This is a genomic window from Acidovorax sp. GW823-FHT05D11, from assembly GCF_058795695.1.
Genome location: NZ_CM179502.1, coordinates 2,020,001 through 2,076,123, shown reverse-complemented (window position 1 = coordinate 2,076,123; position 56,123 = coordinate 2,020,001). Strand labels below are relative to the sequence as shown.

Here is a 56,123-nt window from a genome sequence, read left to right as displayed (position 1 = left end):
CCGCCCAGGTACTGGAACGGGTCGTCCGAGCTGACCATGGCGTACAGGTTCGAGCTGCGCGACAGGATGGCGGCGTCGGTACGGCGCAGGTGGGCCCCCAGCGCCTTCGCGGCCGTGCCGCCCGCAACCCCCGTCACCGGTTCGCCCTCCAGATAGGGCTGGCTCATGCGTTCGAGGAACATCTGGCCCAGGCGCGCATCGTTGGTTTGCAGGCCGTCGCTCTGCACCGCGTCGGACAGGCCGGTGCCATAGTCGCCCACCGCGTTGCCGAACGAGCGCACGCGCGCCAGTTGCTCGGCCTGTGCGCGTGGCACACCCTGCTTGCGCAGCTCCTGGCCGATCTGCTCGGTATTGCGCGCAATCACATTGCCGGGCTCGGCCGTCGCGGCCTGGGCCACGGCGCGGTCGAGGAGCGCCATCAGCGCGGGGAACTGGTCGCGGTACGAGCCGGTGATGCTCATGAGCACATCGACGCGCGGGCGTTTGAGTTCTTCTGCGGCAATGGTCTCCACACGCACCGGGCGGCCCGAGTCGTCCCACACCGGGCGCATGCCCAACGCCACGAGGGCCTGCGCTTCCATGATCCCCTGGTGGCGCAGTGTTTCACCCGCCCACAGCGACAACACCATGCGCTGCGGCACCTGGCCGCCATGACGCGCCTGGTAGTCCTTGAACCAGTCGTTGAACAGCGTCTGCGCCACGGCATAAGCCTGGCGCGTGGGCAGGCGGCTCGGGTCCAGCCCCGTGAGGTTGCGGCCCGTGGGCAGGCTCTCGGGGTTGCGGATGGGGTCGCCACCGTACGCAGCGGTGAGGAAACGGCCCTCCAGCCCCGCGAGCAGGCCGGGCATCTCGCCTTCGGTGGCCAGCAGGCGCTCCAGCTCCTGCGCGCGCTGGGCCAGCTGCAGCAGCGCGGGCGTGTCGATGGGCTTGCGCGCGGCGCGGTTGGGCACATGGTCTTCGGCGCGCACCACGTCGGAGGCACCCGCCGCACCCGGCGTTGCCGCCTGCGCTGGCAGCACGGGGCGCAGGTCCAGCACGCTGGCGGCCTGCGCGTCGGTCAGCGCCACCTCCAGCCAGCGTGCGGGGCGCGCGGCCAGCACGGCATCGTGCTTGATGAGGAAGGCTTCGTCGATGTCTTCGCCCAGTGCCTCGATCAGCGGCTTGCGCAGCGCCTGCAGGATGGTCTCGCGCCGCTGCTCGGGCGCGGGCACGCGGCCGAACACGGCCAGGCCCTTGGGCTGCGAGCTTTGCGCGAGCTGGTCCAGATAGGGGTGCAGGATTTCCAGGAAGCCGCTGAAGTCGGCCGCGATGCGCTCGGCGCTCCAGCCCAGGTCGCGGTGCAGCTGGTGCTCCACAAACTGCGCCACCAGCTGCTTTTCGAGCGCGCGGCGCGTGGGGCCTTCATCCACGGTTTCCCATTCGTGCATCACCTCGTGCATGTGGGCCATGCGCGCCTCGAAGCCTGCAGGCGCGAACACGGGCGTGCGGTGGCTTACCAGCACGGCGCGGCCCCGGCGCTTGGCCGTGAGGGCCTCGCCCAGGTTGTCCACGATGTAGGGGTAGACCACGGGCAGGTCACCGAGTGGCAGCAGCGCGTCGTCGTGCACATCCAGCGCACGCGCCTTGCCACCGGCCCATTCCTGCGTGCCGTGCGTGCCGAAGTGGATGAGCGCATCGGCCTCCAGCTGCGCCCACAGGTACACCGCCAGGTAATGGTGCGACAGCGGCGCCTTGCTCTTGTGCATGAAGGGGTTCTGGCCCAGGCGCAGGGTTTCCTCACGCGGGGGCTGGGGCAGCACGGCCAGCTGGCCCACCTGCAGGCGTGGGATGGCGAACACTTTTTCGCCCTGCCACTCGACCACGTAGCGGCTCTTTTCGGGCGGGCCCCAGTGCGCGTTCATGCGCTCGCGCACGGCCTTCGGCAGCGTGGCCAAGTGCTGCTCATAGCGCGCCAGTGGCAGCGCGGCGGCCTGCCCGCTTTGCAGCAGCGCGCGCACATCGGCGCCGGGGTAATAGGCGGCCAGCAGCGGCTTGAGCCCGTCGATCCAGCCCTGTTCGGGCACCTGCTGCGTGCGGTAGCCCGCCTGGGCCAGGCCGCCAGAGACCTGCTCCAGGCTGCGCGGCACGTTGAGGAACGATGCGCCGAAGTTGGTGCCGCCCGGCGGGTAGTTGTAGACCATGGCCACCAGGCGCTTGTCTGCTGCCGGTTTGGTCTGCAGCGCGATCAGGCGCCGTGCCTTGGCGGCCACGGCCTGGGCCTGGCGCTCGATGAGGCGAAAGTCTTGCCCCTCGGCGCCGTGGGCGGCGACCAGGACCGGGTCGATGGCACCCGCCGCCTCGGGCTGCGCCAGGTAGAACGGCACATCGGACAGCGACAGGCCCGTGTCGCTGGCCTCCCACGCGGCGGCATCGCCCGCGCGGTAGGGCTGCGTGCCCAGCAAGGGTGCGCCCCAGCGGGCCAGCAGCGGCTGCAGCGCGGCGGCCTGGGGCACGAGCTGGTGCAGCACCAGGGCGGAGGCATGCAGGCGGCCGGGGCCGGTGCCGCTCTCGGAGGGCAGCTCCAGCACCTCGGCCAGCGTCTGCGCCGTGACCTGCTGGCCAAAGGCCGCATAGGCGAACAGGCCCTGCTGGCGGAAGATGCGCAGCCAGGCATCGAGCCATTCGGTGCTGCCATCGACAAAATGGTGGCGGTGCACCAGCACGGCCACCGCCGGCAGGCCGCGCAGCGCGGGCTGGCCCTGGCGCCATGCCTCCAGCGCCACGGCGTTGGGCAGCAGGCGGGGCGCGTCGGGGTGGTAGATACCCCGGGTGGGCAGGATCTCCGGCGCGGACAAAACGGGCATGGCCACACCCGCCACGGTGGCACGCGCCAGGGCGATGGCGCTCTTCAGGTTGCGCGGGCCGCCGGCCTGCAGGTAGGCCACCATGCGGCCGGACGCATCGAGCGCGGTCAGGTCGGCGGCGGGGGCGCCCGCAGGCACCCACACCACGTGGCCGGGGGAACGTGTGGCACGGCCATCGAGCTGCGCCCCCGCCATGCGGCGCAGGCGTGCCTCCACGCTGGCATGTGGCGCATCCACCCACACCAGCGCAGCGCCCGCCAGCGCGCGCTCCAGCGTCCGGGCCTGTGCTGTGTCGAGCACCGCCGGCCCCGCGAGCGGGTAGTCGATGTGCGCAAAGCCCAGGCCTGCCTCGGTGGCCAGGCGCTGCACCATGGCCGTGCGTGGGGCGGTGGTGATGTCGGAGGTGAGCCACAGCAGCACGGGTGCGGCCTTGTTGGCGCCAGCTGCGCCCTGGGCCTTGTCCGCCTGCACGGCATGCACCAGCGGCGCAGCCAGCAGCAGGCACCAGAGTGCCGCGCGCAGGATCAGCGCCTTCATGGCTTGGCGGGTGCCGGCGTGGCGGAACCACCCGCGCCACCGGCCGAAGCGCCGGCAGGAGCAGCGCCCGTTTCAGGGATGTAGACGATGTTGCCGTCTTCGAGTTGGTAGGCCACGCCCGCGCGCACGCCCTGCCCTTGCGCCGCGCTGCCCGCGCCCTTGAAGCGCACCTCCTTGCCCTGCTCGCGCACCACCACTTCCATGTCGGGCTGGCCGGGGTTGCGGATGATGGTGACGCTCTCGTTGGCGCTGGTCTGGGTCTGCACGGCCACGGCCGTGAGCAGCGCCACCACGAGCACCAGGAACACGTCCACCAGGTTCACGGCCGACAGCATTGGGTCGTCGTCGTCCTCGGCCAGCACATTGAGGTGGCGAAGGCTCATAAGACACCTCCGCGCTGCGCGCTGCGTTGTACCGCTTGCTTGGGGCGGCCCGGCGCGGCGCTCATTGCGCCACCCCACGCTCCTTGCGCACCACCAGCAGCTCGGCCAGCAGCCAGCGGCGGCGCACCGAATACACCACCAGGCCCACCGACGCGGCGGCCAGCGCCAGCACCACGCCCGCAAACGCGCCGCTGAACACCGCCAGCGCCTGCTGGCCGTTGCCCGCCGCCACGCTCTGCAGCGCGGGGCCCAGCGGGATCATCGTGGCGATCAGCCCCAGCATGGGCGACAGGCGGCTGAGCAGGCGCACGGGCTCCACCTGGCGCACCAGTTGCAGCTCCAGTTCTTCCATCGACAGGCCAGGGGCCACGCGCAGCGAGCGGTACTGCGGCTGGCGCCAGCGTTGCCAGGCCTCCATGAGCGTGGCGCCGCCCGACCACAGCGCGTAGACAAACGCCAGCCCCACCAGCACCAGCACCGGCCACAGCAGCGACTGCGCGACCTGCGAAAAGCCCGATTCGATGTTCATGCTTGCACTTCCTTCATTCCTTGGTTGTTGTTCTTGCGTTGCAGGGACGGCAGCGCCATCCACATGCCATCCAGATGCCGCACGTGGATGCGGTGGTCAAACACACTCTCCAGCGCCGCGTGCGTGGCGGGCGCATCGCAGGCACCCTGGTGCAGCACGCGGCCATCGGCCATCACCACCATGTCATCGGCCTGCAGCGCCAGCGACACCTCGTGCAGCACGCTGACCACCGTGCCGCCCGCGTCCACCAGCGCGCGCATGGTGTGCAGCCAGTCGGTCTGGTGGGGCGGGTCGAGGTTGGCCAGGGGTTCATCCATCAGCAGCACCTGCGCCTGCACGGCCAAAGCGCGGGCCAGCAACACGCGCTGGCGCTCGCCGCCCGACAGCTGCGCCAGCGGGCGGTGGCGCCAGTCCCAGGCCTGCGTGGTGCGCAGCGCCTGCTCGACCGCCGCGTGGTCGGCGGCACCCGGCGGTGCCAGCCAGGCCTGGTGCGGCAGGCGGCCCAGCATGGCCACGTCGTAGCTCGTGAGGTCGTCGGCCGAGCCTTCGTTCTGCCCCAGCCAGGCGAGCTGCCGGGCACGTTCGCGTGCGGGGATCTGCGCGAGTGGGCGGCCCAGCAGCAATACTTCGCCCTGCACCGCAGCGCGCGGCAGCAGGCCCGCCAGCACCTTGAGCAGGGTGGACTTGCCCGCGCCGTTGGGGCCGACGATGCTGGTCCAGCGCCCGGCAGGCAGTTGCAGGTCAATGCCCTGCAATATCAAGCGATTTCCGATGCTGGCGCTTATCTGGCAAGCGCTGATAGCTACTGAATTCATAGCGAACCACCTTGCGACGTCCGCCGGTGCATGAGCCACAGCAGGTAGGTTCCGCCCAGCGCCGCCGTGAGCACGCCCACGGGCAGCTCCTGCGGTGCCAGCAGCCAGCGCGCCAGGATGTCGGCCGCCAGCAGCAGCACCGCGCCCATCAGGCTTGCGAGCACGATGTGCCGCTCGTGCGTCACGCGCACGATGGAGCGCACCAGGTGTGGCGCGGCCAGCCCCACAAACGCGATGAGCCCCGTTTGCGCCACGGCCGTGCCCGTGGCCAGCGCCATGGCGGCCACCAGCCCGACGCGCATGGGCATGAGCGGCAGGCCCAGGCTGGCCGCCGTGGCCTCGCCCAGCGTGAGGCCATCGAGCGCGCGCGCCAGCATCCAGGCGACCACCGAGCACAGCCCCCAGGCCACGGCCATCAGCACACAAGCCATCCAGCCCACAAAGGCGGTGCTGCCCAGCGTGAACGCCTGCATGGCCTGCAGGATGTCGGGCGAGGCCAGCTCCACCAGGTCGCGCATCGCGCCCAGCACCACGCCCACGATCACGCCCGCCAGCAGCAGGCGCAGCGTGTGCTGCACACCTTTGGCCAACAGCAGCGTGAGCACCACCGCCCCCGCCGCGCCCAGGAAAGCCATGCCCGTGATGCCGATGCGCGCCAGCCACTGCGCCGCCACCGGCGACACACCGAACAGCGCCATCGCCACCGCCCCGCCCAGCGCGGCGCCCGAGGCGCTGCCCAGCAGGTACGGGTCGGCCAGCGGGTTGCGAAACAGCCCCTGCGCCACCGCGCCCGACAGGCCCAGCAGCGCGCCCGCCAGCCACGCGCCCAGCGTGCGCGGCAGGCGGATGTCCCACACGATCTGCCAGGCGACGGGGTCGCCGTGCATGCGCAGCACGCTGTCAAAACCCGTGCTGCCCACGCTGGCGCCACACACGGCCAGCACAACACTGGCCAGCAGCAGCCAGGCGGCACACCATGCCGCGCGGCGGCTGGCGGAACCTGTTGGCAAATCCATGGCAAGGCTGGTCATGGAGCTTTCTCCACCAGACAGCGGGCCATGATGCGCGCGGCCTCGGCCATGCGCGGGCCAGGTCGCACCACCACATCCGAATCACCGGGGCCAAACACGCACAGCCGGTTGTCGCGGATGGCGCGCATGCTGGCCCAGCCGGGGTACGGCACCATGGCCTGCATGCTGCGGTTGCCGATCATGATGATGTCGGGGTTGGCGCGCACCACAAATTCGGGGTTCAGGCGCGGGAACGGACCGAGCGACGCCGGCACCACGTTGCGCACGCCCAGCCGGGTGAGCGATTCGCCGATGAACGACGCCTCGCCCGCCGCGTAAGGCCCCCGGCTCACCTCGAAGTACACGCGCGCATTTTTGGCCTTGGGTGGCAGGGACTGCGCCGCCGCCAGCACACCCGCATCGATCACGCGCCAGAGGCGGTCGGAGCCCTGCGCGCGGGGCACGCCCAGCAGGTCGCTCACGGTGCCCAGCACGCGGCGCACGTCGGCATGGGTCTTGGGCTCCAGCTGCACGACGGTGAGGCCCAGCGCCTCCAGCCGGTCGCTGGCGCGCGAGCTGACGGACATGAGCACCAGGTCCGGCTTGAGCGCGACGATGGCCTCGATGCTGGGATCTATGCCGCCTCCCATCTTGGGCAGCTTGCCAACCACGGCCTCGGGCCAGTTGGAATAGCGGTCCACCCCCACGAGCCGGTGGCACTGCTCCAGCTCGCACACGCTTTCGGTCAGCGAGGGCAGCAGGCTCACGATGCGCTCGGGCGGGCGGGGCAACGCGATCTTGCGGCCCTTGTCGTCGGTGATCTGCACGGGCTGCGCCCGCGCCAGCCCGGCCATGAGCAGGCCCAGCAGCAACAGGATGGCGATCACCCACAGGATGCGGCGCACGGGGGTTGGTTTCATAGTTTCATTTCAAGGTCAATGGCAGCCCGGCGGCCATCAGCGTGACGCGCGGGCACACCTGCGCCACCCGCTGGTTCAGCGTGCCCAGCGCATCCACGAAGGCGCGCACCTCGCGCCCCATCGGGATGACCCCCAGGCCAATTTCGTTGCCCACCAGAACAACGGGGCCGGGGGATTTCCGAACCGCTATCAAAAACATAGCTGCTTGCGCTTGCCAATCCAGAGCCAGAGCCTGTTTTTGCTTCAAATCCATGTCTTCGCAGCCCATGGGCATGGTCCAGTGGGTGAGCCACAGCGTGAGGCAGTCCACCACCACCAGGGTCTGCGGCGTGCTGTGCAACACCACGGCAGCGGCCACATCGTGCGGCTCTTCCACGGTCCGCAGACCCGGCACGCGCTCGGCGCGGTCCCGCTGGTGGCGGGCGATGCGCTCGCGCATCTCGTCGTCCCAGGCTTGCCCCGTGGCGATGAGCACGGCGCGGTGGTCGCTGGACTGCGCCAGCCAGTCGCGCGCCAGCAACTCGGCGCGGCGGGACTTGCCGCTTTTCTGGCCACCCAGGATGAGTTCGCTGGTGATGGGGTGCGGGGTGGGAGTCATGCCGAGACGCCTCCCAGCAGATGCGCCACGGCCTCGGGGCTGGACGGAAACCACGCATGGAAGTAGCTGGCGTGGAGGCTGCCCTGCTGGTACAGCGCCTCGCCCGCATCCGGCGCAACCGCTTCATGGGGGCGGGCCGTGCGGGCCACCACGGGGGCGCTGCTGTCGCTGGTCGAGTAGTGGAAGGTGTGGCCGCGCAGGGTGTGCCCCGCCACCGCCAGTTGCTGCGGCCCGAGCGCCGCCAGGCGTTTTTGCATGGTCACGCGGCCGGGCAGCAGACTCCACAGCGGGGCCGTGCTGCCGTCGGCCAGCGTGATGGATTCAAACAGCGTCATCATGCCGCCGCACTCGGCCCACAGGGGTTTGCCTGCGGCCCCATGGGCGCGCAGGCTGGCCTGCATGCCGGTGTTGGCGGCGATCTGCGCTGTGTGCAGCTCGGGGTAGCCGCCGGGCAGCCACACGGCATCGCAGTCGGGCAGCGCGGCATCGTGCAGGGGCGAGAAGAACACCACACGCGCGCCCATCTTTTCAAGGCACTGCACATTGGCGGCGTAGATGAAGCAGAACGCCGCGTCGCGCCCCACGGCCACGGTGCGGCCCGCCAGCAGCGGCGGCACCGTGTCTGCCACTGCGGGAGCCGGAAACTCCACGGCCCAGCGCTGCAGGTCCTCCAGCGTCATCTGGCCCAGGGGCGTGGCCGCCAGGGCATCGGCGGCGGCGTCCAGACGCTGCAGACTGTCGGGCAGCTCATGCGCCGCGACCAGACCCAGGTGGCGTTCGGGCAGCAGCGCCGCACCGGCCTTGCCCGCAGCGGGCGCAGTGCCAGACTGCACCCGCATCAGCGCTCCCATCCAGTCGTCGGCGTCGTGCAAGCCACCCTGCAGCATGTCGGCATGGCGGGCACTGCCCACGCGGTTGGCCAGCACACCGGCCCAGGGCAGACCCGGCCGGTAGTGGCGAAGGCCATAGGCCAGCGCGCCAAAGGTGCCCGCCATGGCCGAGGCATCGACCACGGCCAGCACGGGCACACCAAAGTGCCGGGCCAGGTCGGCCGCGCTGGGGGTGCCGTCAAACAGCCCCATCACGCCTTCGATCAGGACCAGGTCCGACGCCCGGGCGGCGTCGTGCAGGCGCTGGGCACAGTCCGCCTCGCCGTTCATCCACAGGTCGAGCTGGTGCACCGGCGCTCCGCTGGCCAGCTGGTGCCAGTGCGGGTCCAGAAAATCCGGGCCGCACTTGAACACCCGCACCCGCCGCCCCTGGCGCGCATGCAGGCGCGCCAGGGCGGCGGTGACGGTGGTCTTGCCCTGCCCGGAGGCCGGGGCGGCGATCAGCAGCGCGGGGCACCTGGTCATTTCAGCAACCCTGTGGGACACATTCCCGGCATGCCGATGAAACTGGCACGCACGAAGCCAGTGCCACCGTGGAACTGGCTCCGCCAGGCCCCGGGTGGCATCCCCCCGTGGGGGGAAGGCGCGCAGCGCCTCAGGGGGTGCTTCACTGCGGGGCCCACTTCACGCCGACGTAGGCGGTGCGGCCCGCGGTGGCGTAGGTGCGGGCCAGCTCATAGTGCTTGTCGGCCAGGTTGTCCACGCGCGCCACCAGGGTGAAATCGCGAGCAACCCGCGTGCTGGCATACAGGCTGACCAGCGTGTAGCCGCCCAGCACCGTGGTGTTGGCGGCGTTGTCGAAGCGGCGGCCAGAGGCCTGCACCTCGGCGCCCACCGTCCAGCCAACGAGTTGCGTGTCGGCTCCCAGTGTGCCGTGGCGCTTGGAGCGGCGGGCCAGCAGCTTGCCCGTGGCCAGGTCGCGCGGGTTCTGCAGATCGAGCGAGCCGCGCAGCTGCACGCCGCCGAGGCGGTACGAACCCGCCAGCGTCACTCCCTTGTACTCGGCCCGCGCGGTGTTCACGTAGCAGCCGAAATCCGACGGACAAGGCCCTGCGGCCCCGAACGTGATCAGATCCTGCACCCGGTTGCGGTAGGCGGTGGCGGAGAAGCTGCTGCTGCCCTCGGCCCAGCGCAGGCCCACCTCGACATTGCGGCTGCTCTCGGGATTGAGCGACCCCGTGCCGTACTCGCTGAAGCGGTGGTACAGCGTGGGGGCCCGGAAGGCCGTGCCCACCGATGCCGTCGCGCGCCACTGGGGTGCAAAGGCGTAGCCGTAGGCCAGGCTGCCCGTGCCCTTGCCGCCGAACTCGCTGTCCGCGTCGTGCCGCACATTGGCCTGCACCGTATGGCCGCCCGCGCTGTAGCCATAGCCCAGCGCAACGGCGTCCTGCGAGCGCTTGCGGTCGATGGGCTTGTTTTCCAGGTTGTCTTCGCGGCGCTCCAGCGCGGCGGTCAGCAGGTGCGCACCCTCGCGCCATTCATTCTGGAACAGGTAGCCGCGCAGGTGGGTATCGCTCAGGTACACCGAGGGCTTGGTTTCGTACCTGTCGCGCGAATCGGTCAGCTGCAGGCGCGTCTTGTACTGCGGGGTCCATTGCGCCTGCCAGTTCAGGCCCAGGGCATGCAGCCTGTGCTTGTTGCGGTCATCCTTGCCCAGGCCGCTGTCGTAGCCGCTGTCGAGGTCGTTGACCAGCAGCGTGCCTTCCAGCCGGTGCATGGCGTTGACCTGCAGGCCCACCCGCGCGTTGGCAGAGGTGCTTTCATACCCGTCGCGGTCGGGGTTCTGCGTGGCGACGGTGCGCGCGTTGAAGCCCTTGCTTTCCTCGCGTGCAATGCCCAGCGCGTAGTCGATCGTGCCGCTGGCACCGCTCACACCGGCTTCGATCTTGCGCGTGCCGTGGCTGCCGAACCCCACGCCCACATAGGGCGCGGTGCCGTTTTCGCCGCGCTTGGTGAAGATCTGCACCACCCCACCCATGGCGTCGGAGCCATAGACCGCGCCCGCCGGGCCGCGCAGCACTTCGATGCGGTCGATCTGCGCCAGCGGGATCGACTCCCATGCCGCGCCGCCGGTGGATTGGGAATCGATGCGCACGCCGTCGATGTACACGGCCGTGAAGCGCGACTCAGCGCCGCGCAGGAACACGCCCGTGGTCGTGCCGGGGCCGCCGTTGCGCGAGAACTCGATGCCGGGGACACGGGCGAGCACGTCGGCCAGGCCGGTGGCGCCACTGGTTTCGATGGTCTCGCGATCCAGGACGGTCACATCGGCCACCAGGTCGGACAAGGGCTGGGGCGTGCGCGTGGCGGTGACCACGGTTTCGGTCAGCGAGGGCGCGCGCAGGTTCTGCGCCAGCAGCACGGGGCCGCCGGCATCGGCCTGCTGGGCCTGCACGGAGCAGGCGCCCACAACGGCCAGCGTCACCAGCGCGGGACGCAGGCACAGCGGCGCAGCAAGGCGCGCACGAGAGGTACGGATTTTCATGGGGAACATCGTCAACAAACAAAACCCGCGCCGGCCTCCCCGCCAGCAAATGGGTGATACGGCTGCGCGCACCCTGATCGGGCGCGTGCAACCACCGTGTTGGCCGGTATCCGGGCTGGCGGAACACCCTTCAAAGCCTTCCCAGGGGCTTGTTCAAGGCACCCAGTGGCATGTGTATGAAGGGGGAATCGGAACGATTCGTCCGCTGACCGTTGCGGGGGCAGCGCAGGCTGGGCGCACCATGGTTGGCGGCACCTCCCTGCTTCCCGTTGAACTGCGGCATGTGAACCACACCGCGAGCACCAACAACGGGATTTTACGACCGTTTACAACCGCCAACCCTACAATCGACAGCTGTATGGCAACACCGTCCACCACCGACCAGATCGCCGAGCGCGTCGAACGCCTGCTGCTGAGGCACGCGGAACTGCAACGCACCAACGCGCTGCTCGCCGATCAGGTGGCCGCCCTCGCGCAGGAGCGGGATTCGCTCAAATCGCGCCTGAGCGCGGCCCGCGCCCGGGTTGACGCGCTGCTGGAGCGGCTGCCCGCGGCGGCCCCTGTCACGAAAGAATCCGAATGAAGCAAATCGAGGTGCAGATCCTGCAGCAAAGCTACCTGCTGACCTGCCCCGAGGGGCATGAAAGCCGCTTGCTGGATGCCGTTGAACGCGTCGACACGGCCATGACCCGCATCCGCGACGCCGGCAAGGTGCGCGCCCGTGAACGCATCGCGGTGCTGGCCGCGCTGAACCTGGCTTTCGAGATTGCGGACCGCGAGGCGGCCGACCTGGCGGCGGGCGCGGCTGCCAAGTCCTCCCCGCCGCCTGCGGCACAGCCCGGAGCACAGGCCGCCTTGCCCCTGCCCGAGCGGGACGAGGACCACCTCAAGGTCCTGGTCCAGCGGCTCGACGAGGCATTGGGCGAGGACGGGCGCCTGCTCTGACGCGGCGCCCCCCGGCACCTCTGAACCCGGCGCGCCGCCCTGCGGTCTTTACATGTCCTGGCGCCGGCGTCGGACTCCGCCAGCGCCTACAATCAGGCTGTCTGCGATGCTGTCGGGCTTTATATTTCCTTGAACCAATGCTCAACGAGCTCGGGCTTGGTACATTGCCCGGTGAGCGTGATCATCTCGCGTCAGATGAACCCAACGCTTGGCTGCCCTCGCCCACCTGAACCCCCGGTTCAGGATGAGAGTCCGGTGGCAATCGCAGACACCTTCTTCCTTCCCCATGCCGCTGTCGCCGCCGCCTCACCTTCCCGCTGAACGGCCGACCGGGCGCCCCTCCCCGCCCGCTCTTCCCTCCCCTTCTCCCTTTTTGCCCCATGCTGGATCCTCTCCTGATCGTTGAACTCGGTGTACTGGGCCTGGCAACCGGCTTTCTGGCCGGCCTGCTCGGCATCGGCGGCGGCATGCTGCTGGTGCCGTTCATGACGTACATCCTGGGTGCCCAGAAGGTGGCACCGGACCTCGCGGTGAAGATGGCCATCGCGACCTCCATGGCGACGATCATGTTCACCTCGATCTCCAGCGTGCGCGCGCACCACCAGCGTGGCGCAGTGCGCTGGGACATCGTCAAGCGCCTGGCGCCCGGCATCGTGCTCGGTGGATTCATCGCCAGCCTGGGCGTGTTCGCGCTCCTCAAGGGCTCGTTCCTGGCGATCTTCTTCGCGCTGTTCGTGAGTTTTTCGGCCTCTCAGATGTTCCTGGACAAGAAGCCCGCCCCCTCGCGCCAGATGCCTGCCGGCGCGGGGCAGGTGGCGGCGGGCGGCGTGATCGGGTTCCTGTCGGGGCTGGTGGGTGCCGGCGGCGGCTTCGTGAGCGTGCCGTTCATGACGTGGTGCAACGTGCCCATCCACAATGCCGTGGCCACCAGCGCCGCGCTCGGCTTTCCCATCGCCCTCGCCAACGTGGTGGGCTACGTGATTGGCGGCCAGAACGTGAGCGGATTGCCCCCGGCATCGCTGGGCTACATCTGGCTTCCCGCCCTGGCGGTGATCGCGACCTGCAGCGTGCTCACCGCGCCCCTGGGCGCCAGGGCGGCGCACAGCCTGCCGGTCAAGCAACTCAAGCGCGTGTTCGCATCCCTGCTCTTCGGCCTGGCGGCCTACATGCTCTGGAAGGGCATCGCGGCCTCCTGATCCTGAGGCTCTGCCGTGGGGTCACGGCGCAAGGGCAGCGGAGATGGTGGCCAAGGCGGTGGTGCGAAGCCCTTGGCCTCGCGCGCCTAGGTCTGGACGGAATTGCGCCGGCCCTGCGCCTTCAAGGGCAGCGGCTTGCCCAGCAGGGCACGAAACTCGTGGGCAGGAAGCCCGGGCGCGCACAGAAAACCCTGGTAGTGGTCACATTGCATCTGAAGCAGCACCGCCTGCTGGGTTTCGGTTTCCACGCCCTCCGCCACCACCTCCACATGCATGGCGCGCCCCATGCTGATGATCGCGCTCACGATGGCCCGGTCGCCATCGTCGTCGGGCAGCCCGCGCACGAACGACTGGTCGATCTTGAGCTTGTGGATCGGCAGCTTCTTCAGGTACGCCAGGCTGGAATAGCCCGTGCCGAAATCATCGATGGCGAGGCCAATGCCCAGGCCGGCCAGCACGCGCAGGCGCTGCTCCATCTCCTGCGCATCCTGCAGCAGGATGGTTTCGGTCAGCTCCAGCTCCAGCAGCGTGGGCGGCAGCTGGTGCACCGCCAGCAGGCGCGTGATCCGGTCCACGAAATCGGGCTGGCGAAACTCCAGCGCGGACACGTTCACCGAGATCATGATGGGCATGCCGCTGTGCATCCACACCGCCGCCTCGCGCACGGCCTGCTCCATGACCCAGGCACCCAGCGTGACGATGTAGCCGGACTCCTCCGCGAGGGGGATGAACTGCCCGGGCGAGACCGCGCCGAATTCAGGGTCGGTCCAGCGGATCAGGGCCTCGGCGCCCGTGATGCGCCCCGTGGCCATGTTGACCTGCGGCTGGTAGTGCACCGCCATGCGGTCCAGCCCCAGCGCCTGGCGCATCGCATGCTCCATCTGCATGCGCGACAGCAGGTTGGCGTTCATTTGCGGCTGGTAGAAGCCATAGCTGCCCCGGCCGCGCTCCTTGACGCGGTACATGGCGGTATCGGCCTGCTTGATGAGGTCGTCCAGCGTGGCCCCGTCCTGCGGGTACAGCGCCATGCCGATGCTGCACTGGATGGAGAAACCCATGCCGTCGAGCATGAAGGGCTTGAGCATGTCGTCCAGGATGCGGCGCGCTACGCTCTCGGCCACCACGGCATCCCCACCGTGCAGATAGATGACGAACTCATCCCCGCCCAGCCGGCACAGCATGTCCGTCTGGCGCAGGCAGGCCTGCAATCGCTCGGCCACCAGCTGCAGCACCCGGTCGCCAAAGGGATGGCCCAGCGAGTCATTGATGATCTTGAAACGGTCGAGGTCCAGGAACAGGATCGCGAAACCGGTGTCGCTCTGGCGGGCGCCCTGGATGGCCGTGTCCACCCGCTGCGACAGAAGCAGCCGGTTGGGCAGCCCTGTGAGCACATCGCTGTACGCCAGCTCTTCGATGCGCTTCTGGGCCGCATGCTGCAGCGTCAGGTCGCGCATGAAGCCGATGCTCTGCACCAGCCGCCCCTCGTCGTCGCGCAACGCCACCCACGACAGCTGCACCGCGCAATAGGTCCCGTTGTCCCGGGGAAGCCACAGTTCGCCTTCCCAGAAGCCTTCGCTGGACCAACCTTGCAGCACCTGTTCCATGAACGCCGCATCGGGGCCGCCGCCAAAGAGGGAGGCCGCCGTGTTGCCCTCGAACGACTTGGCCGACGGGCCCACGAGGCGCTCGCATCCCGGGTTCATGCGCAGGACCCGGTGCTGGCTGTCGGCGATGAAGATCGCGTCCAGGCTGGATTCGAACACCCTGGCGGCAAGGCGCAGGCTGGCTTGTATCTCGGTCTGCCGGGTGATGTCCCGGAACGAGTACACACGCCCCACCGGCCGCCCCTGGCTGAACTGGGGGACCGTGCGCAGCTCCAGCACCGCGCCGTTGCGCAGCACCAGGATGTCGGTGCTCTCCTGCATCGGCTCGCGCGCAATCGCGGCCAGGCGCTCCGAATAGGCCGCCGCATCGTTCACCTGCGTGGCCATGTGGGCATACACCGCCCCGTCGTCACGCTCAAGGAGCAGGTCGCGCGGAATGTTCCACAGCTGTGCAAGGCGCTGATTGAACGCCCGCACCCGGCCATCAAGGCTGCAGACGAGCATGCCGTCGGCCGCGGAGTCCAGGGTTGCGCGCAGTTCGGACAGCAGGGTTTCCAGTTCGCGCTCGGTGGCCTCCTGGGCACTGCGGTCCAGCATGGTCAGCATGTACACCGTATCGCCGCCCGCCGCCCCCCAGGGCACGCGGCTTACCTGCCGGTCCACGGGCACCAGCGTGCCATCCGCACGCAGAAGACGGGTGTGGGAATGGATGCCGCCCGCCACCACCTCGGCCGGCTCCCCCCAGAACGCCTGGTCCTGCGGCGTGGTGGCCAGGCCAAGCACCGATGCACCGACCATGGCGGACACGGGGGTCCCTACCAGCCGCTGCGCGGCGGCATTCGCGTGCAGGATGAGCAGGCTGGCCTCATCGACAAGCCAGACGGCTTCCTGCAGCGCGTCAAGCCAGCCGTGGGATTGCGAAACCCTCACGAACCTGCCTCTTCATTGCCGGGACTGACCGCACGCTCGAAAAAGTAACAGATGCGCTGACGGGGAGAGAGATAGCCCAGCGCATCGCGCGGCAGCTGCGCGGGCTTGAGGCTGCGCCGGATGCCCAGCTCGGGCACCGTTTCCAGGTCCAGGATCGGTGCTTCGTCCTTGGGCACACGGGAATCGTGCACGATGACCTTGGGCCGCAGGGGCCGCGACGAGTTGACCGAGGCAACGATCGCATAGCGGTCATTGACCAACTGGACAATGGAGCCCGGCGGGTACACCCCCATCATGCGGATGAATGCCCCCAGAACCACGGAATCGAAGCGCGCCTTGAGCTGCGCGAAGATGACGGACAACGCCTCGTGGGGCGTGAGCGCATCCACGCCGTTGGCCGGGTTGCACATGCGGTCGTACCGGTTGACCAGCGCCAGCACCTGCCCCGCCCGTCCCAGGTCAGGCCCCGACAGCCGCAGGGGGAACCCGCTGCCGTCGGCCATTTCGTGATGCCGCGCAATGGCCGTCAGCACCGCTTCGGGCAGCCCCATGCGCGTGGCGAATGCCACGGACTCGCCCACGTGGGACTCGTAGCGCGTTCGCTCCATGGGGATCATCGAGGGTGTGGGCTGGCGCAGGTTCGGCGGCAGCTTGAGCTTGCCCAGGTCATGGATCAGGGCCGCGATGCCGAGATCATGCAGCTCGGAGCTCTTCATGCCCAGGGCACGGCCCAGCAGCAGGGAGATCACCATCACGTTGATGGGGTGCAGGGCATTGCGCTCGCCAACGCCCTCCGACAGCAACCGGATGACGGAGTCACCGTTCTCGAGGAGTTCCGACACGCAGCCAGCCACCAGCGCATCGCCCTTGGTGCGGGCCTGGTCCGGGTGCTCGGACGCAACGCGTTCGAGTGCCTGGTACTGCCGGGTGGCCTCTCCGAACCGCTGGTTGCAGGCCGCCAAGGTGCGGTTCTGCGCCTCCAGCAATTCGCGCCGGCGCTGCGCCTCCGGGTCCACGGTGGCCGTGGCGCCGGGGGCATCCGGTCCCTGGGCCGAGGGCACCGTCATCTCCGGCACGCTCCAGGCGGCCGGAACCAGCTCTCTTTGCTCCGGATCGCTTTTCTTGGGGACGTATCGCACCTCGGTGAGCCCCAGTTCCCGCAACGTCGCGATCTGGTCCGCCGATGCCACCCGGAAACTGCTCACCGGGAACGGATGGTGCATCCAGCCCACATCGAGCTGGATGTACATGCCGACGCGCAGTTGGCTGATATCGATGAGGATGGAGGAGTTCACTTCGGGGCGCGCGAAACATGGAGACGTGAATGCCACCAATAGTTACACAGATTATCGCCAGTTCGAAGGCCTTGTCGAAGGAGCCCACCCGCGCCGCGGCGGCACGGCAACACTTGCCTGCCCGAAGGCGCGGGGCGGGGCAATCCCCCTCATGGGGATGTGGGTTACCGAGACCGCCGCGCCCTCAGGCCGCCGCGGCGCGAATGCACGCTAGCGGCACCACAGCGAGGGTTTGTAGACGAGGTCCATCCACAGTGCCCAGCTTGCCACCGCGCAGAGCAGGCCACCGGCGGCGCGCGTCCCCCAGTCCGCGCGCACGGTGTTGAGCCGGGCCCGCAACCGCGTCCAGGCCCAGGGCCCGCCGACCAGCCAGACGCCGCTGCCAATGCCAAAAAGCGCCATGGACAATGCGCCCTCCAGGGGCCCTCCGCTCAAGGCAGCCACCAGCAGCGCCGAATACAGCAAGCCACAGGGCATCAGCGCCCAGAGAAACCCCGCGGCAAGAATGCCCCCCGGTGCACGGACCAGAGGCCTCACGCGCTCCCACACGCCACGGCCCGCCTGCTCCACCCAGAGCGGCTGCCGCGCCTGGACCATCAGCATCAGCCCCCACGCCATCACCGCGACGTGCATCAAGGTCCACGCCGGGCGCAGTGCCATGGTCTGCTGAGTGAGCCACGCCAGGCTGTCCATGGCCAGGGCGGCCAGCCCGCCCGCCAGCGCATATCCCGTCAGGCGGCCCGCATGAAAGGCCACGGCCCGCCGGGCCACGCCACCGCGCGGTGCCCACCGCACCGCCTGCACCTTCGGGGGAGCCCCCTCCGCCGGCGCCCCGGCGCCCGGGGCGGATGCGCAGCCCGCGCTCCCCTGCCCCACCACGGCGCCACAAGGTGCCGAGCACATGGCCAGGCAATGGGACCCGCCAACGAGCCCCATCAACAAGGCAGTCGAGGCAACCGTTGCAAGCATGGGATTCAGATGATGCGTGAAAAACGCGCGCGGTTGCGGTCTGCCTGCAGATATCGGTCGAAAACCATGGCGATGCCGCGCACGAAGAACCAGCCCATGGCCGTGACCTCGACACCGTCGGGCCTCACCTTGACCAGCCCCTGCTCGGCCATGGTGTCGAGTTGCGCCAGTTCGGCGGAGAAATAGTGCCGAAAATCGAGAAGCCAGGCCTGTTCCATGGGCTCGAACAGCAGTTCTCCCTGGCACATCAAGGACATGATGACGGCGCGGCGCACGAGGTCGTCCCGCGTCAGGGCCAAGCCACGCACCACGGGCAGACGCCCCTGGTTCAGCAGGTCGTAGTACTCATCCAGGGTCTTGGCGTTCTGGCTGTAGGTGGCGCCGACCCTGCCAATGGCCGACACGCCCAGGCCGATCAGGTCGCAGTCGGGCTGGGTGCTGTAGCCCTGGAAGTTACGGTGCAGGCGGCCCTGCCGCTTGGCGACGGCCAGCGAGTCCTCCGGCAGCGCGAAGTGGTCCATCCCCACATACACATAGCCGGCGCCCATGAACGCGTCGAGCGAACGGGAGAGCATCGACACCTTGCCGGAGGCTGCGGGCAGTTCGGCGGAGAGGATGCGGCGCTGGGGCTTGAACCGCTCCGGCAGGTGGGCATAGGCATACAGCGCAATGCGATCAGGCCGCAACTGAACCACCTGCGCCAGCGTACGGTCGAACGACTCCGGCGTCTGGCGCGGCAACCCGTAGATCAGGTCCACATTGATCGATTCGAAGCCGAGCGAGCGCGCGGATTCCACCAGCGAAAACACCTGTTCGGCGGGCTGGATGCGGTGCACCGCCTTCTGGACCTCGGGGTCAAAATCCTGCACGCCAAAACTCAGCCGGTTGAATCCAAGCTCCGCGAGCACGGCAAGCCGGTCGGCATTGACGGTACGGGGGTCCACCTCGATCGAGTACTCCCCGCCCGGCGCCAGGGTGAAGCTGCGCTGGAGCATCGCCATGAGTTCCCGCAAGCCATCGTCCGACAGGAAGGTGGGAGTGCCGCCGCCCAGGTGCAGCTGGCTCACCACCTGGCCCGTGCCGCAGTGCGCCGTGTGCAGATCGATCTCGCGGCTGAGATAGCGCAGATAGACTTCAGCCCGGTCGTGGTGCTTGGTGATGATCTTGTTGCAGGCGCAGTAGTAGCACAGCGACTCGCAAAAGGGGATGTGCACATACAGGGACAAGGGCAGCGCCTTGGTCAGGGTGCCCATGCGGCGCTGCTCGAGGGCGAGGGCGTAGTCCTCCTGGCCGAAGGCTTCCACAAACCGGTCGGCCGTCGGATAGGAGGTATAGCGGGGGCCTGGTACGTCAAAACGGCGCAGCAGGTCAGGCGAAACAGCGGTCATGGGGCGAATCCTTGCGTACACCTTGACTGTGCCGTAAGCTGCTCCCCATGTCCTTGACATGAATCAAGTGATGGAGTGGCCGGAACAGCGACAATTTGATGCATGTCAGTCGCCTGCCCGCCCTCCAAGAGACTCCCTCTTCGGCCATCGGGCGGTATGCTCGAAACCTAACTCCGCCCTGTGCCTATGAACCCGCTCACCATCAAAGTCGCCTGTTCCAATTGCAACCTGCGCGAGCTGTGCATGCCGGTGGGCCTGAGCGAAGAGCAACTGCACCGCATCGACGAGGTCGTTGCAGTTCGCCGCAAGGTGAAGCGCGGCGGCACGCTGTTTCGCAATGGTGAGTCGTTCACCTCGCTTTATGCCATCCGCACCGGCTTTTTCAAGACCTGCGTGGCCACCGAGGACGGACGCGACCAAGTCACGGGGTTCCAGATGGCGGGCGAGATCATCGGCCTGGACGGCATCGTGAATGACCACCACACCTGCGATGCGGTGGCCCTGGAAGACGCCGAGGTCTGCGTCATGCCGTTTGACCGCATCGAGGAACTGTCCCGCGAGGTCACCGCGCTGCAGCACCACGTGCACAAGATCATGAGCCGCGAGATCGTGCGCGAACACGGCGTGATGCTGCTGCTGGGCAGCATGCGTGCCGAGGAGCGCCTGGCAGCGTTCCTGCTCAATCTGGTGCAGCGCCTGCACGCCCGCGGATTCTCGCAGTCCGAGCTGGTGCTGCGCATGACGCGCGAGGAGATCGGCAGCTACCTGGGCCTCAAGCTCGAGACCGTGAGCCGCACCTTCTCCAAGTTTGTGGAAGAAGGCATTGTCGAAGTCAAGCAGCGCCATGTCCGCATCCTCGAGACCGACGCGCTCAAGCGCATCGTGAACAACCAGTCCGCCTGCCACTGAGCAAGGCGAGCCAGGTCCGCCCGTCCCGGCAACGCCTTGCCACCGGAGCCCGGCCGGTGCGCTGTTCAAGGGCAGGATGATGTCTTTCGGCAATCATCAGGGCGCTCGCCTTCGGGCACGGGGCAGCGGTTGAGTTCAAAGGGCGACATTGCCAGCAGCGTGGTCAACGCGCTGGAGGCCATGGTGATGGCCCAGAACGCAAAGAACGCGAGCGTGTAGACGCCCTGGCGCGACAGGGCCAGCGGCTGCCCGAACCAATGCAGGTCCTGCGGGTCCACCATCGCAAAAACCAGCATCTCCATCGCGCCCGCCATCAGAAAGGCGGGCCATGCAATCCACATCAGGCGTTGCGTCCACATCGGGGTTGTCTCCTGGTAAGGCCGCGCAGACCCGCTGCTCGGCCAGGGGTTTCAGCGTGGCTGGTCCTGAACCGGTGTCGCCGCGTGGTTGCGGCCCTTCATAGCCGGGGCCAGGCTCTTCTCCGGAGCCTCCAGCGTCTTGTTGATTTCGATGCCCTGGCGGTAGTAGTCCTCGGCGACCACGGGGTCTGGCCGCGAAATCGCCAGCCACAGCGTGACAAAGCCCGCCACGATGACGATGGCAGGGCCGGCGATGATCAGCCAGACGTGGCCGAATTTCCACCAGGGCGCAGCGGTGGCGGGGGCGGAGCCGATGGCTGGATTGGATGGCATGGGTGCTTGCTCCTCAAAAATCTTCTCGGTCATACAACGTCCCCGGGGCCGTGCACCGGGGTGCACGTCGCCTCATCGGGGCACCAGGAATACGGACTTCTCGGTCACATGGGCCGCAGCGCCCACCGCCTGCACATCGAACTGCACGGCATGGGAGCCCGGGGGCGCGGAGCCATACGGTATCTGCAGGCGCACGGCCACCCACCGGGACTCCGCGGGGCCAATGTCCACCTCGGCTTCAGAGGCCACCTCCAGCCCGTCCAGGCCGCGGGCGCCGATGCGGTAGCGCTGGGGGCCTTCGGTGGCGTTCATGATCTGCAGGCGGTAGATATTCTCCAGCTTGCCGCCCGCCACGATGCGCGACAGGGCCGCGCGGTCGCGCACCACATCCACCTTGAGCGGCGTGCGGGTGACCAGGCTGGCCATCATGCCCACGCACAGTGCCACCAGCACGGCGGTGTAGATCAGCACGCGAGGCCGCAGGACGCGCCGCAGGATCTGCGACTGGCTCCAGCGCTGCGCCACGCCGTTCTGCGTGGAAAAGCGGATCAGCCCCCGGGGGTAGTGCATCTTGTCCATCACCGTGTTGCACGCATCCACGCACAGTCCGCAGCCAATGCACTCGTACTGCAGGCCCTTGCGGATATCGATGCCCACGGGACACACCTGCACGCACAGGGTGCAGTCAATGCAGTCACCCAGGCCCTTGGCCTTGTGGTCGATCGTCTTGTTGCGCGGGCCGCGCGGCTCGCCGCGTTCCACGTCATAGCTCACGATCAGGGTGTCCCGGTCGAACATCGCGCTCTGAAAGCGCGCGTAGGGGCACATGTACTTGCACACCTGCTCGCGCATGTAGCCCGCATTGCCATACGTGGCAAAGCCGTAGAACAGCACCCAGAATATCTGCCAGTTGCCCTGCAGCGCCAGCAGTTCCGCGCCGAGCTCACGAATGGGCACGAAATAGCCCACGAACGTGAACCCCGTCCACAGCGCCACGGTGATCCATACCACCTGTTTGAGAAACTTCTTGCGGATCTTCTCGAAGCTCCAGGGCCCGTTGTCCAGCCGCAACCGGGCACTGCGATCGCCTTCGATCTTGTGCTCGATCCACATGAACATTTCGGTGTAGACCGTCTGGGGACAGGCGAAACCGCACCACAGCCGCCCCGCCACGGCCGTGAACAGGAAAAGCGACAGCGCCGAGATGATGAGCAGGCCCGTGAGATAGATGAAGTCCTGCGGATAGAGCACCAGCCCGAAAATATAGAACCGCCGTGCCCCCAGGTCGAACAGCACCATCTGGCGCTGCCCCCACTCGAACCAGGGAAGGCCGTAAAAGACCAGCTGCGTGAGAAACACCATGCCCCAGCGCCAGCGTGCGAACAGGCCACTGATGGAGCGCGGGTAAATCTTCTTCTGCGCTTCGTACAAGGAGACGATCTCGCCCTCGGACGAGGCATCGGATGCAACCGGTGCAATCGGAATGACCTTGCGGGCTGGCCCGCTGGGTGGCTTCATGGTGGTGTCGACCTATTGGCTTGGTGTGTCTTCAGCAATGGGGCAAAAAGCCGGGCGCAGCGCCAGGGGGCGCGCCACCCGGCCCGGATCAGCGCACCGCGGCAGCCTGCTTGCCGTTGGACAGGCCCCATACGTACGCAGACAGCACGCCGATCTGCGCTTCCGTCAACTTGTCGGCCTGGGCCGGCATCTGGTTGACCTTGCCGTTGTTGACCATGGCGGTAATGGCCGCCTCGCCCCAGCCATGCAGCCAGACGTCGTCGGTCAGATTGGGGGCACCCAGCGCCTGGTTGCCCTTGCCGTCCATGCCATGGCAGGCCGCGCATGCCGTGAACTTGGACTTGCCCAGCGAAGCACGCAGCGAATCGTGCGGGCTGCCCGACAGGCTCAGCACATAGTGCGACAGGTTGCGCACGTCTTCGGGCGTGCCCACTGCGGCCGCCATGGGAGGCATGTTGCCCACACGGCCCTTCTCGATCGTTTCACGGATCTTCTCGGGCGCCCCGCCATGGAGCCAGTCACCGTCCGCCAGATTGGGGAAACCCTTGCTGCCGCGCGCGTCGGAACCATGGCACTGAGCGCAGTTGTTCATGAACAGGCGCTCGCCAATGGCCTGGGCCTGCGGGTCCCTGGCCACGTCTTCCGGCTTCATCGAGGCGAAACGGGCATACAGCGGCTCCAGTTCAGCCTTGGCCTTGGCCATCTCGGCTTCGTATTCGCCCTTCTGCGTCCAGTTCAGCTTGCCGGTGAAACTGCCAAGGCCTGGGTAGGCGGCCAGGTAGCCGAAGCCGAAGACGATGGTGATGACGAACAGCCAGACCCACCAACGCGGCAGGGGGTTGTTCATTTCGACCAGGTCCTCGTCCCAGACGTGGCCCGTGGTGTTGTCGGCCGTGGCCATCACCTTCTTGCGGCCTGCCATCCATAGCAGGATGCCGCAGGCGATGATGCCGACCAGGGTCAGCGTGGTCACAAAGACCGACCAGAAATTGCTGGTGAAGTCACTCATGGGGTGTTCTCGTTCTGGTGGGGGTCAATCTTGTTCAAAGGGCAGCCGAGCGGCCTCGTCAAACCGGGCCTTGTTGCGGCCCCGGTAGGCCCAGACCCAGATGCCGACGAAGCAGGCCATCGAGGCCAGCGTGGCGACGATGCGCATGGTGGTGATGTCCATTGCGAACCTCCTTTACTTGAGCGCACGGCCCATGACTTGCAGGTAGGCGACCAGCGCCTCCATCTCGGTCTTGCCCTTGACGTCGGCCGCGGATGCCGCGATCTGCTCGTCCGTGTAGGGCACGCCGACGGTGCGCAGCGCCTTCATGCGCGGCGCAACGCTCGCGGGGTCCACCGCGCTCTTTTCCAGCCAGGGATAGGCGGGCATGTTCGACTCGGGCACCACGTCGCGCGGGTTGTTCAGGTGGATGCGGTGCCACTCATCGCTGTACTTGCCGCCCACGCGGTGCAGGTCGGGTCCGGTGCGCTTGCTGCCCCACTGGAAGGGATGGTCGTACACGAACTCGCCCGCCACCGAGTAGTGGCCGTAGCGCAGCGTCTCGGCGCGGAAGGGGCGGATCATCTGCGAATGGCAGTTGTAGCAGCCCTCGCGGATATAGATGTCGCGGCCCACCAGTTGCATGGCGTTGTAGGGCTCCACACCCTTGACCGCCTCGGTCGTGGACTTCTGGAAGAACAGCGGCACGATCTCCACCAGGCCGCCAATGGCGATCACGAGCAGGATCAGCACGATCATCAGGAAGTTGTTGGTCTCGACTTTCTCGTGGGAGAAGCCGGTCGAAGAAGATGGATTGTTGTTGGACATGGGTTATCTCCTTCGGCTCAGGCGTGCGCCGCATTCACGGCTGGAATGGCAACCTTGACCGAACGGCCCGAGATCGCTGTCACCCACACGTTCCAGGCCATGACCACCATGCCCCCCAGATACAGCAGGCCGCCAGCCACACGGATCACATAGAAGGGGTACGTGGCCTTCACGCTCTCGACGAAGGTGTAGGTGAGCGTGCCATCGGGATTGATGGCGCGCCACATCAGGCCCTGCATCACGCCGGCGATCCACATGGCGGCGATGTACAGGACGATGCCGATGGTGGCCATCCAGAAGTGCAGCTCGATCGCCTTGATGGAGTGCATCTTCTCGCGGCCGAACAGGCGGGGAACCAGGTAGTACAGCGACCCCATCGAGATCAGGCCCACCCAGCCCAGGGCGCCGGAGTGCACGTGACCCACGGTCCAGTCGGTGTAGTGGCTCAGGGCATTGACGGTCTTGATGGACATCATCGGGCCCTCGAAGGTGGACATGCCGTAGAACGACAGCGACACGATCAGGAAGCGCAGGATCGGGTCGTCGCGCAGCTTGTGCCAGGCGCCGGACAGCGTCATCACGCCGTTGATCATCCCGCCCCAGCTGGGGGCCAGCAGAATCAGCGAGAACACCATGCCCACCGATTGCGTCCAGTCGGGCAGCGCGGTGTAGTGCAGGTGGTGGGGACCGGCCCACATGTAGGTGAAGATCAGCGCCCAGAAGTGGACGATGGACAGGCGGTAGCTGTACACGGGACGGCCTGCCTGCTTGGGGATGAAGTAGTACATCATCCCGAGGAAGCCCGCCGTGAGGAAGAAGCCCACGGCATTGTGGCCATACCACCACTGCACCATCGCATCCTGCACGCCCGCATAGGCCGAGTAGCTCTTCATGAAGCCGGCGGGAATCGCTGCGCTGTTGACCACATGCAGCAATGCCACGGCCAGGATGAACGCACCGAAGAACCAGTTGGCCACATAGATGTGCTTGACCTTGCGCACACCGATGGTGCCGAAGAACACGATGGCGTAGGACACCCAGACCAGCGTGATCAGGATGTCGATGGGCCATTCAAGCTCGGCGTACTCCTTGCCGGAGGTGTAGCCCAGCGGCAGGCTGATGGCGGCGGCCACGATGACCAGCTGCCAGCCCCAGAACGTGAACGCCGCCAGCGGCCCGGCGAACAACCGGACCTGGCTGGTGCGCTGCACCACGTAGTAGCTTGTGGCGAACAGCGCGCAGCCGCCAAACGCAAAAATCACCGCGTTGGTGTGCAGGGGGCGCAAGCGCCCGTAGCTGAGCCAGGGTATGCCAAAGTTGAGTTCAGGCCAGGCCAGCTGGGCGGCGATGATGACGCCCACCAGCATGCCAACCACCCCCCATACCACGGCCATGATAGAAAACTGCCGCACCACCGTGTCGTTGTAGTGCGCAGCATTTGTTTTTGGAGAATCCATCGGGCACCTCTTTGTATTGCAGTAAGAGTTTGTTGCAGCCAGCTTTTCAGGGCATTGACACAAGTCAATCGTCTCGGAGAATCCGTTCACCTTCTTGCTCGACGCTCTCGAACTGGCCGTGATGAACCGCCCACCACAGTCCTGCAAGAACCATCAAGACCAGCACCACGGACAGCGGAATCAGCAGGTACAGAATGTCCATCAGGCGGCCTTCAGCGTTGTCTTGGTGATTTCAATGGCCGGAGCACCCTCTGGCGGCAGCGGCGCCGCGCCCGAGGAAGACAACGGCGGAAGATCTCGTGCAAGGCGCGCGGCATTGAGGACCACCAGCAGCGAACTCAGCGCCATTCCCAGCCCGGCGAGCCAGGCGGGCATGAAACCCGCCACGGCCAATGGAACACACAGGGCGTTGTAGCCCGCGGCCCACCACAGGTTCTGGCGCACCACACGCAGGGTGCGCCGCGCCAGCAGCACCGTTTGCGGCACCAGCGCCAGGCTGTCGCCCAGCACGACAAAATCGGCCTGCGCCTGCGCCAGCGGCACGGCGCGGCCAAACGCGAAGGACACATGAGCGCCTGCCAGCACCGGGCCATCGTTCATGCCATCGCCCACCATGGCCACGTGGTGGCCGCCGGCCTGCAGCGCCTGCAACGCGGCCAGCTTGCCCTGGGGCGTGCACTCCCCCGCCGCCTGCGCTATGCCCGCCTGCGCAGCCACGCGCCGCACCGACACGGCCCGGTCACCGGACAGCAACTGCACCGCCAGGCCGGCATCCGCCAACGTCGTCACCACGGCCGGGGCCTCGGCGCGCAGAGCCTCCACCAGGTCGAAGCGCGCCAGTTCCAGCACCCGCCCGTCGGGGCGCTGTTCCGACAGCACCACCTGCAGTGCGGCGCCGTCCTGCGGCGCCACGCCCGCATGGCGGGCGGAGCCCAGCCGGAACGTGCGGGCAGGCTCCGCGCCCAGGCCATCCCGCGCCACGGCCACCAGGCCGAGCCCGGCTTCCTCCTGCAGGCCGCTCACGATCCAGCGCCCGTCGTCCTGCGCGCCAGCGGCGGCCACCACGGCGCGCGATGCGGGATGCATCGATTGGCGCGCCAAGGCGGACGCCAGCGCCAGCGCGCCCCGTGCCGTCCATCCTTCGATGGCATGCACGGCTTGCAATGCCATGCCGTCCCGCGTGAGCGTGCCGGTCTTGTCAAACACCACGGTATCCACACGGGCCAAGGCCTCCAGGCCCTGCAGGTTGCGCACCAGCACGCCATGGCGCGCCAGCGTGCCCGCCGCCGTGAGCATGGCGACCGGTGTGGCCAGGGACAGTGCACAGGGGCAGGTCACGATGAGGACCGCCACCGCCACCATCAGCGCATGGCCAGGATCGGAGGGCCACCAATACGCGGCCGCCAGGGCCGCGGCCGCGAGCACCGCCACCAGGAACGGCCGCGCGATGCGGTCGGCCAGCTGTGCCAGCCGGGGTTTCTGCAGCGACGCGCTTTCCATCAAGGCCACGATCTGCGCGAAGCGCGTCTGCCCGCCCGTGCCCTCCACCTGCACCTCCACCGGCGCCTGCAGGTTGTAGCTGCCGGCCGTGACCACGCTGCCCACGGGCCGCGCCACCGGGGTGGACTCTCCCGTCAGAAGGGATTCGTCGGCCTGGGTGCTGCCCCGGGTGATGCGCCCATCGGCCGGAAAGGCCTCGCCCGGCAGCACGCGGATCGTGTCCCCCACGGCCAAGCGGCGTGTGGCCACGCGCACGAAACTGCCATCCGCCGAGCGCAGCTCCACGCTGTCGGGCAGGCGGTTCATCACGGCTTCCAGCGCGCCGGCAGTGCGGTCGCGCAGGCGCAGTTCGAGCCAGCGCCCCGTGAGCAGGAAAAAGACGAACATGGTCAGCGAGTCGTAGTACACCTCTTTCCCGAAGATGCCCGTGGGGTCGAAGGTCCCGGCCGTGCTCACCGCGAAAGTGATGGCCATGCCCAGCGCCACGGGCAGGTCCATGCTCACGCGGCGCAACCGGATATCGCGCAGCGCGCTGGAGAAGAAGGGGCCGCACGCAAAGACCACCATCGGCAAGGTAATGACCCAGGAAGCCCAGCGCAGCAGCTGCTCCATCTCCTGCGTGAGGTCGCCCGGCTGTGCCACATAGGCCGGCCACGCGTACATCATGACCTGCATCATGCAAAAACCCGCCACCAGCCAGCGCCACAGCGCGCGGCGGCTCTCGCGCAGGCGCTGCTCGCGTGCAAAGGCGTCCATGGCGGGCATGGCGCGGTAGCCGGCCTTGTGCACTGCTTGCATCCACTGCGAGGGGCGCACCTGCGCCGGGTGCCAGACCACGCGCGCGCGCCGCGTGGCGGCGCTCACATCGGCCTGCTGCACGCCCGGCACGGCGCGCAGCGCGTCTTCGATGGTGAGCGCGCAGGCCGCGCAGTGCATGCCCTCCAGCACCACCTGGGATTCCCAGGCGCACGCGGCAAGGTCCGCGGGAGCACCACCCGCCTGAGCACACGGGCGGCCGAATGCCGACCATTCCTGCGGGTCGTCCAGCAGCACGGCCTGCGGAGCGGGCGCGGCCGCCGGCCACGCGTCCGTCCCGGCATCTGTCTGATGCACCGGGGATGAGGCCGGCGCACCGGGTCCAAACATTGACATGGTTCAAGCCTATCGTGAGGGCCCGGCAGGTACATTGACCTGGATCAAGCCCCGGAACATGATTGATCCTAAGCTTGTTCCATCACTTTGAGGAGCCCTTTATGTACAAACGCATCCTGATTGCCACGGACGGTTCGGCCCTGTCGGACAAAGCGGTGGAGCACGGCCTGTCCCTTGCAGCCCTGTCGGGCGCCACGGTGGTGGCCCTCAAGGTCGTGCCACGCTATCCCCGCAGCTACTTTGAAGGCGGCATGCCGGTCGACATGAGCGACGTCAAGCGCATCGAGAAACAGTGGGGCGACGCCGCGCAGGCCATGGTCGATGGCGTCAAGACCGAAGGCATCGCCCAGGGCGTTGCCGTGAAGGCCGTCATCGCCAAATCCGATCTCGTCGCGGAAGCGGTGATCTCCGCCGCCAAGAAACACAAGTGCGACCTGATCGTCATGGCATCGCACGGCCGCAAGGGGCTCAAGCGCCTGCTGCTGGGCAGCGAAACCCAGCATGTGCTCACGCACTCGCACATCCCCGTGCTGGTGCTGCGCTGAGCACAGGGCAGAGGCCCCGCCACGCGGGCCCTGCCCAACGGCAGGGGCGGAGCCACGGCCGTGGCCGCCCCCGCGGAGCGGGCTGAAGGCACGCGGCGCATGCAGGCCTGCCGGCAACATACAGGTCTGTATCACATCTCCGTGCGATGTGGGAAAATCTGCGCATGAGACCACCTGGAACCCGTGACGGCGCCCCATCCTCGCGAGCTGCCTCCTCCGCCACGCCCGCGGCCATGCCGCCCGGCGATGTGCAGCAACGCATCCTCGACACCGCTTCCCAGCTTTTCTACAACGAGGGCGTTCGCGCGGTGGGCATCGACCTGATCATCGAGCGCGCGAAGATCGCCAAGACCAGCCTCTACCGCTACTACCGCACCAAGGATGACCTGATCGCGGCCTTCCTGGAGCGCGAAGACCGCGAGTTCTGGCAGCAATGGGACGACGTTGTCTCAACGCACGGCCCCGATCCCGCGGCGGAGCTCGACGCCCTGCTCCAGTGGGTGGGCGAGCGGGTGGCCCGCCCGGGCTACCGGGGATGCCCCCAGCTGAACGTGGCCGCGGAATTCGCGGACCCCGCGCACCCTGCCCGCGCCATCTCGGCCCGCCACAGGCTGGAGCAGCGCAAGCGGCTTTCGGCGCTGTGCCGGCGGCTCGGTGTGAAAAAGCCGGACGTGACCGCCGCCCAGCTCTCGCTGCTCGTGGATGGCGCATTCAGCAGCGGGGCGCTGCTGCTGGGCGACAGCGCGGCCAAGGCCCTGCGGGCGGCCGGACGCGCCCTGGTCGGCGGCGGGCACTGACTGCGGCGGGCAGGTGCCAGCAGGCCGCGCCTGCGGCAGCCGCCAGCCCACGGAGTCAGGAAAACAGTGCCTTGTGCTGCTCGCGCAGAAGGTTCTTCTGCACCTTGCCCATGGTGTTGCGCGGCAACTCGTCGGCCACGAAGCAGCGCTTGGGGATCTTGAAGTTGGCCAGCTGCGACTTGAGCCGCGCCACGATGGCCTCGCCGTCGAGCTTCACGCCCGGCTTGGCGATGACCACGGCCACGCCCACTTCGCCGAAGTCCGGGTGCGGCACGCCCACCAGGGCGCTTTCGGCCACGCCGGGCATGTCGTTGATGTAGCCCTCGATCTCGGCGGGGTAGACGTTGTAGCCGCCGCTGATGATCAGGTCCTTGCTGCGGCCCACGATGCTCACGTAGCCGCGCTCGTCCACCTTGCCCACGTCGCCGGTCTTGAACCAGCCGTCAGGCGTGAACTCCTCGGCCGTCTTCTCGGGCATGCGCCAGTAGCCCTTGAACACATTGGGGCCCTGGACCTGGATGTTGCCGATCTCGCCCACGGGCAGCCGCTTGTTGGCATCGTCCACCACGCGCAGGCCCACGCCGGGGAGCGGGAAGCCCACGGTGGCGCCGCGCCGCTCGGTCTGGCCGGCATGGCGCGCGTCGGCCGCGTAGGGGTTGGAGGTGAGCATGATGGTCTCGCTCATGCCGTAGCGCTCCAGGATGGTGTGGCCGGTGCGCTGCTGCCATTCGTTGAAGGTCTCGATGAGCAGCGGCGCCGAGCCCGCGACGAACAGGCGCATGTTCTTCGCCGCCTCCTTGGTGAGGCCGGCCTCGCCCAGCAGGCGCACGTAGAGCGTGGGCACGCCCATGAAGACGGTGGAGCGCGGCATGGCGGCGAGCACGGCCTTGGGGTCGAATTTGCTGAACCAGATCATCTTGCTGCCATTGATCAGCGCGCCGTGGATGGCCACGAACAGACCGTGCACGTGGAAGATGGGCAGGGCGTGGATCAGCACGTCGCCACGGCCATCAGGCCCTCCGGTAGCCGTCCAGCCCCAGTACTCCTTGAGCACCTGCGCGTTCGACAGCAGGTTGCCGTGCGTGAGCATGGCGCCCTTGCTGCGGCCCGTGGTGCCGCTGGTGTACAGGATGGCGGCCAGGTCATCGGCCGCGCGCTGCACGGGCGTGTGGCTGTCGCCATGGTGCGCCGCGCGCTCCAGCAGGCTGCCGGTGCGGTCGTCGCCCAGGGTAAAGACGTGCTGCGTGCCCAGCGTGAAGGCGATCTTCGACACCCAGCCGAAGTTGCCCGGGCTGCACACCACCACCGCAGGCTCGGCGTTGCCGATGAAGTACTCGATCTCGGCGCTCTGGTAGGCCGTGTTGAGCGGCAGGAACACGTAGCCCGCGCGCAAGGTGGCGAGGTACAGCAGCATGGCTTCGACCGACTTTTCCACCTGCACGGCCACGCGGCTGCCCTCGGGCAGCTTGAGCGAGGCCAGCAGGTTGGCGATGCGCGCGCTGGCATGGTCCAGGTCGGCCCAGCTGTAGTGCAGCGGGGTGCCGTCGGGCGCCGTGGTTTCCACGGCGGTGCTGCCCAGGTCGGAGGGAAAGGCTGCGCGCAGGGCGCTGAAGAGGTTGTGTTGGCTCATGGCAGTTGGACGGGGTTGCAAATGGTCAGATCCACAAGAGGAATGGAAATGGGCAAGGCCCATCAAAACAGGGGGGCGCGTTTTTCAAGGAACGCGGTGATGCCTTCGCGGTGCTCGGCGCTGTCCGCGTACGCATAGGGGTCAGGCGCATCGTTTGCTATATCTTTAATAGCTGATTGCGCATTTACAGCAGGCGCCACAGGCACTTTCAATGCCCGAAATGTCTGTTTGTTCATGCGGGCGGCCTGGGGTGCCAGCGCGGCAATGCGCTGCGCGCTGCCCACCGCCTCGGTGGCCGTCCTGTCGTCGGCCACCACGCGGCTCAGGAAACCGCGCGCCAGCATGTCGGCGGCGCTGAAGGTGGCGGCTTCCAGCAGCATCTGCCGGGCCGTCACATCGCCCACGGCGCCGGCCACCAGCTGCGCCTCGCGGGGGGCCATGGGGAAGCCGAGCTTGGCGATGGGGGCACCAAAGCGGGCCGTACCGCCCGCGATGCGGATGTCGCAGCAGCTGGCGATCTCCACCCCGGCACCCATGCAGGCCCCGCTGATCTGGGCCACGATGGGGACGTCGCACAGGAGCATGGCGCTCAGCCCGCCCCAGACGTCGTTCTCATGGAAATCGCGCAAGGCCGCGGTGTCGAAGCGAAAGCCCGGGTACTCCGAAATGTCGCCCCCCGCGCAGAAGGCATCGCCCTCGCCGGCGATGAGCACGCAGCGCACATCGCTGCGCCGCTGGATGTCTTGAAACACCTCGCGCAGTTGCCGCCACATGCCCCGCGACATCGCGTTCAGCCGCCCGGCATGGCGCAAGGTGACATGCACCACGCCACGCTCACCGGCATCCATCAACACTTCACCTGACATATTCGTTGCCCATCACGTTTGCAAAGTCCACGCCCCACAACAACTGGCGCAACGCCATCGCCAGTGCCACCGTGGAACTGGCTCTGCCAGGCCACGGGTGGCGTCCCCCTCAGGGGGATGGCGCGAAGCGCCTCAGGGGGTCAATCAAGTTTCGCGCCAGAAGCCTTCACCACCGCCGCCCAGCGCTTGACCTCGCTGCTGACCATGCCGGCGAACTGCTGCTGCGTGAGGCCGCCGTATTCGGCGCCATTGCTGGCCCAGATGGTCTTGAGCTCGTCGGCCGCGCCGAGCTTGCGGATCTCCTCGACGATGCGCGCCTGAACATCGGCCGGCGTTCCCTTGGGCGCCCACAGGCCATACCAGGTGGTCACGGTGTAGTCGGGCAGGCCCACTTCGGAAGCGCAGGGCACGTCCGGGAAGGCCGCGTTGCGCTTGGAGCCGGACACCATCAGCGCCTTGATGCGCCCCGCCTTGATATGCGCGGCCGACGAACCCAGGCCATCGAACATCATGTCCACCTGCCCACCGATCAGGTCCTGCAGCGCAGGGCCCGCGCCACGGTAGGGGATGTGCGTGATGAAGGTGTTGGTCTGCTGCTTGAACAGCTCGCCCGCCAGATGGTGCGATGTGCCCGCGCCCGCCGAGCCGTAGTTGAGCTTGGCGGGGTTGCGCTTGACATGGTCCATGAACTGCTGGAAGTTGCCCACCGGCACGTTCTTCGGGTTGACCACCACCACCTGCGGCACGTTGGCCAGCAGGTACAGCGGAATGAAATCCTTCTCGATGTCGTAGTCGAGCTTGGGGTACATCGACGGGGCGATGGCGTGGTGCACCGCGCCCATGAACAGCGTGTACCCGTCGGGCGCGGCCTTGGCGGCAAAACTGGCCCCCACGGTGCCCCCCGCCCCGCCCCGGTTGTCGATCACCAGCGTCTTGCCGGTGGCGCGGGAAAACTGCGCGGCCAGCGGCCGTGCGAACGCATCGGTGCCGCCTCCGGCCGGAAAGGGGACGACCAGGTTCACGGGCTTGGAGGGCCAGGCGGAGGCCTGCGCCCAGCTGCCGCCGCTGCCCAGGCCCAGGCCCGCTGCCGCCGCTGCGGCCAGCAGGCTGCGGCGCTGCACCGCTCGGTCGTCGATTCGCATGTTGTCTGTCATTTCCTTGTCTCCTGTCGTCGTTGTAAAAATGGAAACCGGCCCGTGGCGTGCGATCGGCCATCGGCCACCGGTTGCTGCCTGCACTTCTACCAGAAAGACGCCGCGCCCCGGGCGCCACGCCTGCCAGGCGGGCAGGTCAGCCGCCTTTCGGCCCCCGGCCCACCGGCCCAGGGCCAAAACAGTGCCGCCCGCCGCGCGGGCGGCACGGATCAATCACCACGGCACAGGCTGTCGATGTCCCCCGACACCGGCACCTTGCCCTGCGCAAGCAGGCTGCGGTGCTTGTCGATGCGCTTGAGGTCATACAGATAGTTCACCATCAGCCCGTACGACTGCTTGAGCCCCTTGCCGGAAGGATCGCCCGCCCAGTTCAGCCGTTCAACCCGCGCGCCGTTGCCCAGGTGAAAGCGTGCCACCGGGTCGACCGGCTTGCCTTCGTGCAGCTCGCGCCCCAGGTAGCGGGCGGCGCATTCCAGCAGCATCTGGCGCACGGGCGATTTGGCGTCAAGCTCCAGGGCCTTGTCGATGGCGGCCAGCAGGTGCGTGGGCTGTGGCGGCTCGAAGCCCACCGCGCGGCCCAGCTCGGCGCGGCGCTTGTCATCCAGGCGCCCGAGCATCGCGCCCGCGTGCTTGCCCAGCCACGAGCGGAAGCCCGGAATGGGCGACAGCGTGGCAAAGGTGCGCAGCCGCGGGAACTCCGCGGTGAGCGTCTCCACCACGTGCTTGATGAGCGAATCGCCAAAGCTCACGCCGCGCAGGCCCGTCTGTGTGTTGCTGATCGAGTAGAAGATCGCCGTGGTGGCCCGGGAGATGTCCACCGGTGCGGCCGCCTCGTCCAGCAAGGGCGTGATGCTGGCAGAAATCTTGTCCACCAGCGCCACCTCCACGAAGATCAGCGGCTCGTTGGGCAGGCGTGGGTGAAAGAAGCCGTAGCAGCGCCGGTCGCTGTCGAGCCGGTTCTTGAGGTCCGCCCAGCTGCGGATGTCATGCACGGCCTCGTACTTGATGAGCTTTTCGATCAGCGAGGCCGGCGAATCCCACGACAGGCGGCGCAGCTCCAGGAAGGCCACGTCGAACCAGGTGGAGAACAGGTGTTCCAGCTCCGCATCCAGCGCCAGCAGGCGCTTGTCGGCCTTGAGCAGCGGCAGCAGCTCGGCCCGCATGTCCACCAGGAAGCGCATGCCCTCGGGAAACACGGAAAAGCGCTGCAGCAGCCGGGTGCGCGGCGACACCAGCGCGCGGCGCAGGCTGATCTCGGCCTGCCCCTCCTCGGCCGTGCCCGCCGCGGCCTCGTAGCGCTGGCGGGCCGACTTGAAGCGCGTGGCGTCGGGCGCGAACTGCTCGCACATCAGGAGCCACATGTCGCGCCGCTCCTCGGTCTCGGCCCTGGCATACCACTCGGCCACCGCCTGGGCGCGGCGCCCGCCCTCGAGCTCACTCACCTGCGGGGCCACCACCTCTTGCAGGTCCGCCAGCAGGCGGCGCAGCGCGCGCGGCGACAGCGCCTCCTGCCCGCGGCGCAGCGTCGCCTGCAGACGTTCGTGCGTGGAGCGCGGCACGGCCACCTTGGCCACCACATCCGTCACCGACTTGTCGATGGCGGCCCTCGCTGGCTTCTCGCCGGACTTGTCGGCCGCCTTGTCCGTGGCAGGCGCGGCGGTGCGCAGGCGGGACACGCTGCGGGCGATCCATTCGGGGGTACTGTTCATCATGGTGTCAGCCTCGATTGCTGGTTGCGGGCAACGTCGCGCAGCGCATCGCGCTGGCGCAACAGGTGGGTGCGCATGGCCTCCTCGGCAGCGTCGCAGTCGCGCGCCTTGAGCGCGGCGAACACGGCCAGGTGCTCGGCCAGGCTTTGCTGCAGGCGGCCCGGCGCATGCAGCGTCTGCAGCCGCGCCAGCCGCAGGATCTTGCGCAGGTCGCCGATCACCTGCGCCAGCCAGCGGTTGTCCGCCAGCGTGATGAAGGCCTCATGGATCGCGTAGTTGGCTTCGTAGTAGTCGGTAAGGAGTCCGTCCGAGGCGCATTGCTGCAGGCGCTCGTGCAGCACCTCCAGCGCCGCGACGTCGGCGGCGCCCGCCTTGCGGGTGGCCTCGTGCGCGGCCCGCCCCTCCAGCAAGGCGATCACCGGGAACAGGTCGTCCAGGTCGCGTTCGGAGATCTCTGCCACGAAGCACCCCCGGCGCGGCTCGTGGCGCAGCAGTCCCTCGGCCACCAGCACCTTGAGCGCCTCGCGCAGCGGCGTGCGCGAAATGGCCAGCCGCTCGCACAGCGCCGCCTCGTCCAGAAAACTCCCCGGCGGCAAGGCCCCGGCGAAGATCTGCTCGCGCAACCGCGAGGCGGCTTCGTCGTGCAATGAGTTGGGAATCGGGCGCATGGTGCGGGTGAACTCCAGTGGCAGAGGCTGCACAGTCAGATTCTCTGACGCCTTTGGCCGCCAACACGCCGCCAAAAGCTCACAAATACCTGGCTTTCTCTGATTTCTACGTAATTTCTCATAATTATGAAAAATTACAAGACCTGAAACGTCCAATTCGTTGAATTTCGCAAAAAAATGCGGGCCGGTGGCTCCCACACCACATCCGCGCGCACTCAGCGGGCCATCGGAGCACGCTGGAAGAGGTCACGGAGAAGCCAGGCGCTTCGCGCACATCGGGATGACGTTGGCGGGGCTGCCCGCCCCCAGTGGCAAGGCCTGCACGGCCGCCGGACTCACCGGAAAACCGGTGCCCCAGGCCCTGCAGGACGCGCCGCGCGCATGGCACGGGTTCGGGTTCGGCGCCAGCCAGGGCCCCGCCGGGAAGGAGCGCCCTGAGGAAGGCTGCGGAAGAAGCCGCGTGCGCAAGCCCGCCACCCCGCGATACAGGCTGCGGGATGTGCAGCCGGCCACAGCCCGCTGTTTGCTATATTTTCAATAGCTGCCAGCGCTTGATCATCAAGCGTCAGAAGTATTTTTTACTTGAAACCGGGCACGGGGGCCGGCTGCCGCTGCGCCCACAGCCACAGCGCGACGCCGGCGACGATCATGGGCACGCAGAGCCATTGGCCCATGCTCATGCCCAGCGACAGGACGCCCAGGAAGGCGTCGGGCTCCCGGAAATACTCGGCGATGAAGCGGAACGCGCCGTAGCCCACAAGGAACGCCGCCGCCACCTGGCCCTGGCGGCGCTCCTTGCGCGCATAGAGCCACAGCAGGATGAACAGCAGCAGCCCTTCCAACAGGAACTGATAGATCTGCGAAGGGTGGCGTGGCTGCATGGAGCCGCTGTGCGCGAAGACCATGCCCCACGGCAGGTCGGGGCTGGAAAAGCGGCCCCACAGCTCGCCGTTGATGAAGTTGCCGACCCGCCCCGCCGCCAGCCCCGTGGGCACGCAGGGCGCCACGAAGTCGGCCACCTGCAGCCACGGACGCTTGCGCGAATGGGCAAACCACAGCATCGCCGCGATCACGCCCAGCAGCCCGCCGTGAAAGGCCATGCCCCCCTGCCACACCGCGAAGATCTCCAGCGGATGGCTCAGGTAGTAGCCGGGCTTGTAGAACAGGCAGTAGCCCAGGCGCCCACCGACCACCACGCCTGCCACGCCGAGGAACAGGATGTCCTCCACATCCTTGCGCGTCCACGCGCCGGGCCCCGTGATGGACGCGAATGGCGGGTGCCGCAGCCGGGCGATGCCCAGCAGCATGAACAGCCCGAAGGCCGCCAGGTAGGTCAGGCCATACCAGTGGATGGCCAGCGGGCCCACTTGCAGGGCGACGGGATCGATGTGGGGGTAGATCAGCATTTGGGCGGTATTGTGCCCGCGCGCCGTGGCGGAGGGCAGCCGGCAGCCCCGCGGGGCGTGGGGGCAGCCGCGGCGCGGGCCGCGCGCCCCATTTGCGCCCCAATGAGAACGCTTCTGATCCCGGTACGCATGCAGAGCGGCAAGCCGGGGGCATTGCCCACAAAGGCCACGGTCCGCGCGATACTCCCCACCAGAAATTCAAGGATAAGAACATGCAGGGAAACCCACAAGTCGTCGAGTATTTCAAGGATCTGCTGCGCGGCGAGCTGGCCGCGCGCGACCAGTATTTCGCGCACTCGCGGATCTACGAGGACCAGGGCTTCGTCAAGCTCTATACCCGTCTCGACCACGAGATGCAGGAAGAAACCCAGCATGCCGACGCGCTGCTGCGCCGCATCCTCTTCCTGGGCGGCCGCCCCGACATGCGCCCCAAGGAATTCACCCCCGGCGAGACCGTGCCCGAGATGCTGCGCAAGGACTTGGCCACCGAGTACGAAGTGCGCGCCGCCCTGCAAAACGGCATGGCCCTGTGCGAAAGCGTGGGCGACTACGTGAGCCGCGACCTGCTGCTGGCCCAGTTGCGCGACACCGAGGAAGACCACGCCTACTGGCTCGAAAAGCAGATCGGCCTGATCGACAGGATCGGCCTGCAGAACTACCTGCAGTCACAGGCATCGGCGTAGGAACCTGTTCAAGGCCTTTTCGGCCTAGAACAACTCAAAGGATTGCCATCCCGGCAGGCCGTGCCCGGCCGCAGCATGCGGCGCGCCTCATGAACGAACTGACTGCGCGCCGATGTCGACCCGTTCGGCAAGGAAATCCAGGAAGGCGCGCACGCGCAGCGGCAGGTAGCCTCCCTGGCCGACGAACACGGCATGCACTTCCTCCAGGTCGCCCGGATTGGATTCCTCCAGCACGGGCCGCAACCGGCCTGCCGCCAGGTCGTCGCGGACCTGGAAGGCGGCCAGGCGCGCCAGCCCCAGGCCGGCCAGCGCCAGGTGGCGCAGGGCTTCACCGTCGCTGGCCTGGGCATTGCCCGCCACCGGAACCACCACGTCCACACCGTTGTGCCGCAGCGGCCAGCCGGCCTGGGCGCGCACGTAGCTGGTGCCCAGCCGGTTGTGCAGCAGCAGATCATCCGGCGCCGCCGGCATGCCCTTGCGCTCCAGGTAGCCGGGCGCGCCAACGATGACCATGCGCGTCTGACCGAGCTTGCGCGCCATCAGGTTCGAGCTCTTGAGCGGGCCCGCGCGCACGGCCACGTCGGTGCGCTGCTCCAGGATGTCGATGACTTCATCGGTCAGCACGATGTCCAGGGTGACATCGGGACAGCGCTCAAGGAACTGCGGAGCAAGCGGCAGCAGGAAATGGTGCCCGAACGGCACGTTCGCGTTCACCCGCAGCCGCCCGCGCGGCGCGGCGTGCGCATTGGCGCAGCGCTCGGCCTCGTCCAGATCGGCCAGGATGCGCACGCCACGCTCGTACAAGGCACAGCCCTCGGGGGTGAGCTGGAGCTGCCGCGTGGAGCGGTTCACCAGCCGCGTGCCCAGGCGTTGCTCCATGCGCGCGACCAGCTTGCTCACGGCAGAAGGCGTCATGCCGCAGGCACGGGCTGCCGCGGAAAACCCGCCCAGCTCGATGACACGGACAAATACCTCCAGTTCGCCGGAGCGATTGACATCCAGACGGGCCATCGCGGCTTCCTCGGTGAATTCAAATCACAAATGTTCTTCCGGGGAGAAGTCTAGTTTATTCATGTCTTTGAATTCATCATTGAATCTTACAAAGCCAATGAATTCAACAATATGAAAACCCTCCCTGCCCTCTCGGCGTCGGCGCTGCTGGCCATTGCACTTTCGGCTGGCGCGGCCGCGCCCCACGCTCCAGCGCCTGTCCGTGCGTCCACCTGGGTGGCAACCTGGGGCGCCAGCCCCCAGCCTGCCTGGGGACCGGACTTCCTGTTCCCCACCCACCTTCCGCCGGTGCTGCATGGCCAGACGGTGCGGCAGGTGGCGCGCGTCAGCCTGGGCGGGCCCCGCGTGCGCATTGTGCTGTCCAATGCCTACGGCCGGCAGCCGGTGGCGCTGGGCAAGGCGACGGTCGCGCGGCCAGCTCCCGGTGGGGCCGTGCTGGCAGACAGCCTGCGCACCGTCACTTTTGGCGGCCAGGAGGCGGCGACGATCCTGCCCGGCGCGTCGCTGGTCAGCGACCCCGTGGGGCTGGCCGTGCCCGCGCTGGCGCAGCTTGCGGTGAGCCTGTACCTCCCCGATGAAACGCCGGTGAGCACCTTCCATTGGGACGGACGGCAGACCACCTGGATTGCCCCCCGCGACCAGGCCACCGCCCCGGAGCTGGTCGCCGGAGGCGCAGCGGTGCAGAGCACCACGGCGCGCCCGCTGCTGGCGGGCATTCAGGTGGAAGCCGCACCGGCCGCGCGCGCGGTCGTCGTGATCGGGGACTCCATCACCGACGGGGCCACCGCCAGCCTGGACAAGGACCGCCGCTGGCCGGATTTCCTGGCCACCCGCCTGGCGCCGCACGGGGTGGCGGTCGTCAATGCCGGCATTTCCGGCGCCCGCCTGCTGTCCGACGGCATGGGCGCCAATGCGCTGGCGCGGCTGGAGCGCGACGTGTTGGCCCAGCCTGGCGTGCAAAGCGTCATCGTGATGCTGGGCATCAACGATATCTCCTGGCCGGGCACCGCGTTCGCCCCGGCAAGTCCCCGGCCGACGCTGCAGGCGCTGGCGGCTGGCTACCGCCAGCTGATCGCGCAGGCACGCGGCCACGGGCTGAGGGTGATCGGCGCGACGCTCACGCCGTTCGAGGGTGCCTTGCCTGGCACGCCGCTCAGCAACTACCACCATCCCGACAAGGACACACTGCGCCGGCAGGTGAACGACTGGATCCGCCAAAGCGGCGCATTCGATGCGGTGATCGACTTCGATGCGGCGCTGCGCGACCCGGCCCACCCTGCCCGCATCGCGGCGCGCTTCGATTCAGGCGACCAGCTGCATCCGGGCGATGAAGGCAACCGCGCGATGGCCGAGGCCGTCGATCTGAGCGCCGTCCTGCCCGGCATCGGCGCACCGCCGTCCCCGCGCTGAATCGCCTGGCGACTGCCCCGGCGCCGGTGCGAACGCCGGCGACCCGCCGGAAGCACCCTGTCCCCCAGGCCGCCCTCCAGCCAGTGGCCAGATCTGTGGGGATGTTGTCGTTGCAGCCAACCCACGGAGCATTCACACTGGCGCCATGCACCCTCCATCCCGCGCTATCGCCTGCCTGCTCTACCCCGGCGTCATGAGCCTGGACGTGGTCGGCCCCATGCAGGTGTTTGGCTCTGCGAACGCAGAGCGCACGGGCCATGGCCTGCCGCCGGCCTACACGCTGCACCTGCTGGCCGAAGCGCCAGGGCCCGTGCCCACATCGGCCCGGTTCGCGCTGGTGGCCGATGGCGCCTGGGGAACCCTGGATGCGGCTGGTTTCGACACCGTGCTGGTGGCAGGCGGCGACGGGGTGATTGCGCAGCTGTCCAATGCCGGCCTGTGCGAGTGGCTGCGCCACGCCGAGCCGCGGGTGCGGCGGCTGGGGTCGGTGTGCTCCGGCGCGCTGCTGCTGGCACAGGCGGGGCTGCTGGACGGACGGCGCGCCACCACCCACTGGTCGCGCCTGGACCGCCTGCGCCAGAGCCACCCGAAGGTGCTGGTGGAGCACGACTGCCTGCACACGTACGACGCCGCCAGCCCACACGACAGCCATGTCTTCACTTCGGCGGGCGTCACCGCCGGCATTGACCTGGCCCTGGCGCTGGTGGAGGCGGACCTGGGCCGTCCCCTGGCCCTGGCCGTGGCGCGGCGGCTCGTGATGTTCATGCGCCGCCCGGGCGGGCAGGCCCAGTTCAGCCCCCTGCTGGCGCCCGAGACCCTGCACGCCCCACGGCTGGCCGCGCTGCTCGAATGGATTCCCACGCAGCTGGGCGGCGACCTGTCGCTTGATGCCCTGGCCGAACGTGCCTGCATGCCCACCCGCACGCTCTCGCGCGTGTTCCAGCGCGAGCTGGGCATGACGCCCGCCCGCTACGTGGAACGCGTGCGCGTGGAAGCTGCGTCCACGCTGCTGGCGCAGGCCCAGGCATCGATCTCCACCGTGGCCCGGCTGTGCGGGTTCGAGCACCCGGAGAACCTGCGCCGCAGCTTTCACAAGCACCGCGCCGTGAGCCCGCAGGCCTATGCGCAGCGCTTTGGCGCGGGTGTGCCGCTGGACTGACCGCCCCGCGGCCCGGCCCCTTTCCTTCCTACGCGCCCACCGGGGCGCACCACCGAAAGCCATCCATGCTGCTCTTGCGCAATGCGTCCGTTCGCCTGCTGTTCGCGGGCCAGGCCCTTTACTGGGGCTGCTCCATCATCGGCATCACGCTCACCTCCATCGTGGGGGCAAGGCTGGCGCCCTGGCCCACCCTCGCCACGCTGCCGCTGGCGCTGCTGGTTCTGGGCAACCTGCTGTCGGTGCAGCCGCTGTCGCTGTTCATGCAGCGCCGGGGGCGGCGCGCGGGGCTGCAGGCCGGTGCGCTCCTTGGCGTGGCGGGCGGGCTGGTGAGCATGGCGGGCGTGCAATGGGGCAGCTTTGCCGTGTTCTGCGCGGGCACGCTGGCCATCGGCGCGTACCAGGCATCGTCGGGCTACTACACCTATGCGGCGCTGGAGGCGGTGGACCCGCAGCAAAAAGGGCGCGCGGCGGCCTGCGTGGTGGCAGGCGGCCTGTGCGCCGCCGTGTTCGCGCCACCGCTGGCGCTGTGGTCGCGCAACCTGCTGGCCACGCCGCTGGCGGGCGCCTACCTGGCCATTGCGGTGTTGTCCGCACTCGGGTGGGCGGTGATGGCACGGCTGCGCGAGGGGGCCGCGCCCCAGCCTGCGGCGGGCGGCATCGCGGCCATGCGCACCCTGCTCGCCCGGCCCGGGCTGCGCGCCGCCGTGGTGATGGCGGCCATCGGCCACGGCCTGATGATCCTGGTGATGAACGCCACGCCGCTGGCCATGGAGGTGTGCGGCTTCTCGGCGGCCTCGGCCGCGCAGGTGATCCAGTGGCACGTGATCGGCATGTTCTTCCCGGCGCTGTTCGCGGGCCAGCTCGTGGACCGCTTCGGCAGCCGCCCGGTGGCGGCCGTGGGGGCGGCCTGTCTGGCGGCCAGCGCGGCGGTGGCGCTCTCGGGCATGGCGTTCACCGAATTCCTGGCCAGCTCCTTCCTGCTGGGCACGGGCTGGAACCTGATGGTGATCTCGGGCACAGCGCTGCTCGCCGAAAGCCATGCACCCGAGGAGCGCGGCCAGGCGCAGGCGCTGATGCAACTGGCCAACGGCACCGTGGCGGCGGCCATGTCCTTTGCCTCGGGCGCGCTGCTCACTGGCGTGGGCTGGACAGCGATCAACGCGGTGATGGTGCCGCTGCTGGCCATCGCGGTGGGGCTGCTGTTCGCGCGCGGGCGCGCCGCGCCGGCCGCGGCGGGCTGACTCAGCCCACCGCCGAGCGCTCGCGCACAAAATCAGTGAAGCGCGCCAGCGCGGGGTTGTTGAGCTCGGCGGGCCAGACCAGGCTGGTTTCGCACACGGGCAGTGGCGGCGCGGCGGCCGCCTTGGCGGCCCTGGCCGGCGCGGCCCCGAACGCATCCGCCGCGCGGTAGACCACGCCCTCGCGGCGGAACTGGGTCACGCTCTCGGGCACCCACGCCACGCCCAGGCCGCCCCATACCAGGTTGACAATGGTCTGCATCTGGATGGCCTCCTGCGCCACCACGGGCACGCGGCCCGCTGCGTGGTACAGCGCAAAAATCGCGTCGTGCAGCGAAGGCACGATGCGGCGCGGAAAGATCACCAAAGGTTCGGCCAGCACCCGCGCCAGGTCCAGGCGCGGCGCACCGGCCAGCGCGTGGCGCTCGGGCAAGGCGAGCACCAGCGGCTCCTGCGCCACCACCAGCCGCGCCAACCCGGGCGGCGCGAAGCCCGGCGAATGCAGCATGAGCCCGGCGTCCAGTTCACCGCGCGCAAACAGTTCGCGCTGCACATCGCCCGTGGCCTCTACCAGTTCCAGCGCCACCTGGGGGCACAACACGCGAAAGTCCCGCACCCATTCAGGCAGGCGCTCGAACCCGATGGTGGAGACGAATCCCAGGCGCACGCGCCCCACCTCACCGGCCGCCGCCGCGCGGGCGCGGGCCGGCAAGGCCTGCGCACGCTCCAGAAAGTCGCGCACGTCGGGCAGCAGCGCCTCGCCCGCCGGGGTCAGCGCCACGCGTCGGCGCGTGCGGTCGAACAGCACCACGCCCAGCGAGCGCTCCATCTGCGCGATCGCCTGGGTCAGGGGCGGCTGCGTCATGTGCAGGCGCAGCGCGGCGCGGCCGAAGTGCAGCTCCTCGGCCACGGCCACGAACTGGCGCCAGGCGCGCACGTCGATGAATGCTTCTTTCATAGCGGTGGTGATCCGGTGATATGTTTTATATATTACTGAAGCAGGCGAAAGGGATTGGAAACGCCACTCCAAACCTCGCATACTTGCACCCCGACAGCCGAAGACCCGTGCGCCCCTCTGCGCGTCTTCCCACTACAACGACTCCCCACCAGGAAAACCGCCATGGCAGACAGCAAGACCATCCCGATCCAGCCCATCAACCGCCGCAGCGCCAACATCACGCAAGGCAAGTCGCGCGCGCCCAACCGCTCCATGTACTACGCCATGGGCTACGAGGAAGGCGACTTCGTCAAGCCCATGGTCGGCGTGGCCAACGGCCACAGCACCATCACGCCCTGCAACAGCGGCCTGCAGAAGCTGGCCGACGCGGCCATCGCCGGCATCGAGGAAGCGGGCGGCAACGCCCAGGTGTTCGGCACGCCCACCATCAGCGACGGCATGGCGATGGGCACCGAAGGCATGAAGTACAGCCTGGTGAGCCGCGAGGTCATCAGCGACTGCATCGAGACCTGCGTGGGCGGCCAGTGGATGGACGGCGTGCTGGTGGTGGGCGGCTGCGACAAGAACATGCCCGGCGGCCTGATGGGCATGCTGCGCGCCAACGTGCCCGCCATCTACGTCTACGGCGGCACCATCCTGCCCGGCCACTACCAGGGCAAGGACCTGAACATCGTGAGCGTGTTCGAGGCCGTGGGCGAGAACGCCGCGGGCAAGATGAGCGACTTCGACCTGAAGGAAATCGAGAAGCGCGCCATCCCCGGCACCGGCTCGTGCGGCGGCATGTACACCGCCAACACCATGTCCAGCGCGTTTGAAGCCCTGGGCATCAGCCTGCCGTACTCGTCCACCATGGCCAACCCGCACGACGAGAAGATGAATTCGGCCAAGGAATCGGCCAAGGTGCTGATCGCGGCCATCAAGATGGACCTGAAGCCCCGCGACATCGTGACCAAGAAGGCCATCGAGAACGCCGTGGCCGTGATCATGGCCACCGGCGGCTCCACCAACGCGGTGCTGCACTTCCTGGCCATCGCACACGCCGCCGGCGTGGAATGGACCATCGACGACTTCGAGCGCGTGCGCCAGAAGACCCCCGTGCTGTGCGACCTCAAGCCCAGCGGCAAGTACCTGGCCGTGGACCTGCACCGCGCGGGCGGCATCCCGCAAGTGATGAAGGTGCTGCTCAACGCCGGCCTGCTGCATGGCGACTGCATCACCATCAGCGGCAAGACGATTGCCGAAGTGCTCCAGGACGTGCCCGACGTGCCCCGCGCCGACCAGGACGTGATCCGCGGCATCGACAACCCGATGTACGCGCAGGGCCACCTGGCCATCCTCAAGGGCAACCTGAGCCCCGAGGGTGCCGTGGCCAAGATCACGGGCCTGAAGAACCCCGTCATCACCGGCCCCGCCCGCGTGTTCGACGACGAACAATCGGCCCTGGAGGCCATCCTGGCCGGCAAGATCAAGGCCGGCGACGTGATGGTGCTGCGCTACCTGGGCCCCAAGGGCGGCCCCGGCATGCCCGAGATGCTGGCCCCCACCGGTGCGCTCATCGGCGCCGGCCTGGGCGAAAGCGTGGGACTGATCACCGACGGCCGCTTCTCCGGCGGCACCTGGGGCATGGTGGTGGGCCACGTGGCGCCCGAGGCGGCGGCCGGCGGCACCATCGCCTTCGTCAACGAAGGCGACAGCATCACCATCGACGCGCGCCAGCTGCTGCTGGAGCTGAACGTGCCCGAGGAAGAAATCGTCAAGCGCCGCGCCGCCTGGACGGCCCCTGCCCCCCGCTACACCCGCGGCGTGCAGGCCAAGTTCGCCTTCAATGCATCGAGCGCGAGCAAGGGTGCGGTGCTGGACGCCTATTGATGAACGGATGAGCGGCCATTGATGGCCCTTTCTGGCGGCAGGCCGCCGCGCCCCCGGGGCCGCGCCGGACAAACAAGCGCCCATGCTGCCCCGCATGGGCGTTTTGCCTTGGCGGGCATCACCACAGGGAGGCCCAGGGCACGCGCCCCGGATGTTTCCCGAAAGGCGCTGGCCAGCCCATCAACGTGCGTGCCGGCCCGTTCGCAGGGGCCTCAGTGCTTGCGAAACCGGGAGATCCAGCGAAGCCATCCTCCCGCCAGGCTTCTGAGCGGGGCCGTCACACGCCACGACCAGCTGGCGCGCATGAGGGCCGCTTCATTGCGCACCGCGCCCATCAGCAACGCCTCTCGCGCGGAGACACCGCGCGCCAATCGAAGCATCGCGGTCCGCAGCCCCTCGCCCGCGGCCTGTGCGGGCGCCAGCGTGTCCTGCTGGCGCAGGTCAGGCGGCAAGATGGCCTCAAGATCAAAAAAGGCCAGGGGCTGTTCCGCACAGGTGGTGACCAGCAAACCCCAGGGCTCATGCACATCCACCCCCTTGGGCCCGCCCTCCCTGGGGTTGTGCTGCCCCTTGCGGAAGGTGGCATCGTCGAGCACCCGCACCAGCGCATGGGGCTCGGACGCACCATCCGGCCAGCCCTGCGGCGCTCGGCGGAACAACGCGATGTGCGGAGTCCCCGCATCCGCGACCAGCAAAACGCTGCCCCCCGCCGCGAAGCACACGCCATGGGGATAGCTGAGCCCGTGCAGTTCGGCCGATGGCCTGGCGGCGGCCTCCAGCCGCGCATCGTTGCGATACAGGGCCACTACATGCCGGTCATGGTTGCTGATGGCGACCCAATCGCCCGCAGGATCCAGTGCCACGCCATCGGGCACTTCCAGTCCTTCGCGCATCAGGACCTGGGCGTCCACATGGGTCAAGCCGGAACGGGCATCCAGCAGGTGGTGGGTCACGTAGTGCGCGAAGCCATTGCACACCCAGAGTTCAAGCAGGCCGGAGCCCAGAGGCCGGGCGCACAGGCTGCCGGGCGACTTCAGCAGTTCGGTATCGCCCTTGCCAACCGTCGCCAGCGGCTGCAGCCTGCAGGCGGACACGGGCCGCTGCGCCGCGGGAATATCAAAGAACGACACGTTGCCCTCGCGGCTGGCAACCGCCACGGTCCCGTCGCTGACCCAGCACACTCCGTGCGGGCGCTTCAGGCTGGAGGAAGCCACCTGCATGGCATCGGAAACATGGATGCATTTATGCCCATCCTCCAGGCGGCAATCCACGCCGAGAATCAGCAGCTTGTCCACCGCGATGCCGGCCAGCGCGATGCGGCGCCCATCGGGCGACCAGCTCACGTCCTCGGTACGCCCCAGCGCCGCGATGGTTTCCAGCACCTCGGCCGGGCCCGTGCATTTCAGTCTCACCGGAGCACTCCTTGCTGCAGGTTGTGGAAAGCCAGGGCGTCATCGACGCTGCCATCCATCACCACGCGCCCCTCGCTGAGTACGAGTGCGCGGTTGCAGAAGCTCCGCAGGATGACCTCGTTGTGGGATGCCAGCACCAGGATGGAGACCTGCTCGATCAGCCCGTTGATGCGCTCCTTGGCCTGGCTGAAGAACTTGGCGTCCCCGGCGCCAATCATCTCGTCCATCAACAGGATATCGGGCACCACACTCGTGGACACCGCGAACGCCAGGCGCAGCAGCATGCCCTGGGAGTAGGTCCTTACCGGCAGCTGCAGGTGCTCACCGAGCTGGGTGAACGCCTCCACCGAAGGGACAAGTTCCATCGCCTGCCTGCGCGTGAGGCCCATCACGATGCCGCGCATGATGATGTTGTCGTAGCCCGTGGCATCCACGTCCATGCCGAGCATGATGTCCGTGAGGGCGGCCACCCGGCCGCGGAAAGACAGATCGCCCTGCATGGGCTCATACACGCCGGACAGCACGCGCAGCAGCGTGGTCTTGCCGGCGCCGTTGGAGCCGATCAAGCCGACGCGGTCCCCCGTGCGCAACGCCAGGTTCACGTCGCGCAACGCATGCACGCTGACCCGGCCCAATCCGCTGGATTCGACACGGGCCTTGTCGCGCTGGGGAAACCCCAGCACGGTATTGAGCAGGCCACGGGAACGCGTCGTGAAGACGGGGAAATCTATCGACACGCCTTTCAGCTGGATGTAGGCCGTCTCCGACCCCGAAAGCGCCCGCATCACAGCCAGTACACGATCCGGCGCCGGATCACCACGTACTGCCAGAAAAAAACCAGCGCCAGCAGCACGACCATGCCGCCGGCCGCCCCCCAGGTCCGCATGCTGGGCACAGTCCCCATCAAGGGACTGCGCACCAGGTCCAGGAACAGGGCCAGGGGATTCAGGTGCACCACCCACTGGGCCCGTTCGGTCAACTGGTCCGGCACCCACAGCACGGGCGTCACAAAGAAACTGACCTGCATGAGGCTGCCCGTGGCCACCGTGACATCACGGAAACGGGTGGCCAGGCCCCCTAGTATGGCGACCACGAAGCAGGCGGCGGCCAGCGTCAAGGCAGCCGCGCCGAGCAAGGCCCACCACTGCACGTCCCCCAGCCGCCCCGACCAGAGCAGCACCGCCAGCACGATGACCGCGCTGTGCAACATCAGAAGGGAGCACCGGAACACGGTGCGAAAAACAAACGCCATCTTGGGATAGGGCGTCTGCTTCAAGAAGGCGTCCGCGCCGATGTAGGTCAGGCAGCCCTCATTGATCAAGGCGCTGAAATACCCGAACAGCACATGCCCCGCGCAAAAATAAGGCAAGTACCAGTCCGGCGGGTACTTGAACAGCTGCGCACCGATCAGGCCGAAAGCGATGATGAACAAGGCCGTGTGCAACGCAATCCACACGGGGCCCAGGAAGGTGCGCCGGTACTGCTTGGCGACATCGTTCCATCCCATGAAGCACCAGAACCTCCATGCGAGCATGGCGCCGCGGATATCGCGCCACAGCAGCTGAACCTGGCGCTGTCGCGCCGAGACGGAGGGGCTGTGGGTCGCTGTGGTCATCGCAGAAATATTTCAAGCCATCGACTCGTAGACACGCAAGGTTTTTTCGGCGCACGCCTGCCAGCTGAACGCCTGCACCCGGTCACGCCCCCGTGCCACCAGCCGGGCCGCAAGCTCAGGCTGCTCCGCGATGCGGCGCATCGCATCCGCGATCTCATCGGTGCGAAGAGGGTCGATCAGCAAGGCCGCGTCACCCGCGACCTCGGGGATCGATGTCGTGTTGGACGCCACCACCGGCACGCCGGCAGCGAATGCCTCCAGCACCGGCAAGCCGAAACCTTCGTGCAGCGACGGAAACACCAGGGCGGTGGCCCGCTTGATCACGACCTGAAGCTCCGCATCCGGCAGATGCCGAAGCCACCGCACATGCTTCAATCCACCCCCCGTGAAGCGTGCAACGACGTCATCGCACCCCCAGCCCGGCTTGCCGACGATGAGCAAGGGGTACTCGCGCTGCAGATGCTCTGGAAGGCTCGCGTGCGCCGACAGCAGGCGGTCGATATTCTTGCGCGGCTGCAGGGTGCCCACGCTCACGAAATAGTGATCGGGCAGCGCATGCCGCGATCGCACGGCCTCATGCAGGGCCGCGTCCAGAGGTACGAACCACTGGGCCCCGACTCCCAGCGGAATCGCGGTGATCCGCTCCTCGGGCAGGCGGAAATGGATGGCGATCTCCTGGCGGGAATACTCCGAAATCGTGATGACATGCTGCGCCCAGAAGGCCGTGCGCCGCCACAACTCATTTTTCAGGCTCTTGAAACGGTATCTGACCCACTCCGGGTTCGACAGCGGTATGGCATCGAAGATCGTCGCCACCACCGGGATTCCGCGCAGGCGCGGCACCAGGTGGTCGGTGGCATGCACGAGATCGGTCCCCTTCCCCAGTGCGCGGCGTGCGTGGCCAAAGTCCACCCCTACCAGCGTCGCGGCCAATGCCTGCCAAGCAAAGGAGCCAAACGGCATCGCGGGTGTTGCTCCCCGCCACACACTGGTCGGCGCGTCGAATACATAGGGCTGCAACCGTGCCGCCTGCGGCATGGCCGCCATCAGCTCCCGAGTGTAGGTGCCAATGCCATCCACGCCGCCCTGCTGGATAGAACGTGCCAGCACGCTGACACCAAAGGCCACATTCATTGGACCACCTCAACGTGGATGATCCTCAGCATGCCGTAGTCGCTCATCAGGCACTCGGGTCGCAAATCGGCTTCTACCCTCATGCGGCAGAGCTGTTCCTGTTTTGTCATGTACAACGGTGATCGGTTCTTCTTGTGGCGCAGCCTTGTACATCCGCGCTGGCGGTGCGAGGAACAAACGCAATGGACTGTCTAGCGTGGCTTGCGCGGGCGCATGCCCAGGGCTTCCTTGTTCTTGTTGATCCGGTCCTGCTTGCGCTGGTCCATCTTTTCCATGGCTTTACGTTTCGTATACCCTGTGGAATCCGCCCAGGCCCACCATAGGGCCGTGGCGGCAAAGGGTGCCAGCACCCACCACCAGGACCAGTTGGCCACGGGTCCGATCTCGAAATACTTCAGTGCCAGAAGCACCAGTGAAAGACCCAGCAGGTACATCGCGATCTCCAGAAAACGCCGGGTTGACGACAGACAAATGCCTGTCAACCCAACTCACTACAATTCCATTAAAAGAACTGTAACCCAACCCACAGGAAATCCCACCATGAAGCGTACCCTGATCACCCTTGCCATGACGCTGTCGGTTGCGGCACCCGCCATGGCCGATCTGGCCCTGGCGACCTCGAAGAACTGCATGGCCTGCCACGCCGTGGACAAGAAGCTGGTGGGTCCTTCGTACAAGGACGTGGCCGCCAAGTATGCGGGCCAGAAGGATGCCGTGGACAAGCTGGCCGCCAAGATCATCAAGGGTGGCGCGGGCGTATGGGGTCCGGTCCCGATGCCGGCCAACGCGCAGGTCAACGATGCAGAGGCCAAGAAGCTGGCGGCTTGGGTGCTGACGCAAAAGTGATGCGCCTTTGATGGACTTACGGCGGGGGGCTGCATCGCCCTTCCCCGCCCCTTGCGGCCGTGCCAGATCCCTGTCACGGCCGCAAACGTTTCCGGGCCCTGCCGCCCGCGCCTCGCGCAAGCGGGGATCAGACGAGTGGCGGCACCACGGGCGCGGGCTCCAGGCCCCGGGTGCGCAGCTGGTGTTCCAGCTGCCCCACGTAGGCCGCGGTGGAATTGTCGGATTCGGCGACCCGCGCCGCCAGGCGCGCCTCCAACTGGTCCAGCCGGGTCAGCAAGGCGGCGTGCGCCTGATGGTGCTGGGCATCCAGGAAGGTGCGCAATTCCGTGAACCGCGAGGCTTCTGCCTTGTCGGCCAGTTCACGCTGGACTTGCATCTCCTTGCCGTGGCGCCGCGTCTCCATGAGCACGGACCCCTGGAGGGACAGGACGTAGGCCAGGAAGAATATCCCCAGCAGGGCCGTCAGGGCCAGCATGATGAGGCCCAGCGGTGCCTCGAAGACCACGATCCCCAGGGAGACCAGGGCGGGAGCGGCCAGGGTGGGCCAGTTGAGCGCCGCGAGTATCGCGATGGCCAGCACCGTCAACAAAAGTACTATGGAACGCAGATGCATGGGAAACCTCCGGTATGCAGCGCCCAGGCATGCAGCCTGGGACACGATGCCGCCGTTGTAACCCATGCAGGGGCCATCCCGCGCCGCGGGGGAGCGGTTTCAGTCGGTGTCCTACAAGGGGCCGCGCACGCCTTCGGGCTGGACGGCACCCCGTTGCCGATGGCGAGGTTCCCCGTGGACGGTGAACGCCAGCCACGCCCCCACGCAAGGCCCCCCACCACGCTGATTTGCAGGCGCAGCGCGCCCGCGCCCCGCGGCGGTGCACCGCCCTCTGGTCAGTTGGCCTTGGCCAGCTGGTCCAGGATTGCCGGATTCTGTGGCCACGTCACATCGCCTGTGGCGACATGAGTGGCCCCAAACCCGCAGGCGCTGCACGCTGGCGCCGCATGCACGGCACCTCCTGGATCAGTTGGTCTGGGCCAACTGATCCAGGATTGCGGGGTTCTCCAACGTGCTCGTGTCCTGCGTGATGGCTTCCCCCTTGGCGATGCTGCGCAGAAGCCGGCGCATGATCTTGCCGCTGCGGGTCTTGGGCAGGTTGTCGCCAAAGCGGATGTCCTTGGGCTTGGCGATGGGGCCAATCTCCTTGGCGACCCAGTTGCGCAGTTCGTTGGCGATCTGCTTGGCCTCGTCGCCGGTGGGGCGCGAGCGCTTGAGCACCACGAAGGCGCAGATCGCCTCGCCGGTCACATCGTCGGGGCGGCCCACCACGGCGGCCTCCGCCACCAGGTCGGTCTTGGAGACCAGTGCCGATTCGATCTCCATCGTGCCCATGCGGTGGCCCGACACGTTGAGCACGTCGTCGATGCGGCCCGTGATGCGGAAGTAGCCCCGGTCGGCGCTGCGCACGGCGCCATCGCCAGCCAGGTAGTAGCCCTTGAGCTCTTCGGGGAAGTAGCTCTTCTTGAAGCGCTCGGGATCGTTCCAGATGGTGCGGATCATGCTGGGCCACGGGCGCTTGATGACCAGGATGCCGCCGGCACCGTTGGCCACATCGTTACCGGTCTCGTCCACGATGGCCGCGGTGATGCCGGGCAGCGGCAGCGTGCAGCTGCCGGGCACCAGCGGCGTGGCGCCGGGCAGCGGGGTGATCACGTGGCCGCCGGTCTCGGTCTGCCAGAAGGTGTCCACGATGGGGCAGCGCTCGCCACCCACGTTCTTGTGGTACCACATCCAGGCCTCGGGGTTGATGGGCTCGCCCACGCTGCCCAGGATGCGCAGGCTCGACAGGTCCGACCGCGCGGGGTGCACGGCGGCGTCGGCCTCGGCCGCCTTGATGAGCGAGCGGATGGCGGTGGGCGCGGTGTAGAAGATCGTGCACCGGTGCTTTTCGATCATCTGCCAGAAGCGCCCGGCGTTGGGGAAGGTGGGAATGCCCTCGAAGATGATCTGCGTGGCGCCAGCCGCCAGCGGTCCATAGGCAACGTAGGTGTGGCCGGTGATCCAGCCGATGTCGGCCGTGCACCAGAACACGTCGTCCGGGCGCAGGTCGAAGGTCCAGTCCATGGTGAGCTTGGCCCACAGCAGGTAGCCGCCGGTGCTGTGCTGCACGCCCTTGGGCTTGCCGGTGGAGCCGCTGGTGTACAGGATGAACAGCGGGTGCTCGGCCCCCACGGCCACCGGCGGGCAGTCGGTGCTCTGGCCCGCAAGCGCCTCGGCGAAGGTCTTGTCGCGCCCCGCCACCATGTTGCAGGCCGTGGATGTGCGTTCATAGACAAACACGTTGCGCAGCGTGTCGCAGCCGCCCGTCGCCAGGGCCTCGTCGATGATGGCCTTGAGCGGCAGCTCCTTGCCGCCGCGCATCTGGTAGTTGGCCGTGATGACGGCCACGGCCCCCGCGTCGATGATGCGCTCGTGCACCGCCTTGGCGCTGAAGCCGCCAAACACCACGCTGTGCGTGGCGCCGATGCGCGCGCAGGCCTGCATGGCGATCACGCCCTCGATGGTCATGGGCATGTAGATCAGCACGCGGTCGCCCTTGTTCACGCCGTGGGCCTTGAGCGCGTTGGCGAACTGGCTCACGCGGGCCAGCAGCTCCTTGTAGGTGATCCTGGTGACGGTGCCGTCGTCGGCCTCGAAGACGATGGCGGTCTTGTTCTCGGTGGGCGTGCCGATGTGGCGGTCCAGGCAGTTGGCCGAGGCGTTGAGTTCCCCATCGGCGAACCACTGGAAGAAGGGTGCGTTGGATTCATCCAGCGTGCGCGTGAAAGGCTTGGTCCACTGCACGTTCTCGCGGGCCAGGCGGGCCCAGAAGCCTTCGAAGTCCTTGTCGGCTTCGGCACACAGCGCATCGTAGCCCGCCATGCCCGAAATGCGGGCAGCCTTGACGACCGCATCGGCGGGCGGGAACACGCGGTTCTCAACCAATACGGACTCGATCGCGGATGTGGGCGCACTCATGGTGTTGTCTCCTGGGTCTGATGGAATTGGAATTGGGCGGTACTGTCGGACGCGGCACTTACAAGCCACTGACTGGCACGAAGCTTACAGAATCGCCAGTGCCGGGCAGGGAAGAAGGCACCTGTGCGCGAGGGGCTGTCACGCGGCACCCCTAAAATCGCGCGACCCAAGTCCCACCCTACATTCCATGTCCCTCCCCCCAAATCCCGCCACCCCGTCGCCCATGCGCCCCTTGCCGTCGCTGATCTTTGCCAGCCGCTGGCTGCAGCTGCCCCTGTACCTGGGCCTGATCCTGGCGCAGGCGGTGTACGTGTTCCACTTCTGGGTGGAGCTGGTGCACCTGATCGAGGCAGCCTTCGGCAACACCGCCGCGCTCAAGCAGCTGGTCTCCAGCATCGGCTACAAGAGCGATTTCGAGGTCACCGCGCTCAACGAGACCATCATCATGCTGGTGGTGCTGGCGCTGATCGACGTGGTGATGATCTCCAACCTGCTGATCATGGTGATCGTGGGCGGGTACGAGACCTTCGTCTCGCGCCTGCACCTGGAAGACCACCCCGACCAGCCCGAATGGCTGAGCCACGTGAACGCCTCGGTGCTCAAGGTCAAGCTGGCCACCGCCATCATCGGCATCAGTTCGATCCACCTGCTCAAGACCTTCATCAACGCCGCCAACTACGACCTCAAGGTGCTGATGTGGCAGACCATCATCCACGTGGTGTTCCTGCTGAGCGCGCTGGCCATCGCGCTGACGGACCGCCTGATGGCGCACACCGCGCCGCCCGCACGGCACTGAGCCTCCACCCCGCGAGGAGGCCGCCTGGCGCGGCCTCTTGCCCACCCCAGGCGCACCCTCCATGCAATGCCCCCGCTGCAACTGGCAGAACCATGCTTCCTACACGCAGTGTTTCAGCTGCCAGGCGCCGCTGGTGGCGGACATGCCCGCCGCGAGGGCCCCGGCAGGCCGGGGGCAGCCCGCCCAGGCACCCGCGCCGGCGCGGCTGGTGGAGGTGTTTCCGGGCACCATGGCGCGCCTGGGTGCCACGCTGATCGACGGCGCATGCATGGCGGCTTTTCCGGTCGCGCTGGCGCTGGCCTGGGTGTTTGCGCGCCCCGCCTTCGACAGCGCCCCGGGCGCCACGTACCCGGCCGCGCTGGCGCTGGGCATCCTCGGCCTGTTCCTCCCCGCGCTGATGGATGCGCTGGGCCAGGGCTCGGCGGGCAAGCGGCTGCTCGGCATGCGGGTGGCGACCCGCACGGGTGAACGCCCTGGCATCGCGCGGTCCGTGCTGCGGCACTTTCTGAAGTACTCGCTCACCCTGGCGCTCACGCTGGCCGTGCCGTTCCTGCTGCACCGCCTGCTGACCGCACTGTTTGGCGAGCGGGGCCTGCACAGTTCGATCACAGGCACGTTCGTGGTCTCCCGCCACGCCAGCGATACCGCCATCCAGCAGGCAGTGGCCCTGGTCCGCGGGCCCGGCTGGTTCCTCAAGGCGCTGGTGATGCTGGGCGGGGTGGCCGCCTTGAGCTTTGCGGCCATGGTGGCCGTGGCGCTGTGGCACCAGGGAGAGGAGCCCGCCAATCCGCGCCGCGAAGCCGTGCGCCAGCTGGACGGCGCCGCGCGCACGGTGCTGGGGCTGGTGGAGAACCACTACCGGAGCACCGGCGCCTTTCCCGCCAGCGCCGCCGCCATCGGCCTGGGCCGGCCCGGGCAGCTTCCCACCGGCTTCCAGGCCATGGCCATCGATCCGGCCAATGGCGTGGTGCGGCTGACCATTGCCGACAGCTCAGGCGACCTGGCGCTGGCTGGCAAGCACCTGGTCTACACCCCCGTGCTGCGCACCCGCAAGCAGCAGACGGACATCCACAAATGGCAGTGCGGCAGCGACGACATCGTGCGTGGCGACCGGTCCTTCAGCTGCCGGCACGAGGCCACCGGGGCGGCGAAGTAAGCCCACGAAGCCCGCCCGGCGCCGCGCAGTGCGCTTGCATCCGGCGCCCACGGTTTCCGGCAAAAACCGCTTTTTCGTTTTAGGGACAAGCGCTGATAGCTATTGAATTTATAGCATTCCTAGGGAGCAGCGGCTCCCAAATTTCTCCCCAATCGGACGGCACAGTGCAGGCCATACCCACTTGCAGGAGCCATCCATGGACCGCCTCCCCTTCCCCGAGCCCCTGGCCGCCGCCGCACAGGCCCCTTCCAACCGCCGCCTTGCGCTGAATGCCCTGGGTTCGCTGGGCGTGGCCACGCTCCTTGGCTGCGGGGGCGGGGGCAGCGACACCGAAGCCAGCGACACGACCGAGACCGCCGGCACGGGGACCGGAACGGGAACAGGTACGGGCACCGGGACAGGCACCACCACCTGCTCGGTTGTTCCCGAGGAAACCGCCGGCCCCTACCCTGCCGATGGCTCCAATGCCAGCAACAACACCTACAACGTGCTGGCGCTCAGCGGCATCGTGCGCTCGGACATCCGCAGCTCCATCGGTTCGTCCACACAGGTCAGCGGCGTGCCGTTCACCATCACCATCACGCTGACCAACACCAACGCAAGCTGCGCCGCGCTGTCCGGCTACGCCATCTACCTGTGGCACTGCACGCAGGACGGCAACTACTCC

The 56,123-nt window shown here is 67.9% G+C and carries 52 protein-coding genes and 1 riboswitch (2 of these 53 running past the window's edge); of the genes, 15 read left to right on the top strand and 37 right to left on the bottom strand.

Translation table 11 applies throughout. The annotated features are described in order from the left end of the window. From cobN to AC3RCE_RS09475, 9 genes are all read right to left on the bottom strand, one after another. Positions 1-3,380, bottom strand: partial view of a cobaltochelatase subunit CobN gene (cobN, locus tag AC3RCE_RS09515; protein ID WP_492255004.1) — the 5' portion only. The gene continues 853 nt to the left of window position 1, outside the view; only the first 3,380 of its 4,233 coding nucleotides appear in the window; it begins with the start codon at positions 3,378-3,380; its stop codon lies beyond the left edge, outside the window. After that, positions 3,377-3,763, bottom strand: a complete 387-nt coding sequence (locus AC3RCE_RS09510) for a DUF2149 domain-containing protein (protein WP_492255003.1) — start codon at positions 3,761-3,763, stop codon at positions 3,377-3,379. The genes cobN and AC3RCE_RS09510 overlap by 4 nt, the downstream gene beginning before the upstream one ends. Before the next feature lie 61 nt (positions 3,764-3,824). Then, positions 3,825-4,292 (bottom strand): hypothetical protein, encoded by a 468-nt coding sequence (locus tag AC3RCE_RS09505; RefSeq protein ID WP_008906167.1) that lies wholly within the window; start codon positions 4,290-4,292, stop codon positions 3,825-3,827. Then, positions 4,289-5,107: an ABC transporter ATP-binding protein gene (locus AC3RCE_RS09500; protein WP_492255002.1), complete on the bottom strand. Its 819-nt coding sequence runs from the start codon at positions 5,105-5,107 to the stop codon at positions 4,289-4,291. The genes AC3RCE_RS09505 and AC3RCE_RS09500 overlap by 4 nt, the downstream gene beginning before the upstream one ends. Then, positions 5,104-6,138, bottom strand: a complete 1,035-nt coding sequence (locus AC3RCE_RS09495; protein ID WP_492255001.1) for a FecCD family ABC transporter permease — start codon at positions 6,136-6,138, stop codon at positions 5,104-5,106. Before AC3RCE_RS09495 ends, AC3RCE_RS09500 begins: the two co-directional genes overlap by 4 nt. Further along, entirely contained in the window at positions 6,135-7,037 is a 903-nt protein-coding gene (locus AC3RCE_RS09490; protein WP_218294159.1) for an ABC transporter substrate-binding protein, read from the bottom strand. The genes AC3RCE_RS09495 and AC3RCE_RS09490 overlap by 4 nt, the downstream gene beginning before the upstream one ends. Positions 7,038-7,041: 4 nt before the next feature. Continuing rightward, entirely contained in the window at positions 7,042-7,635 is a 594-nt protein-coding gene (locus AC3RCE_RS09485; protein ID WP_492255000.1) for a bifunctional adenosylcobinamide kinase/adenosylcobinamide-phosphate guanylyltransferase, read from the bottom strand. After that, positions 7,632-8,990 (bottom strand): cobyrinic acid a,c-diamide synthase CobB, encoded by a 1,359-nt coding sequence (locus AC3RCE_RS09480; RefSeq protein ID WP_218340804.1) that lies wholly within the window; start codon positions 8,988-8,990, stop codon positions 7,632-7,634. Before AC3RCE_RS09480 ends, AC3RCE_RS09485 begins: the two co-directional genes overlap by 4 nt. A 142-nt stretch (positions 8,991-9,132) precedes the next feature. Continuing rightward, the gene (locus AC3RCE_RS09475; protein ID WP_492254999.1) at positions 9,133-11,010 is read right to left on the bottom strand and encodes a TonB-dependent receptor domain-containing protein; all 1,878 of its coding nucleotides are present in this window, start codon (positions 11,008-11,010) and stop codon (positions 9,133-9,135) included. A gap of 84 nt (positions 11,011-11,094) precedes the next feature. After that, positions 11,095-11,332: riboswitch (cobalamin riboswitch) on the bottom strand. Positions 11,333-11,368: 36 nt separating this feature from the next. On the opposite strand from AC3RCE_RS09475, the gene AC3RCE_RS09470 reads away from it, so the two are divergent. The 3 genes from AC3RCE_RS09470 (at position 11,369) to AC3RCE_RS09460 (ending at position 13,151) form a co-directional block, all read left to right on the top strand. Beyond that, positions 11,369-11,593: a DUF904 domain-containing protein gene (locus AC3RCE_RS09470; RefSeq protein WP_218294155.1), complete on the top strand. Its 225-nt coding sequence runs from the start codon at positions 11,369-11,371 to the stop codon at positions 11,591-11,593. Next, a complete protein-coding gene (locus AC3RCE_RS09465; protein ID WP_218294154.1) occupies positions 11,590-11,955 on the top strand; it encodes a cell division protein ZapA in 366 nt (121 codons plus the stop codon). The genes AC3RCE_RS09470 and AC3RCE_RS09465 overlap by 4 nt, the downstream gene beginning before the upstream one ends. A gap of 380 nt (positions 11,956-12,335) precedes the next feature. Beyond that, positions 12,336-13,151 (top strand): sulfite exporter TauE/SafE family protein, encoded by an 816-nt coding sequence (locus AC3RCE_RS09460; protein WP_218294153.1) that lies wholly within the window; start codon positions 12,336-12,338, stop codon positions 13,149-13,151. Between the two features lie 86 nt (positions 13,152-13,237). Here AC3RCE_RS09460 and AC3RCE_RS09455 read toward each other — a convergent pair whose 3' ends face one another. From AC3RCE_RS09455 to hemN, 4 genes are all read right to left on the bottom strand, one after another. Then, positions 13,238-15,685 carry a sensor domain-containing protein gene (locus AC3RCE_RS09455; RefSeq protein WP_218294152.1) on the bottom strand — a complete coding sequence of 816 codons (2,448 nt, stop codon included), beginning with the start codon at positions 15,683-15,685 and terminating at the stop codon, positions 13,238-13,240. After that, the gene (locus AC3RCE_RS09450) at positions 15,682-16,980 is read right to left on the bottom strand and encodes a cyclic di-GMP phosphodiesterase (RefSeq protein ID WP_492254998.1); all 1,299 of its coding nucleotides are present in this window, start codon (positions 16,978-16,980) and stop codon (positions 15,682-15,684) included. Before AC3RCE_RS09450 ends, AC3RCE_RS09455 begins: the two co-directional genes overlap by 4 nt. 210 nt (positions 16,981-17,190) lie before the next feature. Continuing rightward, on the bottom strand, positions 17,191-17,949 hold the full coding sequence (locus AC3RCE_RS09445) for a sulfite exporter TauE/SafE family protein (protein WP_218294150.1): 759 nt from the start codon (positions 17,947-17,949) through the stop codon (positions 17,191-17,193). A gap of 5 nt (positions 17,950-17,954) precedes the next feature. Then, positions 17,955-19,337: an oxygen-independent coproporphyrinogen III oxidase gene (gene hemN, locus AC3RCE_RS09440; RefSeq protein WP_218294149.1), complete on the bottom strand. Its 1,383-nt coding sequence runs from the start codon at positions 19,335-19,337 to the stop codon at positions 17,955-17,957. A 186-nt stretch (positions 19,338-19,523) separates the two neighbouring features. Between hemN and fnr the strand changes: the two genes are divergently transcribed. After that, positions 19,524-20,246 (top strand): fumarate/nitrate reduction transcriptional regulator Fnr, encoded by a 723-nt coding sequence (fnr, locus tag AC3RCE_RS09435; protein ID WP_218294148.1) that lies wholly within the window; start codon positions 19,524-19,526, stop codon positions 20,244-20,246. A gap of 65 nt (positions 20,247-20,311) precedes the next feature. Here fnr and AC3RCE_RS09430 read toward each other — a convergent pair whose 3' ends face one another. The 9 genes from AC3RCE_RS09430 to AC3RCE_RS09390 all read right to left on the bottom strand — a co-directional run bounded on the left by AC3RCE_RS09430 (position 20,312) and on the right by AC3RCE_RS09390 (position 28,375). Beyond that, complete coding sequence (locus AC3RCE_RS09430; RefSeq protein WP_218294147.1) at positions 20,312-20,605, bottom strand: hypothetical protein; 294 nt, start codon at positions 20,603-20,605, stop codon at positions 20,312-20,314. Between the two features lie 51 nt (positions 20,606-20,656). Next, entirely contained in the window at positions 20,657-20,938 is a 282-nt protein-coding gene (locus tag AC3RCE_RS09425) for a FixH family protein (RefSeq protein ID WP_218294146.1), read from the bottom strand. 72 nt (positions 20,939-21,010) lie between these two features. Next, positions 21,011-22,456, bottom strand: coding sequence for a cytochrome c oxidase accessory protein CcoG (gene ccoG / locus AC3RCE_RS09420; RefSeq protein ID WP_369642186.1), 1,446 nt, complete (start codon positions 22,454-22,456; stop codon positions 21,011-21,013). Between the two features lie 88 nt (positions 22,457-22,544). Beyond that, the gene (ccoP, locus tag AC3RCE_RS09415; protein WP_218294144.1) at positions 22,545-23,465 is read right to left on the bottom strand and encodes a cytochrome-c oxidase, cbb3-type subunit III; all 921 of its coding nucleotides are present in this window, start codon (positions 23,463-23,465) and stop codon (positions 22,545-22,547) included. A gap of 24 nt (positions 23,466-23,489) precedes the next feature. After that, positions 23,490-23,627 carry a cbb3-type cytochrome oxidase subunit 3 gene (locus AC3RCE_RS09410; RefSeq protein ID WP_010460656.1) on the bottom strand — a complete coding sequence of 46 codons (138 nt, stop codon included), beginning with the start codon at positions 23,625-23,627 and terminating at the stop codon, positions 23,490-23,492. Between the two features lie 12 nt (positions 23,628-23,639). Further along, positions 23,640-24,272 carry a cytochrome-c oxidase, cbb3-type subunit II gene (gene ccoO, locus AC3RCE_RS09405; protein WP_218340799.1) on the bottom strand — a complete coding sequence of 211 codons (633 nt, stop codon included), beginning with the start codon at positions 24,270-24,272 and terminating at the stop codon, positions 23,640-23,642. Positions 24,273-24,289: 17 nt separating this feature from the next. Beyond that, a complete protein-coding gene (gene ccoN, locus AC3RCE_RS09400; RefSeq protein WP_218294142.1) occupies positions 24,290-25,729 on the bottom strand; it encodes a cytochrome-c oxidase, cbb3-type subunit I in 1,440 nt (479 codons plus the stop codon). Between the two features lie 64 nt (positions 25,730-25,793). Continuing rightward, positions 25,794-25,931 (bottom strand): cbb3-type cytochrome oxidase assembly protein CcoS, encoded by a 138-nt coding sequence (gene ccoS, locus AC3RCE_RS09395; RefSeq protein ID WP_056169616.1) that lies wholly within the window; start codon positions 25,929-25,931, stop codon positions 25,794-25,796. Further along, on the bottom strand, positions 25,931-28,375 hold the full coding sequence (locus tag AC3RCE_RS09390; RefSeq protein ID WP_492255372.1) for a heavy metal translocating P-type ATPase: 2,445 nt from the start codon (positions 28,373-28,375) through the stop codon (positions 25,931-25,933). The genes ccoS and AC3RCE_RS09390 overlap by 1 nt, the downstream gene beginning before the upstream one ends. 107 nt (positions 28,376-28,482) lie before the next feature. On the opposite strand from AC3RCE_RS09390, the gene AC3RCE_RS09385 reads away from it, so the two are divergent. Next, positions 28,483-28,926 (top strand): universal stress protein, encoded by a 444-nt coding sequence (locus AC3RCE_RS09385; RefSeq protein ID WP_218294141.1) that lies wholly within the window; start codon positions 28,483-28,485, stop codon positions 28,924-28,926. A gap of 164 nt (positions 28,927-29,090) precedes the next feature. Beyond that, the gene (locus tag AC3RCE_RS09380; protein WP_492254997.1) at positions 29,091-29,723 is read left to right on the top strand and encodes a TetR/AcrR family transcriptional regulator; all 633 of its coding nucleotides are present in this window, start codon (positions 29,091-29,093) and stop codon (positions 29,721-29,723) included. Positions 29,724-29,778: 55 nt separating this feature from the next. On the opposite strand, the gene AC3RCE_RS09375 is transcribed toward AC3RCE_RS09380, so the two are convergent. From AC3RCE_RS09375 to lgt, 6 genes are all read right to left on the bottom strand, one after another. Then, entirely contained in the window at positions 29,779-31,353 is a 1,575-nt protein-coding gene (locus AC3RCE_RS09375; protein WP_492254996.1) for a malonate--CoA ligase, read from the bottom strand. A 62-nt stretch (positions 31,354-31,415) separates the two neighbouring features. Beyond that, positions 31,416-32,219, bottom strand: coding sequence for an enoyl-CoA hydratase/isomerase family protein (locus tag AC3RCE_RS09370; RefSeq protein WP_492254995.1), 804 nt, complete (start codon positions 32,217-32,219; stop codon positions 31,416-31,418). A 140-nt stretch (positions 32,220-32,359) separates the two neighbouring features. Next, positions 32,360-33,373, bottom strand: coding sequence for a Bug family tripartite tricarboxylate transporter substrate binding protein (locus AC3RCE_RS09365; RefSeq protein ID WP_218294137.1), 1,014 nt, complete (start codon positions 33,371-33,373; stop codon positions 32,360-32,362). Positions 33,374-33,582: 209 nt separating this feature from the next. Then, a complete protein-coding gene (locus AC3RCE_RS09360; protein ID WP_492255371.1) occupies positions 33,583-35,082 on the bottom strand; it encodes a malonyl-CoA decarboxylase in 1,500 nt (499 codons plus the stop codon). Continuing rightward, positions 35,082-35,750, bottom strand: a complete 669-nt coding sequence (locus AC3RCE_RS09355; RefSeq protein ID WP_218294136.1) for a GntR family transcriptional regulator — start codon at positions 35,748-35,750, stop codon at positions 35,082-35,084. Before AC3RCE_RS09355 ends, AC3RCE_RS09360 begins: the two co-directional genes overlap by 1 nt. 578 nt (positions 35,751-36,328) lie before the next feature. Further along, entirely contained in the window at positions 36,329-37,156 is an 828-nt protein-coding gene (gene lgt / locus AC3RCE_RS09350; RefSeq protein ID WP_218294135.1) for a prolipoprotein diacylglyceryl transferase, read from the bottom strand. Between the two features lie 212 nt (positions 37,157-37,368). Between lgt and bfr the strand changes: the two genes are divergently transcribed. Continuing rightward, a complete protein-coding gene (gene bfr / locus AC3RCE_RS09345) occupies positions 37,369-37,839 on the top strand; it encodes a bacterioferritin (RefSeq protein ID WP_218294134.1) in 471 nt (156 codons plus the stop codon). Positions 37,840-37,926: 87 nt separating this feature from the next. Here bfr and AC3RCE_RS09340 read toward each other — a convergent pair whose 3' ends face one another. Continuing rightward, complete coding sequence (locus AC3RCE_RS09340; protein ID WP_492254994.1) at positions 37,927-38,850, bottom strand: LysR family transcriptional regulator; 924 nt, start codon at positions 38,848-38,850, stop codon at positions 37,927-37,929. Between the two features lie 111 nt (positions 38,851-38,961). On the opposite strand from AC3RCE_RS09340, the gene AC3RCE_RS09335 reads away from it, so the two are divergent. The 3 genes from AC3RCE_RS09335 to AC3RCE_RS09325 all read left to right on the top strand — a co-directional run bounded on the left by AC3RCE_RS09335 (position 38,962) and on the right by AC3RCE_RS09325 (position 42,660). Then, positions 38,962-40,260 carry an SGNH/GDSL hydrolase family protein gene (locus tag AC3RCE_RS09335; RefSeq protein ID WP_492254993.1) on the top strand — a complete coding sequence of 433 codons (1,299 nt, stop codon included), beginning with the start codon at positions 38,962-38,964 and terminating at the stop codon, positions 40,258-40,260. A 145-nt stretch (positions 40,261-40,405) separates the two neighbouring features. Next, on the top strand, positions 40,406-41,419 hold the full coding sequence (locus AC3RCE_RS09330; RefSeq protein ID WP_492254992.1) for a GlxA family transcriptional regulator: 1,014 nt from the start codon (positions 40,406-40,408) through the stop codon (positions 41,417-41,419). A 65-nt stretch (positions 41,420-41,484) separates the two neighbouring features. After that, positions 41,485-42,660 carry an MFS transporter gene (locus AC3RCE_RS09325; RefSeq protein WP_492254991.1) on the top strand — a complete coding sequence of 392 codons (1,176 nt, stop codon included), beginning with the start codon at positions 41,485-41,487 and terminating at the stop codon, positions 42,658-42,660. A gap of 1 nt (position 42,661) precedes the next feature. Here AC3RCE_RS09325 and AC3RCE_RS09320 read toward each other — a convergent pair whose 3' ends face one another. Then, on the bottom strand, positions 42,662-43,615 hold the full coding sequence (locus AC3RCE_RS09320; protein ID WP_492254990.1) for a LysR family transcriptional regulator: 954 nt from the start codon (positions 43,613-43,615) through the stop codon (positions 42,662-42,664). A 162-nt stretch (positions 43,616-43,777) separates the two neighbouring features. Between AC3RCE_RS09320 and ilvD the strand changes: the two genes are divergently transcribed. Further along, positions 43,778-45,484, top strand: coding sequence for a dihydroxy-acid dehydratase (ilvD, locus tag AC3RCE_RS09315; RefSeq protein WP_492254989.1), 1,707 nt, complete (start codon positions 43,778-43,780; stop codon positions 45,482-45,484). A gap of 212 nt (positions 45,485-45,696) precedes the next feature. Here the strand turns inward: ilvD and AC3RCE_RS09310 are convergent, their stop codons facing one another. The 5 genes from AC3RCE_RS09310 to AC3RCE_RS09290 all read right to left on the bottom strand — a co-directional run bounded on the left by AC3RCE_RS09310 (position 45,697) and on the right by AC3RCE_RS09290 (position 50,079). Continuing rightward, positions 45,697-46,896 carry an LpqB family beta-propeller domain-containing protein gene (locus tag AC3RCE_RS09310; RefSeq protein WP_492254988.1) on the bottom strand — a complete coding sequence of 400 codons (1,200 nt, stop codon included), beginning with the start codon at positions 46,894-46,896 and terminating at the stop codon, positions 45,697-45,699. Continuing rightward, the gene (locus AC3RCE_RS09305; protein WP_218294126.1) at positions 46,893-47,681 is read right to left on the bottom strand and encodes an ABC transporter ATP-binding protein; all 789 of its coding nucleotides are present in this window, start codon (positions 47,679-47,681) and stop codon (positions 46,893-46,895) included. The genes AC3RCE_RS09310 and AC3RCE_RS09305 overlap by 4 nt, the downstream gene beginning before the upstream one ends. After that, positions 47,681-48,511 carry an ABC transporter permease gene (locus tag AC3RCE_RS09300; protein ID WP_218294125.1) on the bottom strand — a complete coding sequence of 277 codons (831 nt, stop codon included), beginning with the start codon at positions 48,509-48,511 and terminating at the stop codon, positions 47,681-47,683. Before AC3RCE_RS09300 ends, AC3RCE_RS09305 begins: the two co-directional genes overlap by 1 nt. 12 nt (positions 48,512-48,523) lie before the next feature. Continuing rightward, on the bottom strand, positions 48,524-49,645 hold the full coding sequence (locus AC3RCE_RS09295; RefSeq protein WP_218294124.1) for a glycosyltransferase family 4 protein: 1,122 nt from the start codon (positions 49,643-49,645) through the stop codon (positions 48,524-48,526). A 191-nt stretch (positions 49,646-49,836) separates the two neighbouring features. Next, on the bottom strand, positions 49,837-50,079 hold the full coding sequence (locus AC3RCE_RS09290; protein WP_218294123.1) for a TIGR04438 family Trp-rich protein: 243 nt from the start codon (positions 50,077-50,079) through the stop codon (positions 49,837-49,839). Positions 50,080-50,185: 106 nt separating this feature from the next. Between AC3RCE_RS09290 and AC3RCE_RS09285 the strand changes: the two genes are divergently transcribed. Further along, positions 50,186-50,491, top strand: coding sequence for a c-type cytochrome (locus tag AC3RCE_RS09285; protein WP_218294122.1), 306 nt, complete (start codon positions 50,186-50,188; stop codon positions 50,489-50,491). 127 nt (positions 50,492-50,618) lie between these two features. Here the strand turns inward: AC3RCE_RS09285 and AC3RCE_RS09280 are convergent, their stop codons facing one another. After that, complete coding sequence (locus AC3RCE_RS09280) at positions 50,619-51,104, bottom strand: LapA family protein (RefSeq protein WP_218294121.1); 486 nt, start codon at positions 51,102-51,104, stop codon at positions 50,619-50,621. A gap of 405 nt (positions 51,105-51,509) precedes the next feature. Beyond that, positions 51,510-53,504 carry an acetate--CoA ligase gene (acs, locus tag AC3RCE_RS09275; protein WP_369642171.1) on the bottom strand — a complete coding sequence of 665 codons (1,995 nt, stop codon included), beginning with the start codon at positions 53,502-53,504 and terminating at the stop codon, positions 51,510-51,512. 187 nt (positions 53,505-53,691) lie between these two features. On the opposite strand from acs, the gene AC3RCE_RS09270 reads away from it, so the two are divergent. The 3 genes from AC3RCE_RS09270 to AC3RCE_RS09260 form a co-directional block, all read left to right on the top strand. After that, positions 53,692-54,300, top strand: coding sequence for a TIGR00645 family protein (locus tag AC3RCE_RS09270; RefSeq protein WP_255591377.1), 609 nt, complete (start codon positions 53,692-53,694; stop codon positions 54,298-54,300). A 61-nt stretch (positions 54,301-54,361) separates the two neighbouring features. Continuing rightward, a complete protein-coding gene (locus AC3RCE_RS09265; protein ID WP_492254987.1) occupies positions 54,362-55,456 on the top strand; it encodes an RDD family protein in 1,095 nt (364 codons plus the stop codon). 196 nt (positions 55,457-55,652) lie between these two features. Further along, positions 55,653-56,123: the 5' portion of a dioxygenase family protein gene (locus AC3RCE_RS09260; protein ID WP_492254986.1), read on the top strand. The gene runs 387 nt beyond the window's last position; the window shows 471 of its 858 coding nt (coding positions 1-471); it begins with the start codon at positions 55,653-55,655; its stop codon lies off the right edge, out of view.

Coding starts and splice junctions, on each gene's coding strand:
- AC3RCE_RS09510 (WP_492255003.1), bottom strand. CDS start 3,763: ATGAGCCTTCGCCACCTCAATGTGCTGGCCGAGGACGACGACGACCCA.
- AC3RCE_RS09505 (WP_008906167.1), bottom strand. CDS start 4,292: ATGAACATCGAATCGGGCTTTTCGCAGGTCGCGCAGTCGCTGCTGTGG.
- AC3RCE_RS09500 (WP_492255002.1), bottom strand. CDS start 5,107: ATGAATTCAGTAGCTATCAGCGCTTGCCAGATAAGCGCCAGCATCGGA.
- AC3RCE_RS09495 (WP_492255001.1), bottom strand. CDS start 6,138: ATGACCAGCCTTGCCATGGATTTGCCAACAGGTTCCGCCAGCCGCCGC.
- AC3RCE_RS09490 (WP_218294159.1), bottom strand. CDS start 7,037: ATGAAACCAACCCCCGTGCGCCGCATCCTGTGGGTGATCGCCATCCTG.
- AC3RCE_RS09485 (WP_492255000.1), bottom strand. CDS start 7,635: ATGACTCCCACCCCGCACCCCATCACCAGCGAACTCATCCTGGGTGGC.
- AC3RCE_RS09480 (WP_218340804.1), bottom strand. CDS start 8,990: ATGACCAGGTGCCCCGCGCTGCTGATCGCCGCCCCGGCCTCCGGGCAG.
- AC3RCE_RS09475 (WP_492254999.1), bottom strand. CDS start 11,010: ATGAAAATCCGTACCTCTCGTGCGCGCCTTGCTGCGCCGCTGTGCCTG.
- AC3RCE_RS09470 (WP_218294155.1), top strand. CDS start 11,369: ATGGCAACACCGTCCACCACCGACCAGATCGCCGAGCGCGTCGAACGC.
- AC3RCE_RS09465 (WP_218294154.1), top strand. CDS start 11,590: ATGAAGCAAATCGAGGTGCAGATCCTGCAGCAAAGCTACCTGCTGACC.
- AC3RCE_RS09460 (WP_218294153.1), top strand. CDS start 12,336: ATGCTGGATCCTCTCCTGATCGTTGAACTCGGTGTACTGGGCCTGGCA.
- AC3RCE_RS09445 (WP_218294150.1), bottom strand. CDS start 17,949: ATGCTTGCAACGGTTGCCTCGACTGCCTTGTTGATGGGGCTCGTTGGC.
- hemN (WP_218294149.1), bottom strand. CDS start 19,337: ATGACCGCTGTTTCGCCTGACCTGCTGCGCCGTTTTGACGTACCAGGC.
- fnr (WP_218294148.1), top strand. CDS start 19,524: ATGAACCCGCTCACCATCAAAGTCGCCTGTTCCAATTGCAACCTGCGC.
- AC3RCE_RS09430 (WP_218294147.1), bottom strand. CDS start 20,605: ATGTGGACGCAACGCCTGATGTGGATTGCATGGCCCGCCTTTCTGATG.
- AC3RCE_RS09425 (WP_218294146.1), bottom strand. CDS start 20,938: ATGCCATCCAATCCAGCCATCGGCTCCGCCCCCGCCACCGCTGCGCCC.
- ccoG (WP_369642186.1), bottom strand. CDS start 22,456: ATGAAGCCACCCAGCGGGCCAGCCCGCAAGGTCATTCCGATTGCACCG.
- ccoP (WP_218294144.1), bottom strand. CDS start 23,465: ATGAGTGACTTCACCAGCAATTTCTGGTCGGTCTTTGTGACCACGCTG.
- AC3RCE_RS09410 (WP_010460656.1), bottom strand. CDS start 23,627: ATGGACATCACCACCATGCGCATCGTCGCCACGCTGGCCTCGATGGCC.
- ccoO (WP_218340799.1), bottom strand. CDS start 24,272: ATGTCCAACAACAATCCATCTTCTTCGACCGGCTTCTCCCACGAGAAA.
- ccoN (WP_218294142.1), bottom strand. CDS start 25,729: ATGGATTCTCCAAAAACAAATGCTGCGCACTACAACGACACGGTGGTG.
- ccoS (WP_056169616.1), bottom strand. CDS start 25,931: ATGGACATTCTGTACCTGCTGATTCCGCTGTCCGTGGTGCTGGTCTTG.
- AC3RCE_RS09390 (WP_492255372.1), bottom strand. CDS start 28,375: ATGTTTGGACCCGGTGCGCCGGCCTCATCCCCGGTGCATCAGACAGAT.
- AC3RCE_RS09385 (WP_218294141.1), top strand. CDS start 28,483: ATGTACAAACGCATCCTGATTGCCACGGACGGTTCGGCCCTGTCGGAC.
- AC3RCE_RS09380 (WP_492254997.1), top strand. CDS start 29,091: ATGAGACCACCTGGAACCCGTGACGGCGCCCCATCCTCGCGAGCTGCC.
- AC3RCE_RS09375 (WP_492254996.1), bottom strand. CDS start 31,353: ATGAGCCAACACAACCTCTTCAGCGCCCTGCGCGCAGCCTTTCCCTCC.
- AC3RCE_RS09370 (WP_492254995.1), bottom strand. CDS start 32,219: ATGTCAGGTGAAGTGTTGATGGATGCCGGTGAGCGTGGCGTGGTGCAT.
- AC3RCE_RS09365 (WP_218294137.1), bottom strand. CDS start 33,373: ATGACAGACAACATGCGAATCGACGACCGAGCGGTGCAGCGCCGCAGC.
- AC3RCE_RS09360 (WP_492255371.1), bottom strand. CDS start 35,082: ATGAACAGTACCCCCGAATGGATCGCCCGCAGCGTGTCCCGCCTGCGC.
- AC3RCE_RS09355 (WP_218294136.1), bottom strand. CDS start 35,750: ATGCGCCCGATTCCCAACTCATTGCACGACGAAGCCGCCTCGCGGTTG.
- lgt (WP_218294135.1), bottom strand. CDS start 37,156: ATGCTGATCTACCCCCACATCGATCCCGTCGCCCTGCAAGTGGGCCCG.
- bfr (WP_218294134.1), top strand. CDS start 37,369: ATGCAGGGAAACCCACAAGTCGTCGAGTATTTCAAGGATCTGCTGCGC.
- AC3RCE_RS09340 (WP_492254994.1), bottom strand. CDS start 38,850: ATGGCCCGTCTGGATGTCAATCGCTCCGGCGAACTGGAGGTATTTGTC.
- AC3RCE_RS09335 (WP_492254993.1), top strand. CDS start 38,962: ATGAAAACCCTCCCTGCCCTCTCGGCGTCGGCGCTGCTGGCCATTGCA.
- AC3RCE_RS09330 (WP_492254992.1), top strand. CDS start 40,406: ATGCACCCTCCATCCCGCGCTATCGCCTGCCTGCTCTACCCCGGCGTC.
- AC3RCE_RS09325 (WP_492254991.1), top strand. CDS start 41,485: ATGCTGCTCTTGCGCAATGCGTCCGTTCGCCTGCTGTTCGCGGGCCAG.
- AC3RCE_RS09320 (WP_492254990.1), bottom strand. CDS start 43,615: ATGAAAGAAGCATTCATCGACGTGCGCGCCTGGCGCCAGTTCGTGGCC.
- ilvD (WP_492254989.1), top strand. CDS start 43,778: ATGGCAGACAGCAAGACCATCCCGATCCAGCCCATCAACCGCCGCAGC.
- AC3RCE_RS09305 (WP_218294126.1), bottom strand. CDS start 47,681: ATGCGGGCGCTTTCGGGGTCGGAGACGGCCTACATCCAGCTGAAAGGC.
- AC3RCE_RS09300 (WP_218294125.1), bottom strand. CDS start 48,511: ATGACCACAGCGACCCACAGCCCCTCCGTCTCGGCGCGACAGCGCCAG.
- AC3RCE_RS09295 (WP_218294124.1), bottom strand. CDS start 49,645: ATGAATGTGGCCTTTGGTGTCAGCGTGCTGGCACGTTCTATCCAGCAG.
- AC3RCE_RS09290 (WP_218294123.1), bottom strand. CDS start 50,079: ATGTACCTGCTGGGTCTTTCACTGGTGCTTCTGGCACTGAAGTATTTC.
- AC3RCE_RS09285 (WP_218294122.1), top strand. CDS start 50,186: ATGAAGCGTACCCTGATCACCCTTGCCATGACGCTGTCGGTTGCGGCA.
- AC3RCE_RS09280 (WP_218294121.1), bottom strand. CDS start 51,104: ATGCATCTGCGTTCCATAGTACTTTTGTTGACGGTGCTGGCCATCGCG.
- acs (WP_369642171.1), bottom strand. CDS start 53,504: ATGAGTGCGCCCACATCCGCGATCGAGTCCGTATTGGTTGAGAACCGC.
- AC3RCE_RS09270 (WP_255591377.1), top strand. CDS start 53,692: ATGTCCCTCCCCCCAAATCCCGCCACCCCGTCGCCCATGCGCCCCTTG.
- AC3RCE_RS09265 (WP_492254987.1), top strand. CDS start 54,362: ATGCAATGCCCCCGCTGCAACTGGCAGAACCATGCTTCCTACACGCAG.